We start from the raw sequence: 57,671 nt of genomic DNA, 5'->3' as shown, positions 1-57,671 counted from the left end.
CGAATCCATCCAGCGCATGCATCAGTTGAGCAAACGGGCCGTGGGCAGTCGCGAACTGATCGAAGCCCTGAGTCAGCGCAGCGAAGAAATCCAGCGAGTGACTCTGGTCATTCAGTCCATCGCCAGCCAGACCAATCTGCTGGCCCTCAACGCCGCGATTGAAGCTGCCCGGGCGGGTGAGCATGGGCGCGGCTTTGCCGTGGTGGCAGATGAAGTGCGAGGCCTGGCGGGCCGTACCGCCAGCGCTACCCAGGAAGTAGGCCAGATGGTGGCTGATATCCAGCAACGCACCAGTCAGGTTGTCGAGCAGATACGCCAGTTGTCCGCCGATCTTGACGCTGGCGTGGAGCAGGTGGAAACCACCGGTCAACATCTCGAAAACATCGCCCGGCTTGCCGTCGAGGTTGAAAGCCAGGTGAGTGAAATTGCCCAGGGCGCGCAGACCAATCAGGTCCAACTGGCCAGTCTGTTCGCAGCGGTTGAGCACATGCGCAGCGACCTTGCAGTCAGCGACGAGCAGACCCGCAATCTGGCGCACGCGGCCGTGCAGATGGAAGGTCAGGCCGAAACCATCAGCCAGCGTCTGGCGCAAGTGGGCCTGGATGATTATCACCAGCGCATCTATGACCTTGCCCGAGAAGGCGCCCTGCAGATCGCAGCGAAATTCGAAGCTGACATCGAGCGCGGCCACGTCAGCCTGGATGACCTGTTCGATCGCCAATACAAGCCGATCGCCAACACCTCGCCGACGCGTTTCAATACACGCTTCGACCGCTACACCGATCAAGTATTGCCCGGCTTGCAGGAGCCTTTGCTGGCCCGCCATGAAGGTCTGGTCTTCGCTATCGCCTGCACGCAGCAGGGCTACGTGCCCACGCACAACAACGCTTTCAATCAACCGCTGACTGGCGATGCAGCGGTGGACAACGCGCGAAATCGCAGCAAGCGCAAGTTCGATGACCGCACGGGCATTCGTTGTGGCAGCCATCAACAACCCGTGCTATTGCAGACTTATACCCGGGACACCGGCGAACTGATGCACGACCTTTCGGTCCCGATCATGGTCAAGGGACGCCACTGGGGCGGTCTGCGTCTGGGCTACAAGCCTGAGGGTAATGCGCAGAAACCTTGAGGGCCAAGCGATACTCTTGCCGCAATCAGGTAGCTGCGGTCACGATGCTGCCGGTTGGCCTGGAATGGCTGAGCGCAAATGATCAGGAAACTGCTCATGGGTTACTTGTCAACGTCAGGCAGTTACCTGTTCGCTATAACGGCCACGGTGTCGGACGTTAACTGCGTAGTTAGAATAATTAAACCTTCCGCACTGTAGGACGATTCCTAAAGTTATTTATTGGCTTGACTGTTTGCTCGTACTGAGCAATCTAGTTAAGTCATGGAAATAATTTTTAGTTTTATTTTCGTCAAACAGGCTGCAAATAAATAAGGAATAATTATGGGCACTACAAGGATAGTTAACCCTTTAACTACCGTCTCTGAAACTGCTTCGCTAAAAGTGACGGCGCGCGTAGGAGTTTTCTTTGACGGTACTGGGAATAACCGTGTCAATACCAGGATTGGAGCAGATTGTCAGGCTCTGATGGAATTCAATTGCGGACGTCACATAGCCGAATGTGCCGGGCGTCATCTTGACCCTGGCAGTAGTTACAGTAACGATGTCACCAACATTGCAAGGCTGGCCGGTTTGTACCGCCAGCAATACATTGCCGCCAATGAAGGGCAAGGTCTTAACGTGTACTGGCCAATCTATGTCAGTGGCGCTGGGACCACGTCCGGCGGGCGTGACTCGCGCTGGTACGGGCAGAGCTTCGGCCGGGGCTCGACTGGCGTCGTCGCCAAGGTCGAGCAATCGTTCCATAAGCTGGAGTCGCGATTCAAGGCGTTCCCTAACGATAATCCAGCGTGTGTCATTGATGCGCTCGAGCTGGATGTCTTCGGCTTCAGCCGAGGTGCGGCGTCTGCCAGGCACTTCGTCAACGAGATCCTCAAACAGGCGGCGGGGATGCTCGAACCGATACTCAATAGTCGCAAGGTGCGGCTGAGTGACAGTTTCAGCTGGAGCAATGGCAGTGTGCGCATCAAGGTTATTGGCCTGTTCGATACGGTCGCGGCCATCGGCAGCTTCAAGGATCTCGGCAATGTCCGGGATTCGGCCAACAGGCGAGTCAACCTTTATCTTCCTCCAGGCTGCGCCCAGCAGGTGTTGCACCTGGTGGCTCGTGATGAGTCGCGGCGCAACTTCGCGCTCAACAGCATACAGCCCATATGGCCCAGAGAGATCGTATTACCGGGTGCGCACTCTGACATCGGCGGGGGCTACCCTCCGCAAATGCAGGAGCATGTTCTGTTGACGCGGCCGCAGTTGAGTGCGTTTCACGGAGACATTCCCTGCGAAGCGACATCGGCTTGGCAATACGCCCAGGCTGAACTGAAAAAAATGGACGCGAGCCAATGGGTTGACCCCCTGGACGCGCAAGCTTCACTGAAAGTTGAAGCGTGCGATACCTTCTACAGGGCGCGCAGCATGGGCAGCCGATCGGCGGGTGTGGCGGTTTGTCTGCAGCGCCAGATTTTTGGTAATCTGTCCAGGGTTTATCTGCAGGTCATGCACGTTTTGGCCTGCGCAGAAGGTGTGCCCTTCGAGCCGGTGCCTTGCTCTCCGGACTTCACCTTGACCCCAGAGCTGGAAGGGATAGCCGGCAAGCTCATCGACTATTCTCGCGGCGGGGCATGGGGGCTGACGAATGCTGAAGAGCAGATGTTGAAGTGGCGCTATATCCATCACTCAGCGCACTGGAGCGCCGCGATAGGCAGCCTTGGCACATTGAGTGATGCGGTCTTCGTGCACGCGCCGGAACCTGGCGGGCGGATCCGGCACCCCAACATCGGGCAGTCCGGCTACCCGCAGTGACAGAGCGTGGGCCAGTCGCCCACGCACCGGCATCAAGACACGGGCTTCTCGTGCAGGCGAACGTTCAACTCGTCGACCACGGGAGCCCACTCTGCGTCTTCGTGCAGTTCTTCCTTGAGAAAGCCCGCCTGTTGGGGCGTCCAGAACTCGGCATCGATCAGTTTCACGTCGTCAGGCAGGCTGTGTCTGGCAATGAATGCTTCGATGCTTTGCTCGTCAGCGTCGAGCCCCAATTGTTCGAACAGGTTGGACAGCGTGTGGTTCGGCAATTCCATGTCATCTCCTCGACGAGGGCGTACCCCGTTCAGTCATTGGTCTTCTATCGGAGTCACAACGCCGTGCAAGAGTTCGATGCATTTGGCAGTCTTGAAGCGCCAGCCTTTTTCATTCGGATGTTAAGTGATATGTTCCGGGTGTCGCGCGCCTGCTCGACGGTGGGCTGTGGAACCGGAAGTACCTCTTTCCTGTCGGTCCTGCACCGTGTGCCATTCGCTCGGGTGCAGGCATCGGCGACATTGTTGTGTACAAAAGGTATATATCCCGTTGACGTCCTGGCCGGTAGAATCCGCCGCCAGCCTGTAACGAACTGCGGCAGTCTTGCGCGTCGTACAGAGCGTCATAAGGTATGGGGTCGCACTACGCGGCGACACGGATGAACGACTTTTAACTGCCTGATCGAGAGGCAGCTTCATTTATCACGTTTGGGGGTTTGTACTTTGGCTGTAAGTAATCTGGATACCCACGCTTTGTTTGTGCTCGGTGACTTGCGTGCGCAATTGGTCAAGCAATTCCAATCCCGCTTCGTATATGTCACTGAACAAGCGGCAGACAGTATTTATATCGCCGAGATTGATACCGAAACCGCCCTTGTGGTCGATGACAAACCGCGTCTTGAACTCAAGGTTGGCGATCATTTCCGGGCGTCTGTTTTGCCGAGTCGTGAAGGTGGCAAGTTTGAACTGAAGTTTCGCGAAATCAAACTGACTGTTTATGGTCTGGGCGATTATGCGTTTGTCGACACTGCTGAAGGTCACGGTATCGTATTCAAGGAAGGCCACACAGTGGTCATGGTATTTGCCGCCACGGAACAGCTTATGGCCGGAATGAGCAAAGTACTGAAGTCCGCTGCCGGCAAGGCTGCCAAGTGGCGCAAGGGCGAGCTGACCTTCAAGGCCAGCGAGTAAGCGGGAACAGCCGGTGGCTATCCACCGGCAGATTCACCTTCTTTACGTCCACCGCTGACTTCCGCAGGTACATCATCGCCCGCCATGCGTTTGCGGAACAGCCCGGTGCGTGCCAGCAACAGGGTGGTGACCGGGACGGTAATCGCCAGTAGTACCGGTATCAGCCATGCATGCACAACCGGCGCGGATTTGAGCGCCGAAAAGTAAACGATTGATGCCAGCGCCACGCACCATGCTCCGAGCGTCGATGCCAGGGCAGGCGGGTGCATGCGCTGGAAGAAGTCCTTCAGGCGCAGCAGTCCGATGGCACCGGTCAGGGTGAACAGACTGCTGGCGATCAACAGTACGGCGGTCACCACTTCTGCCCAGAAGGGCACGTTGGTCGGCAGCATGTTCATTCAATCACCTCTCCACGCAACAGAAACTTGGCCAGGGCAAACGATCCGACAAAGCCGAACAGGGCGATCAACAGCGCGGCCTCGAAATAGGTGTCGCTCGCATAACGGATGCCCAGTACCAGCATCATCAGCATCGCCGTGATGTACAGATAGTCCAGAGCCAGTACACGGTCCTGGGCCGATGGGCCCTTGAGCAGGCGAATCAGGGTAATCACCATCGCCAGGGCAAAGATCAGGAGGCTGATCAGGATGGCATTGTCGAGCAGGGCACTCATTGAAAGATCTCCATCAGAGGGCGCTCATAGGTGTCCTTGAAGTGTTCGATGAATTGCGCCTCATCCTCCAGATCAAAGACGTGTATCAGCAGCACGCTGCGATCAAGTGCCAGCTCTGACCAGACTGTACCAGGCACCACCGTCGTCACCATCGCCAGTGCGGCGAGGCCGTGTGCGTCGCGCAGATCCAGTGGCACTCTTACGAATGCCGAGCGAGGTGGGCGGCTTTTGAGTCGCAGCACGCTGAGGCCAACCTGGAAGTTGGACGTCACCACGTCACGCCCTACCATGAGGAAAAACTTGAGAATGGTGCCCGGCTTGCGAATGCGCACAGGCAAGGGACGTAACGGTTTCATCAGCCACGGCGCCAGAAAGCCGAGCACCGCCCCCAGCAATATATGACCTGGGCTCACTGACAGGTTGAGCACCAGCCACAGGATCCAGAGCGCCAGAGACAACAACGGAGCAGGAAACAGGCGTCTCATGGTTGCACCTCCGGCGTGCCCGCCTCGCTGTTCGGGCCTTGAATGGGACGCGTCGCCAGCACCGATTGCACGTATTGCTTTGGCTCATGCAGGGCAGCCGCGGTGTCCTGGGTATAGCGCAGCAATGGTTCCGCCTTGAAGGTCAGCGCGACGCAAAGGCCAAGCAGAATCAGGATCGGCAGGCACTCGTTGCGGCGCAATAAGGGCGAAGGACGCTCGTGTGGGGTCCAGAAGCGCTGCGTGCCGAGTCGGGAGAACGCAATCAGCGATGCCAACCCGGAGAAGATCAGCAGGCTGACCAGCATCCAGGCGGGCGTTGAGAGCGCTTCATCCTGAGCCACATCCAGCCCCAGCGGATTGAGTAGCGCGCTGAGCAGCGTCAGCTTGCCAATGAAACCGGAAAGTGGCGGCATACCAATGATCAGAAGTGCGCACACTACAAAACTCAACCCCAGAAACGCCATGGTGATCGGAATGACCTGTCCCACCACAGCTTTCTGCTCGTCATCCAGGTTGGTGCCAGGTGGCGGATGCAGGGATTCCAGCGTGCGTGGCAACTGGTCGACGTCCTCTTCCAGTGGGATTTCGTTGGCCGAGCGCGAACGCTCGATCAGCTCTCCCAGCAAAAACATCGCGCTGAGCGCCAGGGTCGAGCTGACCAGATAAAACAGCGCGCCTGACGTCAGGCTGGGCTGCGCGAAACCAATGGATGACAGCAGAATGCCCGCTGACACCAGAATGCTCAGGCTCGCCAGCCGCTCCAGCCGCTGGGCTGCAATGATCGCGATGGCTGCTGTAAAAATCGTCGCCATGCCGCCGTATATCAGCCAGTCTCCGCCAAAAAACGCCGAGGCCCCGGCTTGTCCCGAGAACAGCAGCGTCCATAGGCGCAGGAGGGTGTAGACACCGACCTTGGTCATGATCGCGAACATGGCTGCTACCGGCGCGCTGGCCGAGGAGTAGGCGGGAACCAGCCAGAAATTCAAGGGCCACATACCGGCTTTGGCCAGAAATGCTGTGGCCAGAATGGCCGCGCCGGCGTGCAGCAAGCCTTGATCGGCTTCCGATACCTGCGGAATCTTGATCGCCAGGTCGGCAAAGTTGAGGGTGCCGGTCACGCCGTAGATCAGCGCCGCGCCGATCAGAAACAGTGAGGAGGCGAGCAGATTGATCGAAATGTAATGCAGGCCTGCCGACACTCGAGCGCGCCCCGAGCCATGCAGCATCAATCCGTAAGAGGCTGCCAGCAGCACTTCGAAGAACACAAACAGATTGAACAGGTCTGCGGTCAGGAAGGCGCCGTACAAACCCATCAACTGGATCTGGAACAACGCATGAAAGCTGGCCCCGGCCCTGTCCCAGCGGGCAAGCGCGAACGTCAGGGCGCAGACACCAATGATGCCGGTCAGTACCATCATCAATGCCGACAGGTGGTCCACCACCAGCACGATGCCGTAAGGCACACCCCAGTTGCCTGGCAGGTAGACGCCAATCGAGCCACTGCTGCCGCTGTGCTGAACGCCCATCATCAGTACGACGCTGATGCCCAGCCCCAACATGCTAGAGAACAGGTTGATCCGCCCTTTGAGCGGTCGACGTTTTTCGCCCAGCCACAACAAAAGCCCGGCGGTCAGCAATGGCAGGAGAATCGGCGCGATGATCAGTTGATTCAACCAACTCATGCCCTGGGCTCCCTGCCATCAACGTGGTCGGTACCTGTGAGGCCCCGGGACGCCAGCAGCACCACCAGAAACAGTGCGGTCATGGCGAAGCTGATTACAATGGCGGTAAGTACCAGTGCCTGGGGCAATGGGTCGGTGTAATTGAGCAGGTCCTGAGGAACGCCATCCTTGATGATGGGTTCTTTACCGATGAACAGGCTGCCCATGCTGAAAATGAACAGATTCACGCCATAGGACAACAAGCACAGGCCCATCACGACCTGAAAGGTACGGGGTCTGAGCATCAGCCAGACACCGGAGGCGGCCAGTACGCCGATGGCAACTGCGATGACTTCTTCCATCAGAGGGCTCCTTGTGGGTTGGCGACAGGCTTTGGCAGCAGCGTAGGTCGATGGCTGCGCACGGACTGGTGAGCCAGCGCGGTCAGAATCAGCAGCGTTGCGCCAACTACCACCGCATAAACCCCAACGTCAAAAAACAGCGCGCTGGCGATGTGAATGTCGCCGAAAATCGGCAGATTCACGTGGGCGGTGTGGGTGGTCATGAACGGATAACCCAGCGCCATGGCACCCGAACCGGTGAGTACCGCACACAACAACCCTGTGCCCATCCAGCGCAACGGTCGCAGGCTCATTTGCGCCTCGACCCACTGCGTACCCGCGACCATGTATTGCAACAGGAACGCCACCGACATCACCAGACCGGCAACGAAGCCGCCGCCCGGCTGGTTATGGCCACGAACAAACAGATACATCGAGACGATGAACGCGATGGGCAACAGCAGACGCACCAGCACGGCGGGCACCATCATGAAACCCAGCGCTGTGTCGCTCGCGCTGCGTGGGTTGATCAGGTCAGTGACCACGTCCCGAGCCAACAACCGCTGTTGAGCGGGCAGGGCTATGCTTTCTTTGGGCGGCCTGAAACGACGTAACAACGCGAACACTGTGAGGGCCACCGCCGCCAGTACCGTGATTTCACCGAAAGTATCGAATGCCCGGAAGTCCACGAGCATCACGTTGACCACATTCGTGCCGCCGCCTTCAGGCAGGGCGCGGCTCAGGTAGAAGGACGAGATGGCGTTGGGAGTCTGGCGCGTAAGCATGGCGTAGGACAGCACCGCCATCCCGACACCCACTATGACCGACAGCGCGAAGTCCCGAATACGACGAGTCCGCGCCCGCAGGCGAGCGCTGACAGGTGCGACGTTCTCGTTGCGGCGTGGCAGCCAGCGCAGACCCAACAGAATCAGTACGGTGGTTACCACCTCGACGACCAACTGAGTCAATGCAAGGTCCGGTGCCGAGAACCAGACAAATGTTATGCAGGTCATCAAGCCGCACACACTGACCATGACCAACGCGGCCAGTCGGTGGTATTTGCCTTGCCAGGCTGCGCCCAGTGCACAGGCAATAGCGATCAGCCACAAGGTGACGAAGACCCCGGAGCCAGGGATCTTCGGACGATCACCCCAGGTCAGGCCATTGAAGTACATCGGAATGAAGCCACCCAGCACCGCCGCCAACACCAACAGGAACAGTTGGGGCTGCAAGCGACGCGTGCTGACTTTACCCTCGAAGCGGCGCGCCCAGTGCATCATGACTACCAGGCTGCGTTCGAAAATGCGTTTGCCGTTGAGCTGGCCTACCAGCGGCGGCACGGCGAACCGTTCAGTTTTGAGCGAGTTGCGCAGCAGCAGGTAAAGAAGTATGCCGCCGCCCATGGCCACCAGGCTCATGATCATCGGGGCGTTCCAGCCGTGCCAGATTGCCAGGCTGTAGACTGGCAGGTTGCCACCTACCACCGGCTGTGCGGCTGCAGCCAGCAGCGGTGCGACTGACTGAGCGGGGAAGATGCCCACCACCAGGCAGGTCAGCACCAGCAGCTCGACCGGAGCTCGCATCCAGCGCGGTGGCTCATGCGGCATGTGGGGCAGGTCTTTGGCCGCCGGGCCGAAGAACACATCTACCGTGAAGCGCAACGAGTACGCGACGCTGAACACCCCGGCGATTGTCGCTACCACCGGCAAGGCGATCTCTACCCAAGTGGTGGCGGAGATGAATACGGTTTCGGCGAAGAACATCTCTTTGGACAGAAAGCCGTTGAGCAACGGTACGCCCGCCATCGAGGCGCTGGCAACCATGGCCAGCGTTGCGGTATAGGGCAACAGCCTTATCAGTCCGCTCAGGCGCTGAATGTCTCGCGTCCCGCTTTCGTGGTCGATGATGCCTGCCGCCATGAACAGCGAGGCTTTGAAGGTTGCATGGTTAAGGATGTGGAACACTGCAGCAACGGCCGCCAGCGGACTGTTCAGGCCCAGCAGCAGGGTGATCAGGCCCAGATGGCTGATGGTCGAGTAAGCCAGCAAGCCCTTCAGGTCATTCTGGAAGATCGCCGCGTAGGCACCGAGAATAAGGGTGCAGGCCCCCGCGCCGCTGACGATCCAGAACCATTGTTCGGTGCCTGACAGGGCGGGCCATAGCCGAGCCATGAGGAACACACCAGCCTTGACCATGGTGGCCGAATGCAGATAGGCGGACACCGGCGTCGGCGCCGCCATGGCGTGGGGCAGCCAGAAGTGGAAAGGAAACTGGGCGCTTTTGCTCAGCGCCCCGATCAGGATCAGGGTCAGCAGGACAGGGTAGAGCGCATGCGCGCGGATTGCGTCACCGGAAGCCCGCACGCGGTCCAGGTCGTAACTGCCCACCACGTGACCGAGGATCATCATCCCCGCGAGCAAGGCCAGGCCGCCTGCACCGGTCACCATCAACGCCATGTAGGCGCCGCGTCGCGCATCTGCGCGGTGGTGCCAGTAGCCGATCAGCAGGAACGAGAAGACACTGGTCAATTCCCAGAAAAAGACGATTTGAATGAGGTTGCCGGACAGTACCAGCCCGAGCATTGCGCCCATGAACGCCAGGAAGAACGAGAAAAAGCGCGGTACAGGATCGTCCGGCGACATGTAGTAGCGGGCGTACAGCGCAACGAGTGCGCCGATACCCAGCACCAGCATGGAGAACAGCCAGGCGAAACCATCGACACGCAGTACGAAATTCAGTCCCAGGCTCGGCAGCCAGAAATATTCTTCGCGGATCACGCCGCCGTCAGCGATCTGTGGAAACCACAGCGCCATCTGGACCGCGCCGATCAGCGCCACAAGCCCGGCAAGAAGAGATTCTGCGTTACGTGCGTTATGCGGCAAAATTGCCGCCAGACAGCTGCCTATGAAGGGCAGAAGCAGTAGAACTATCAGGGACATAGGCTTCTAATCTGCGGGAAATATCAAGCATCATACGTGCCAGACACTTCAATACCAAAGGGTCAGTTTTTCAAATTTCCTACAAAAAGTGTCTGGTGCGACCGCAGCAATAAACGAGCAAAGCCCAATGTGCCATGACCCGATGGCAAACCTCGACATTCAGTCCAGTTTTCTCACCTCGTCTTCGTCAGCACGGGTCTGTTCCACCGGCTGAGGGCGGCGCTTCATTTCACTGACAATCACACCTGCCACAATCAGGGCTGCGCCCAGCAGGGCCAGACCTGGCAAGCGCTCACCTGCCAGTCGTCCGACAATGCCCGCCCACACGGGTTCACCCGCATAGATAACAGTTGCACGTGTCGGAGAGACGCTTTTCTGTGCCCAGTTCATGGCGACCTGAATCACAGCGCTCATCACACCGAGCCCGATAGCGGTGACCAGCAGCAGCCAGGAGAAGTCCGGCAGTCGCTCATCGGTCGGCACAATCATCAAAAAAGCCAGGACAGAGGCGGTTGCCAACTGCACGACAGTCACACGGCGCACATCCACCTTGCCAGCATAAGCGCTGATCATGATGATTTCGGCAGCAATGGCCACTGCACTGATCAATGTCGCGATTTCGCCGGCATTGAACTGCAGCGATGCGCCTTGTATGCCACACACCAGCATCAGCCCTGTAAACGCCAGGGCGATGCCCAGTGTTGGCATCAACCCCGGCCGCCGTCCCAGCACCAGCCATTGCAGCAGCGGCACGAAAGGCACATAGAGCGCTGTAATAAAGGCCGACTGGCTGCTGGGAATGGTTTGCAGGCCGATGGTCTGCAGCCCATACCCCAACATGATCGCAGCACCGATCAGCACACCGGCTTTTACTTCGAGCAAGGTCAGGCTGCGCAGGACGTTCAGCGAGAACAGCGCTACTATCAGCGCCGCAGCGGCAAAGCGCAGGCCGACAAAAAACATCGGCCCGCTGACCGTCATGGCATGCTGCACCAGTATGAAAGTACCGCACCAGAGCATGGTGATCAGGATCAAAACCAATTCTGCTTTACTGATTCGAGGTGTCCGGCTGATTGACTTCATGGAGGTTCCGGGTACTGGGCCTTGCGGGCGGTAATAGGGTCGACACACAATGGCGTCGTAAAAGTGTGCAGTATAGTGCGCAAGTGATTCAGATGAGCACCCTCATGGTCAAAGAAAATTCTCAACGTGCGCCAGTGCTGCAGCACGTCAGCCAGAACGTGCGCCGGTTGCGCAATGCCGCGAACCTCAGTCAGACAGGACTTTCGGAAAAGTCCGGCGTGAGCAGGCGCATGCTGGTCGCGATCGAAGCCGGGGAAAAGAACGTCAGCCTGGCCACCCTTGATCGGGTCGCGGAGGCGCTGAACGTTGCCTTCAGCGATTTGATACAAGCCCCTGAAATTCGTGACCACAGCCGTATCAATGAACTGGCCTGGGCAGGTACGATCCCTGGCAGCAAAGCGGTGTTGCTGGCCAAGGCTGACGCCCGCCGGGAAGTCGAACTGTGGGAGTTCTGCCTGGAACCGGGCGATGTCTATGCCTCGGATGCCGATCCTGAAGGCTGGAGCGAGCAGGTGTATGTGGTCGAAGGGCATCTGACCATTCGTTTTGCCGATGCCGTTGCGACCCGGCACCTGGGCCCCGGCGAGTTTTTCATGTTCCCCAGCAGCCAGCCTCACCGTTACTGCAACGAAGGCGCTGTCACGTTGCGTTTTGTGCGTAACGTGGTCTTGTAATGCACTGATCCCTGCCTGATGGCAGACCTGGCCCGAGGCAAAGCTTGATGATTGATGACACCCATCCGATTGCCGACGTTCTGATCGTGGGCGGCGGCCTGAGCGGTAGCTTGTTGGCGGCGCAGTTGTTGCGCAGGCCTGGCCGGCGTCGAATCCTGATCATCGAAACCCGTGACGAGCTTGGCAGGGGCGAAGCTTACAGTGCTACCGAGCCCGGCCACACCTTGAACGGCAACGCCGCCCGGATGAGCGTCGATCCGGATGATCCAGATGACCTGACGCGTTGGCTCACGGAGTATCTGGCTGACGGCGGCTGGCCTGAAGCTGCCGAACAGCATGTGCCTGTCGCAGAGCTGTTCCCGCCACGTGGCGTGTTCGGGCTGTATGTGCAGCAGCGATTGCGTGAAGCGCTTGAGGTGGGTAAACAGTATGGTTCCAGCATCGAACATGTGCGCGCCGAGGCTGTTGATGTGCAAACGCAGCCTGACGGCATCAGTGTAACGCTGGACGATGGTCGGGCGCTGAAGGGCCGCTTCGCTGTGCTGGCGACCGGGATGTACGCGGCTTCGCGTACACCGCAGCGTGAGTCGAGCGGCTTGAATGCGACGGCGCTCGATCCCTGGAATGTCAGTGCCATGCGCCGCCTCGACCCTCAGGCCCGGGTGCTGATCATCGGGTCCGGTTTGACCATGGTCGATGCTGTGGTGTCGTTGCAACAATCCGGGCATCGCGGCCCGATCGACGTTTACTCGCGTCACGGTCTGTTGCCCCACGTGCGACGCCAGCCTCCTGCATGGCCGGACTTTCTTGATCAGGACCACGCGATTCGCAGCACCCGTCAACTGGTTCGCAAAGTGCGCGAGCAGTGCGAGCTGGCCATTGAAAGTGGTATCGACTGGCAGGCGCCGCTGGACACGGTTCGGGTCAACGTCGGCCGCCTCTGGCATCAGGCTACCGACACGCAGCGTCGCCAATTCGTACGCCATGTCCGTCCATGGTGGGAAAGCCATCACCATCGCTCACCACCACCGAGCGCCGCTCTGTTGGCGCGCCTGGTCAAGGAAGGGCGTCTTGCCGTGAGCGCGGCATCGCTGCAACGTGTTGAAAGTTCTGCAGCCGGACAGGTTCAGATACGTGTCCGGCACCGTGGCCAAGACGAATCGTCATTGATCGTGGGTGATGCTCTGATCAATTCCACCGGGATTGAATACGACTGGCGCCGGGTGGATCGCCCGTTGCCACGCCAGTTGCTTGCGCGAGGGCTCATCCAGCCAGGTCCGTTGGCGCTGGGCATCGCCGCCGATGTTCAGGGTGCGGTGCTGGACGCGCAGGGACATCGCTCGTCCCGACTGTTTGCAATGGGGCCGCCTTTACGAGGGATGTGGTGGGAAAGCACCGCAGTGACCGACGTGGCGCTGCAGGCCAAGGCTTTGTCCCTGCACCTCACGGACTGGCTCACAGAGCGTGCCGCAGACTAAGCGTTAGCTCAGCCTGTTCCTGCGAATGAAATCCGGGGCGCACGGCCCCGGCTGATCATCCTGTTCAGACCGACAGATGCAACATGCGGTCGCCCTGCACATTTTCGCCCGGTCTGCGCTTGTTGACGGCCAGCTCGCCGATCTTGATCAAGCGGGTTCGTGTCACATTACGCGTCAGGCCCAGCAGACTGGCGGTATGCACCTGGTTGTGGTGACAAAAGCGGTACGCGGTTCTGAGCAAGGCATCTTCGACTTTCTCATGCAGCGCGCCGGCCTGTTCCTCAAACAGCTTTTGAAAGGCCCTGGCGAGCAACTGCTCGGCCGACTCGTCGACAGGTGCGTATTCATCCTGACGTTCGATTTTCAGGTTCGACAGACGCAGATCATCACGCTGAACCACGCCATCACGGCAGACCAGCAACGTGTGATGAATGACGTTTTCCAGTTCGCGAATGTTGCCTGGCCAACTGTAGGTCCTCAGCTTGTGTTCGGCATCGGCGCTGAACCGCACCGGTCCGTGTCTGAGACGCTGGCTATAAACGTCGATGAAATGACGGGCAAGCGGCAGGATGTCACCAGGACGTTCACGCAGCGGGCTCAGCTCCAGATTGACCACATCCAGTCGGTAGTAAAGGTCCTCGCGGAAGTGTCCAGCGTTTATCGCCTTTTCCAATTGCACGTTGGTGGCTGCCAGCACCCGCACATCAATCGGGATGCTTTTACGCGAGCCCAGGCGCACCACCTCGCGCTCCTGAAGAACTCGCAGTAGCTTGACCTGAAGGGACATCGGCAGGTCGCCGATCTCATCAAGAAACAGCGTCCCGCCGTTGGCCTCCTCGAACCACCCGGCCTTGGCGCTGACGGCGCCGGTGAAGGCGCCTTTCTCGTGGCCGAACAGCTCAGCCTCGATCAGGTTTTCGGAAAACGCACCACAATTGACAGCCACAAACGGCTTGTTCCGGCGAGCACTGAGTTCATGCACGTGGCGGGCGACCAACTCCTTGCCAGTCCCGGTTTCGCCGATTATCAGCACGCTGGCGTCGCTTGGTGCAACCTGCTTGACGTGGGCCAGCAAGGCCCGCGATTTAGGGTCTTCGAAGACCTGCGCCGTGGCCCTGATCGAGGTGGCCAGCGCAGGCGAGTGCGGTAAGGTCAGCAGTTGGCCAGACATTACTTGGCCTGCGGGGGCAGATCGTTGGCGATCATTTCGCCGAACGGGCCCGTCAGGTTAGTGATGCCGCGTCCTGCCAGACTGGCGTACGGCTCGGGCAGCAGCGGGAATACCAGCTCGGCGAAGCGGTAAGCCTCTTCGAGATGCGGGTAGCCAGAGAAGATGAAACTCTCGATGCCCAGATCAGCGTATTCCTTGATCCGCTCCGCAACTTCCTGCGGGTTGCCAACCAATGCCGTACCGGCACCGCCACGCACCAGACCCACGCCCGCCCATAAATTGGGTGCGATCTCCAGATTGTCGCGGCGGCCATCGTGCAGCGCCGCCATGCGGCGTTGTCCTTCGGAGTCAAAGCGCGAGAAGGACTTCTGTGCAGCGGCGATGGTTTCGTCGCTGATGTGTTCGATCAGGGTGCTCGCGGCTTTCCATGCTTCTTCACTGGTTTCGCGAACGATCACGTGGAGGCGGATGCCGAATTTGACGGTACGCCCCTTGCGGGCGGCGCGTTCACGCACGTCGGCCAGCTTCTGGGCGACTGCGGCCGGCGGCTCGCCCCAGGTCAGGTACACATCCACCTGATCGGCGGCCAGGTCATGCGCGGCGTCCGATGACCCACCGAAATACAGCGGCGGATAAGGCTTCTGAATCGGCGGGTACAGCGCCTTGGCGTTCTGCACGCGCAAGTGCTTGCCTTCAAAGTCCACGGCTTCGCCCTGCAACACACGACGCCAGATCTGCAGGAATTCGTCGGTGACCTCATAACGCTCGCTGTGATCCAGGAAACTGCCGTCGCCACGGTTTTCGTCCGGGTCACCACCGGTCACCACGTTGATCAACAGACGACCGCCCGACAGGCGATCCAGAGTTGCCGCCATGCGTGCAGAAACAGTCGGGGAGATGATGCCTGGACGGATCGCCACGAGGTACTTCAGGCGTTCAGTCAACGGGACCAGCGCTGACGCGATAACCCATGAATCTTCGCAAGAGCGCCCCGTCGGGATCAGCACGCCGTGGTAACCGAGATCATCGGCTGCCTGTGCTACCTGCTTCAGGTAGTTCAGCGTGACCGGGCGGGCGCCTTTGGTAGTACCCAGATAATGGCCATCGCCGTGAGTCGGTAGAAACCAGAAAACGTTCATGACAAATCCTTGGAGTGATCAACAGGTTGAAGGCCGTCGGGATAACTGTCGTCTGGCAGACAGTCCGCCAACAGCGTTCGAGGTGACGCCATTTATAGAGAGTCTTATTTATGCCGTAAAAGAACGATAAACCATATTTTTAGAACTGAAATGAATATGAGCTGGGTTTGTGGCGCCGCGGCAAGCCATGCCGCCCTGTAACGCTTTGAAACAAAAGGGAAGATGTCGTTTTAATACCACCCCTTTTGACGTGAAGAATGCTGGAAAATCAAAGGCGTCGACAGACCGAATGAGCGTGGTGCGGGCGGGGTCTGACAGCCCGCTTTTTTCGTATTTGCAGGGCGTCTGTCAGCGCGTCGAAACTTTGCCCCCGTTCGTCCTGTCACTTTTCTAGTGCTAACGGGAGTCGAACAATGGCAAGAGCAATCTGGAAAGGCGCGATCAGTTTCGGCTTGGTGCACATACCGGTCGCGCTGGTCTCGGCGACGTCATCGAAGGGTGTCGACTTTGACTGGCTCGACAAGCGCAGCATGGATCCTGTTGGCTACAAACGGATCAACAAGGTGACCGGCAAGGAGATTTCCGGTGACAACATCGTCAAGGGCGTCGAATTCGAAAAAGACCGTTATGTAGTCATCAGCGAAGAGGAAATTCGCTCCGCGCATCCCAAGTCGACCCAGACCATCGACATCTTCGGTTTTGTGGACAGTCAGCAGATCCCGCTGCAAAACATCGATACACCTTATTTTTTGACTCCCGACAAACGCGGCGAAAAGGTCTATGCGCTGTTGCGCGAAACCCTGCGTGACACACAGAAAGTGGCGCTGGCCAATGTCGTGCTGCACACCCGCGAACACTTGGCCGCGGTCATGCCGCTGGATTCTGCGCTGGTCATGGTGATTCTGCGCTGGCCCGCCGACGTGCGTGAGCTGGATGCGCTGGAGCTGGGGTGAAGCGGTTACCGATGCAAAGCTCAGCAAAAGCGAGCGCGACATGGCCAAGCGACTGGTCAAGGACATGAGCGCGGACTGGCAGCCTGAGGAGTACCGCGATACGTTTCAGGAAAAGATCATGCAGTTGGTCGAAACCAAGGCCCGTGAAGGCAAGATCGAAAATCTGGAAGCCGACACGGATCAGGAAGACCGCAAGAGTGCTGACGTCATTGATCTTACTGACCTGTTGCGGCGCAGCCTGGCGGGCAAGGGCGGAGCGAGCAAAGCCAAGGCCACGAAACCCGCGGCGAAAAAGGACAAGAAAACTGCTGACGACGTAAAGCCTGCTGCACCTGCCAAACGCCGCGCCGCGCCTCGCAAAAAAACCAGTAAGGCTTCTTGAATCACAGGGAGGTATCGAGGATGGCCAAGCCTGTCAGCGAATACACACGCAAACGCAATTTCGAGGTGACTTCCGAGCCTGCCGAAAAAACTCCCACTTCGCGCCGCTCGGAATCCAGGGCGTTGAGCTTCGTGATTCAGAAACACGATGCGCGCAACCTGCACTATGATTTTCGGCTTGAACTGGATGGCACTCTCAAAAGTTGGGCTGTTCCCAAAGGCCCCAGCCTGGATCCGACCCAAAAGCGCCTGGCGGTCCATGTGGAGGATCACCCGCTCGACTATGCCGGTTTTGAGGGCAGCATTCCCAAGGGGCAGTATGGCGGTGGCGATGTCATTGTCTGGGATCGGGGCATTTGGCAACCCCACGGCGATCCGCATAAAACTTATCAGGACGGCAAACTCAAGTTCACCCTGGTGGGCGAAAAGCTCACCGGCGACTGGGCGCTGGTACGTACGCGATTGAGGGGCAGTGGCGACAAGGAACAATGGCTGCTGATCAAGGAAAAGGATTCTATCGCGCGACCTGCTGCGGAATACGACATCGTCGAGGCGCAACCGCAAAGCGTGATCAGCGGCGCGCATGTCGGGGCAGGGCGTGCATCATCTGCCACGTCAAAAGCCGGCGCCCAGCCAGGCAAGCCCAAGCCAGACAAGGCTGGCGCAGCTGAATCCAGACCCAAACCCGCCAGGGCCCGTTCAGCGGTCCGTACTTCACAAGCAGCCTCTGAGGCTGAGTTGCCCGAGTTGCTTACCCCGCAGTTGGCGACGCTCGTGGACGCCCCACCTGCGGGCGACTGGCTGTATGAGATCAAGTTTGACGGGTACCGGATAATGACCCGCATCCAGGGCGATGAAGTGCGTCTGTTCACCCGTAACGGTCACGATTGGACCGACAGGCTGCCTCAGCAGGTCAAGGCGCTCAAAGCCTTGAAACTGCAGGATACCTGGTTCGATGGTGAAGTGGTGATGCTTGATAAAGACGGCCTGCCGGATTTTCAGGCGTTGCAGAATGCGTTCGAAATCGGGCGTAGCAAAGACATTATCTACTACGTTTTCGATATGCCTTTTCTCGGCGGGCAGGACCTGCGTGAAGTGCCGCTGGAGCAGCGCCGGGATGCGCTCAGGCAAGTACTGGATTCGCAGCGTAGCCGATTGTTGCGCTACTCCGACGCGTTCCGCTCCGGTCATCAGGACATTATCGAAAGTGCCAGCGCCATGGGGCTGGAAGGCGTGATCGGCAAGCGTGCCGGAAGTCCCTATGTCAGCAAGCGCAACGCTGACTGGATCAAACTCAAGTGTCGACTGCGCCAGGAGTTCGTGATTGTGGGCTATACCGCGCCGCAGGGTAGCCGCTCCGCATTTGGTGCGTTATTGCTGGCGGTCAACGACAGCCATGACGGGCTGGTCTATGCCGGGCGTGTCGGAACCGGTTTCAGCGATGTCACCCTCAAACAACTGCAGCAGCAACTGGCACCGCTGGAGCGTGATGCCTCAGCGCTGGACAAAAAAATCACTGCTGCCCAGGCTCGTGGCGTGCAATGGGTCGAGCCACAACTTGTCTGTGAGGTCGAGTTTGCTCAGTGGACGCGGGAAGGGATCTTGCGCCAGGCCGCGTTCACCGGGTTGCGCAGTGACAAGCCAGCCAGCGAGGTGATACGTGAATACCCTCAACCGGCCAACACTGCCAGCCAGTCCAGGACCAAAAAAGCGCACCGGTCTGGCAACGCCAGTAATTCAGACCCACAAGTGGCTTCTGAAAAACGCGCTTCTGAAAAGAACGTCGTCAGGAAGACCGTCAGAGGCAAGGTCAATGTGTGCGGGGTCGGCATCAGTCACCCGGAGCGGGTCATTGACAGCAAGACCGGTACGCAGAAGGTCGAGCTGGCGCAGTTTTACGAGTCGATTGCCCAATGGATACTGCCCTTTCTGAATGACCGACCCGTAGCACTGTTGCGCTGTCCTGAAGGTATTGATGGCGAGCAGTTTTTCCAGAAACACTCGGAGCGGCTTGCCATCCCGCACATCAAGCAGTTGGACCGTGCTCTTGACCCCGGTCACGCGGCGCTGATGGAAATCGACACCATGCGGTCCCTGGTGGGCGCGGTCCAGATGGGCACCATTGAGCTGCATACCTGGGGCGCGACTCATCAAAGTATCGAGACGCCTGACCATCTGGTTCTGGATCTCGACCCTGATCCGGCCTTGCCGTGGCGCAGCATGATCGAAGCGACGCAGATGGTGCTCGCTGTGCTGGAGGAACTGGGGCTCAAGGCGTTTCTCAAGACCAGCGGCGGCAAGGGCATGCACATCATCGTGCCGTTGGCGCGACAAGCCGACTGGGAAACAGTGAAAGGCTTTGCCAAGGCGATTGCGGAGTTTGTCAGCCGTCAGTTGCCGGAACGCTTCAGTGCGACCATGGGCCCCAAGAACCGCGTCGGAAAAATCTTTGTCGATTACCTGCGCAACGGCCGGGGCGGCAGCACGGTGACGGCCTATTCGGTACGCGCCCGTCCCGGCCTGCCGGTGTCGGTGCCCATCGCATTGGATGAGCTCACAAGCCTCCAATCTTCAGCGCAGTGGGACATCACCAATCTCGAACAGCGTTTGCGCGAGCTCAAGCGTGACCCATGGGCCGGTTACAGCAACCGTCAGAAGATTACCCAGAAAATGTGGAAACAACTGGGAGCCAAGCGACCTTGATCAGTCGTTGGGTCAAGGTCGAGCCGTCCGAGCGCGCGGCGCTGCTGCTGGGCTTCGCGTTCCATTTCTGCGTACTGGCCAGTTATTACCTGGTGCGCCCGCTGCGCGATGCGCTGGGCCTTGAGGGCGGTGCGGATCAACTCCAGTGGCTGTTCACCGCCACGTTTGTGGTGATGCTGATCATGGTGCCGCTGTTTGGCGCGCTGGTATCGCGCCTGCCTGCCACGCGATTCGTGCCGTTGATCTATCGACTGATTGCACTGTCAATGCTGGTTTTCGGAGCCCTGATCGCCGATCAGGTCGCCCCGGTCGCGGTGGGGCGGGTGTTTTTTGTCTGGATCAGTATCTACAACCTGTTCATCGTTTCGATATTCTGGAGCGTACTGGTTGATCGGTTTTCCAGTGAGCAGGGTCGCCGCCTGTTCGGTTTCATCGCTGCGGGCGGTACCTTGGGAACGTTCATTGGTCCTCTGCTGGCGGCCACCATGGCCACCCGATTGGGGCCGCTGGCCTTGGGCATTGGTGCTGCTCTGCTGCTGGAAGGTGCGGTGTTGTGTTACCGGGCGCTTCTGAACAGAACCCGGCTGCAGGATAAAAGCGTCAGGCAGGAAGAGCGTCGACTGGGGGGCTCGGTGATTGCCGGAGTGACGCTGATCATGCGTTCGCCCTATCTGCTCGGGCTGGTCCTGTTCATGCTGTTGCACACCAGTGCGGCTACGCTGTTGTATTTCGAGCAGGGCCGAATTGTTGCTGACAGCTATGGCGATGTGGGCAGCCGAACACAATTCTTTGCGTTGGTTGACCTCACGGTGTCCAGTCTGACCCTGGTTTGTCAGTTATTGCTGACTGCGCCCTTGATTCGATGGGTCGGCGTGGGTGGCGCGCTGGTCGCATTGCCGTTGGCCACCGTCGCGGCGTTTGTCGCCATGGCGATGTCACCAGTACCCACCACAGTGGCCTTGGCTCAGGGCGTGCGGCGCGCAGTCGAGTACGCCGTGGTGCGGCCTGCTCGGGAAGTGCTCTGGACCGTGGTCAGCCGCGAGGAAAAGTACAAGGCCAAGAATGTCATTGAAACGCTGGTGTACCGAGGTGGCGATGCCGCCAGTGGCTGGTTGTCCTACGGCCTGACTGCAATGGGTGCCGGATTCGGTCTGCTGGCCGTTCTTGTGGTTCCTTTTGCGGGGTTATGGGCCTGGGTATCACTGTGGCTCGCGGGCAGGCAAGCGAGGCTGACCCGATGTGCACCTGAAGCCGCAACGGCGCCAGCACCTGCCCCGTCAGACGCACGGCCGGACAGATAAAGGAGAATTTCGTGACTCCACCGAACGGTTTCACCCGCAGAAGGTTACTCACCCTGGCGGCAGGCGTATCTGCAGCTCTGGTGTTCGACTCCGCTGTGGGCCGCGATTCCTCAACGATACCTGGAGGCAAGACCATGTTGACCCGAGCCATACCTTCCAGTAATGAGCCGTTGCCTGTCGTAGGGCTGGGTACCTATCGCGGGTTTGACGTAGCGACATCCAGCGCCGCCTACAAGCAATTGGGCCCGGTGATCGATGCGCTGTTCGCCGCCGGAGGCAGCGTGATTGACAGCTCGCCCATGTACGGCCGCGCCGAGCGCACCACGGGCGAACTGTTGTCGATCCATGAGCCACGTTCACCCGCGTTTCTGGCGACCAAGGTCTGGACGCGCGGCCGCAATGAAGGTATCGAACAGATGGAAGAGTCGTTCCGTCTGTTGCAGACTGACCGCATCGATCTGATGCAGATACATAACCTGCTGGATTGGAAAACGCATTTGCCAACATTGCGCGAGTGGAAAGCGCAGGGACGAATTCGCTACATCGGCATCAGCCATTACACGTCGTCGGCCTATGCGGAAGTTGAAGCAGTGCTGGAAAGTGAGCCACTGGACTTTCTGCAGATCAACTACGCGCTGGATGACCGTGAAGCGGAAAAACGCCTGTTGCCACTGTGTCGGGAGAAAGGCGTGGCGGTCATCTGCAACAGGCCATTTGGCGGCGGCGGTCTGTTGTCGCGCCTCAAGGACAAACCCTTGCCCGGTTGGGCCGCGCAGGTGGAAGTCAACAGTTGGCCTCAGTTGCTGCTGAAGTTTCTGCTGGCCCATTCGGCGGTTACCTGCGTCATTCCGGGCACCGGTAATCCACGTTACATGGCAGATAACGTAGGTGCCGGATTCGGTCCCATGTTGACCGACGCCCAGCGCCACCAATTGATCGCGCTGGTGGATTGAAGGGCTGAGTTACAGGCGTGTTCACGGGTGCGCCCGTGAACATGCCAGTCACCTCCAAGGGCCTTACAGAATCCGGTAGAGCAGGCGCTCGACCCTGACCCGGCTGACACGCCGCAGGAACTTGCGCACGCCCTCTGGGTAATGGGCCAGCGTGTCGAGTTCGTCGTACTGGCTCACGCGTTGCGTATTGCGCATCAGTTGCGCAATCTCTGCTTCTCGTGGCGCACCCCATTGCCCTTGTGGGTCGTCGATCAACAGCCCGTTTTCAAGGTCCAGGTTAAAGGCTCGCGGGTTGAGATTGTTGCCGGTCAACAGGGTGTAACGGTGATCGACCCAGATGCCTTTCAGGTGGAATGTGTTATCGCCGTGTTTCCACAGGTGCACGTTAAGACGGTTCTGCGCGATGGCCTTGCTGTGTTTCTGGGTAAAGCGGCGCAAGCTGATTTCATACAGGTAGGGCAGGGCGGAGATGACTTTGAATGGCTCTTCCGGGGGAATGAAGAAGTCGTTGGCGGTCTTGTCGCCAATGATGATATCAACGTTCACACCGCGCTTGAGCGCCCGGTTGATCTCTCGGGTTACAGCGACCGGCAGATTGAAGTATGGGGTACAAATGGTCAGTTGAATCTTGCTCGATGCGATCAAGTCGCAGATGGCACGGTTCAGGCTGTTGCGCGGGCCGACACCGAGCAGCGGTATGACGCGCAGCTCGCCATTTTCTCTGTCGCCTGCCGAAGTGTCGTAAGCCGCACGCTTGAGTTGGTTACGAAAGGCCCGAATCTCGCTGCGCAGACTGCGTGAACTGGGTGGCGATTGCAGGTCCAGTCGGTGAACGGCTGGTGACGGCAGGATCTCACGTTGCACCAGGTCCTGAAACGAATCGGCGAGGGCCGGGCTTTCGATCAGGTGGTAGCGGTCCAGTCGGTACTTGTCCAACTTGTGCAGATAGACATTATTGATGCTGGCGCCGCTGTAGATCACGCAGTCATCGATCACGCTGCCTTTCAGGTGCAGTACGCCGAACAGTTCACGAGTCTGGACCGGCACGCCGTAGACCGGCACTTCCTGGTCGTACTCCAGATTTTGCGCCTGGTACCAGGTTGAGTTTCCCGGCTGGCGTCCGGCACCAATCAGGCCGCGCTGGGCGCGAAACCAGTCCACCAGCACCACGACGTCCAGCTCCGGACGTGCGGTTTTGGCCGCGTACAGCGCATCCAGGATTTCCTGGCCTGCTTCGTCCTGCTGCAGATAAAGCGCGATGATGTAGATACGGCGAGTGGCGGAGGCGATCTTTTCCAGCAGGCAACGCCGGTAGTCAGCGGCGTACGGGACGATGGAAATCGCATCGCTCGGCAAGGCAAAACCGCGCAGTGCGGCCAGGGTCGAGCGTCTGAAGGTGGACTGCATAGGCCTCTCGATTGGAAAACCAACAGCGCATGAGCTTACACGAGAGTCGTCGTCAGGTGGCTGCCGGTAACCTGTATCAAAACCCTGGCATCCATTTCAAGGCATTTCCATGCCCGCATCGGCCGCATGCGAGAGTGCACCTTTCGTCGTGAAAACCGATCGTAACGCATTGCATACAATTAACTGATAACCGTTCCCACTAACGCCTGATAATATTTCCCGTTCATGCAGGCGACGCTTCCCGAAATGGATGTCCGTCTCGCTCCATTTTCATAGCAGGACATCTTGATGAGTACCCCGTCGCTTCCGTTTCGCTTTACGTTGCTTGCGCTTTGCTGCTCTGTGAGTTTCCCCGTCTGGGCCGCTACTGATGCTGCCGCGGCGCAGGATGGTGCGCTGGTTCTGGGCGAAACCGCCATTAGCGCTGACAAGATCGACCCGCATGCCTTGCCATCCGTTTACGCCGGTGGCCAAGTCGCACGAGGCGGCCAACTGGGTGTATTGGGCAACGCCGATATCATGGATGTGCCGTTCAACATGGCCAGCTACACCGACCAGTTGATCGAAGATCAGCAGGCTGAAGATGTAGGCGACGTTTTGCTAAATGACTCTTCGGTGCGCGAGTCATCCGGCTATGCCAACGCCTCGAAGGTGTTCGTGATTCGTGGTTTTGAATTGGCCACTGATGATATTTCCTATAACGGTCTTTATGGTGTTTTGCCGCGCCAGCTCATTTCAACTGACGCGCTTGAACGTGTCGAAGTGTTCAAAGGCCCCAGCGCGTTCATCAATGGTGTGTCGCCGACCGGTTCCGGGATCGGCGGAGGGGTCAACCTGCAGCCCAAGCGCGCACAGGAAACGCCGACACGTCGCTTCACTACTGACATCAGCAGCGATGGCCGGATTGGTGAGCACCTTGACCTCGGTCAGCGATTTGGCGAGGACAACCGTTTCGGCGCACGCCTGAACCTGTCACAGCGCGAGGGTGAAACCGGCATTGAAGACGAGGAGCATCGCAGCAAGCTGTTCGCAATCGGTCTGGACTACCGAGGCGACAATTTTCGCCTCTCCGGCGATTTTGCCTACCAGAAACAACGCATCAACCAGAGCCGCAACACAGTGTTCGTCGGCAGCGGCCTGACCCGCGTGCCGCATGCGCCGGATGCTGATACCAATTACGCTCCTAACTGGACCTGGACCGAGACTGAAGACACCTTCGGCATGAGCCGCGCCGAATACGACCTCAATGAAAACTGGACGCTGTATGCCGCCGCCGGTGCGAAACACACCCGTGAAGCCGGCGTCTACGGTTCGCCGACCATCAATGATGATGTGGGCACGATCACTGCCAGGCCTTCGTTCATCCCGCACGACGAAGACAACAAAACGGCCATGGCCGGGATCAACGGCAAGCTGCAGACCGGTCCGGTCAGCCACAAGGTCAACTTCGGGCTGTCCGGAATCTGGACCGAGCAGCGCAATGCCTACCTGTTCGGTAAAAGCCCGGTCACCAGCAACCTTTACGATCCTGTTGCAACAACACGCCCGGCGTTCGATGGCGCAACAGCAGGCGATCTGAATGATCCGGGTATCACCGGCAAGAGCCGGATGCGCAGCGTGGCGTTTTCAGACACGCTCGGCTTTTTCGATGATCGCCTGCTGCTGACCGCTGGCCTGCGCCGACAGGAACTGCGGGTTCAGGGCTACGCCTACGGCAGCGGTCCACGCACCACGCTGTATGACGAGGCCATTACTACACCTGTTTACGGTGTGGTGTTCAAACCGTGGCAATACGTATCGTTCTACGCCAACCGCATCGAAGGACTGGCTCAGGGGCCGACCGCGCCGAGTACGGTCACCGTCAACCCCGGCCAGATTTTCCCACCGTCGCGCTCCAAACAGGTCGAAGCGGGCGTCAAACTGGACATGGGCACCTTCGGTGCGAGCCTCGGGGTGTACCGCATCGAGCAACCGGCTGACGGCTATCAGGTGCAGCAGGGCGCGGTGACAAGTTATGTTCGCGATGGTGAGCAGCGCAATCGCGGCGTGGAAATGAATGTGTTCGGCGAGCCTGTAAGTGGTCTGCGCCTGTTGGCGGGCCTGACACTGATGGACACTGAAGTGAGGGGAACGTTGGGTGCGGCCAATGACGGCAATCGAGCCATCGGCGTGCCGACTTTCCAGTTCAACGCCGGGGCCGATTGGGACATTCCGGGGCTGGAAGGCGCTGCTGTCAATGCGCGCATGTTGCGCACTGGCGGGCAGTACGTGAACGCCGCCAACACGCTGAGCATTCCGACTTGGAACCGCTTCGATGTGGGCGCGCTACAGCTTCAATGTCGCGCAGAAAGACGTGACACTGCGCGCCAACCTCGAAAACCTGATGAACGAAGATTACTGGGCATCGGCCAACGGCGGTTACCTGACCCAGGGCGAGCCACGCACCCTGAAGCTTTCGGGTACTGTGGATTTCTGATTGTTCGACGGTTCGACGGTTCGACGGTTCGACGGTTCAGCGATTCGAAGCTTCAATCGCTGACCGCGTCTTGTGACGCGGTCAGCGGGTTTGTCAGTAGCCGTTACGCTTGAGGATCGCGTCGATGCTTTCCTTGGACGGGCGACCATAGAACTTCAAAAGCTCGGCGGTACGGTTGGTGAAGAAGCCGTCCACACCGTCGTTGCTGATACGCTTGAAGTCCGCTGCGTCATCCACCGTGTAAGGGTGAATAACCATCCCTTTCTCATGAGTCAGGTTGTTCATCCACGGTTTGACCAGGTCCATATAGCTCTGGTCGCCACCTTTGGCCAATTGAGACGACGGGCCGGTACCGATGGCACCATGAGCCTTTGCCCAGTTGATCCACTTCTCGAACTCTTCCGGCGATTTGACTTCCTGCGCCGCGTAGTAACTGGACTTGTCCTTGAAACCCGAATCAGCAAACGCCACGCTGGACTTGGGTTCGATGGACCCTGCGCCGATCCACAGCAGCATCACCTTGGGCACTTTTGGCATTTCCTTTTGCAACAGCTCCAGACTTTGCTTTTCAAAGGTCTGCAACACCACGCGCCCCGGCATGTGCGCTACGTTGACATGGCCTGCTGCAGCAGCGGGGCGCTGACTCAGCCAGCCGCGCTTGGCGAGAACCTTTTTCAGGTCCGCTTCGACACCCGGAAACTGGTTAGGCACCTTGGTCTCGATGTAAAGACCGGGCTTGTTCGCGCCGCCTTCAGCGATATCTATCACTTCATCCAGGGTCAGAATCTGCAATCCCGCGTAGCTGTCGCGGGCCCTGTCCGGATAGGCCTTGTTGAACCATGAGCCTGCGTCCAGCTCCTTGAGCTCAGCCAGCGTAAAGGTGCTCACCGGGTCTTTCGCACGGGCAGGAAACACTTGGGCGATGTTGGTGGTGCGTTCGAGCACGTCGTCATGCAATGCAATCAGCACGCCGTCCTTCGTGCGTTGAATGTCCATCTCCAGATAATCCGCACCCAGATCCCGTGCCAGGGTGTACGCCGGGATTGTTTCCTCAGGCGCATCGAACGAAGCGCCGCGATGCGCGACAACGGCGGGCCATGGCAAGCCGTATTTATCACTCAGGACCTTGCCGGGCGCTTCAGCCGCCGACGCCATGCCGGAAGACATCAACATCCCCGCCATGGCTGTTGCAGCGAGCAATCGGGCCAGCGGAGTCTTTTTGAACAGTGGGTTGGAAAATCCGTGCATGGGTGCTTGATTCCTTGTCTGGAAATGGCCTTTGACCCTGTCAGGCGGTCGATGACGTTGACGCGTATGAAGTATTAACAACATCGTTCTGCTGACTGGCAAGCCGGCTGTCGCTGATGGTTGGGTGATGTCGTATCGAGTGCCGGATCGGGCATGGCGCAACGTTCGTAACGTTAGCCCAACAACGGCGCCACGTTACGAGCCTATGCATTGCCTGGGTCGTCAGGGATCAGTCTGTCCGGCAAATGAGTCCTGCGTATGACCGCTGACGTTACAGGGAGTGCTTTTTACGCAGTAAAAAACGCTGATGCTCCACAAGTGTGTCGAGTCGCGTTACTGTCGGCTTTTTCATCATCGAACAGGAGCGGGCATGACGACGGTACTGGTGCTTGTCGAAAACCTTGATACGTATTTGCCGATTCTGGAGAGCAGCGGCTTCCAGCTGATTCGCGCACCCACTGCAGCAAAGCGAGCCGAGGCCATCGCCACTCATGGGCAGGCTATCAGCGCCGTGATCACGCGTGGTCCGCTGGGTTTTTTCGCCGAAGAAATGGACGCCCTGCCGCACCTGCGCATCATCTGCGTAAGTGGTGCAGGTTATGAGAAGGTCGATCTGCCCGCAGCGCAGGCGCGTGGTATCACGGTTACCAACGGCGCCGGAGTAAATGCTGCCACGGTGGCCGATCATGCCCTGGCGTTGCTGTTGTCGCTGGTGCGCGATATCCCTCAGGCCGACGCATCGGTGCGGCGCGGTGAGTGGCGCAAGGTTGTCAGGCCATCGCTGGCGGGCAAGCGTCTGGGGGTTCTGGGGTTGGGTGCGGTCGGTCTGGCCATCGCCAGGCGCGCCCAGGCATTCGACATCAGCATCGGCTATCACAACCGCACACCACGCAACGATATCGATTACACCTGGCATGCCTCGGTACAGGCATTGGCGGCTGAATCGGATTTTCTGGTCATCGCCACGCCCGGTGGCAACGGTACGCAACACCTGGTTGATGCGGGGGTGCTGAAAGCGCTGGGGGCCGAGGGTTTTCTGGTCAACATTGCCCGTGCCAGCGTGGTCGATACCGATGCACTGGTGCAGGCGCTGCAAGCGCAGGGCATTGCGGGTGCTGCGCTGGACGTCTTTGATGACGAGCCCAACGTGCCGGATGTATTCAAGACGCTGAACAACGTGGTGTTGACGCCGCACGTTGCCGGTCTGTCACCCGAAGCTTCGAAAGACAGCGTGCAACTGGTGAACGACAACCTGCTGGCGTTCTTTTCCGGGCAGCCAGTGTTGACACCTGTCAGCGAATAGAAGTCGTGCGTCTGCGCACAGATGAGTTGCTTGCGTGCCCATTCTGATTGCGTGCCTGCCTGTTTATAGTTCCGGTCATAGGGCCCTGCGCATTGTGGGGCATTATCAGGGAGCGGGGCATGGACGTAGTGAAGGGCAACGGCAGGGCAGTTTCCATCGGGCTGGTGGGCGACTTCGATGGGCAGACAACCGCGCACCAGGCCATCCCGTTGGCGCTGCACAAGGTAGCTGAGGCGGCACAGCTGGCACTGCATTTTGAATGGTTGCCCACGCGGCAGATCGGTAGCGGTGAGCAGCTGTCGAGGTTCGATGGCCTGTGGGCCGTGCCTGCCACGCCTTACCAGGACATGGCGGGGGCGTTGGCGGCCATTCGCCATGCGCGTGAGCAGCAGGTCCCGTTTCTCGGTACGTGCGGTGGCTTTCAGCACGCGCTGCTGGAGTATGCGCGGCATTGTCTGGGCTGGACGGACGCCGAGCACGGAGAGAGTGCGCCGGACGCAGCCAACGTCATCATCGCGCCGTTGAGCTGCTCGATGGTGGATGTCGAGGCATCGATTCAACTGCTGCCGGACACACTGATCGCTGAAGCCTACGGCACGCTGTCTGTCTATGAGGGCTACCACTGCCGCTACGGACTGCGTCAGGGGCTTGAGCCGCTGTTGTTCGGCGGTGCGCTGAAGGTCAGCGGCCGGGACGCCGATGGCGATGTGCGGAGCATGGAGCTGCAAGGTCATCCATTTTTTGTCGCTACGCTGTTCCAGCCTGAGCGCGCTGCCTTGCGTGCAAAAGTGCCTGCGCTGGTTGCCGCGTTCGTTCAGGCGTGCCTCGTCCGCCGAGGTGACGCATCATGATCGCTGCGCGCTTCCCGACGCCTTACTACGCCGTGGTGTTCACTTCGCTGCGCACCGACGATGGCTTAACAGAGTACGGGCAGGCCGCGCATCGTATGGTCGAGCTGGCCCGTGAGCAGCCCGGTTTTCTGGGGGTCGAGTCGGCGCGCGGCGAGGACGGCCTCGGGATTACCGTGTCTTACTGGGCCGACGAAGCAGCGATTCTCGCCTGGAAGCGACACGTCGAACATACCGAGATCCGCAAACAGGGCCGTGCCAGTTGGTATCAGGCTTTCGCCACACGTGTCTGCAAGGTGGAGCGGGATTATTCGTTTGAAGCCCTCTCGGCAGGATGAACACCGGCTGCGAACGGTATTGAAACAATCAATGCGACCCGAGGCGCTGTTTCAATGTGCGGGGATATGCCAGCATTGCGCTCTTTAAGTCACGTGTTCACGTAGACACGGGAGCCTTGATGACCGATCCCCTGAACTCCGATAATTGCTCGGGCCCAGCCGTCGAGGGCATGCTGCGCATTCCTGAGGGGCTGAATATTCCAGCGCAGGTGCTTTGCCATGCGACCAGCCTGCGTCGGGCGAGTCGGCGCATTTGCCAGCTGTACGACGCAGTTATGGCGCCCTGCGGTTTGCGGTCCACGCAACGCTCCATTCTGATGCAGGTTGCCCGTCATCAGGCGCCGACCATGACCGAACTGGCCGCCATACTGGTCATCGATCGCTCTGCACTGGCGCAGAACCTCAAGCCGCTGGAGCGTGAGGGGCTGGTGTCGGTGGAGGTCGATCCGCAGGACAAGCGCAGTCGGCTGGTGTGCCTCACCCAGCCCGGCGTCGACAAGTTGCTTGAGTCCCAGGCGCTCTGGGAACAGGCCCAATTGTCCTATGAAACAGCTCTTGGGCCTGATCAGGCGCACGAACTGCGCCAGTTGCTGGCGCAGGTTGCAGCAACGGACTATCTGGATCAGGGCAGCATTGGCGGCACGTAAGTAAGCGTAGTGCCCAATGCCCACAGCAGGAACAGTACCAGCGGCGTGTGCACCAGTAGTTGTACGAACGAGAAGCCGATCAGATCGCGCGCCTTCAGGCCCAGAACGCCGAGCAGTGGCAGCATGTAGAACGGGTTGATCAGGTTCGGCAAGGCTTCCGCCGCGTTATAGATCTGCACGGCCCAGCCCAGGTGGTATTGGAGTTCGTTGGCGACCTGCATGACGTATGGGGCTTCGATGATCCACTTGCCGCCGCCTGACGGGATGAAAAACCCGAGGACGGCGGAGTAAACGCCCATCAGCAGCGCATAGGTGTCGTGAGTGGCGATGCTGGTGAAGAACGTCGAAATGTAATGCGCCAGGGTCTGCGCATCACTGCCTTTTACGGTAGTCAGCAAGGCCGCAATCGAGCCATACAACGGGAACTGAATCAGCACGCCAGTGGTGGTTGGCACGGCGCGTGTCACCGCGTCGAGAAAGCTGCGGGGCCGCCAGTGCAGCAGCGCACCCAGCATGATGAACAGGAAGTTATAGGTGTTCAGCCCGGAAATCGCGGTGATGGCGGGCTTGGTCGAAAACTCGTTGAACAGCCAGCCAACGCCCAGCAGTACCATCAGAATGATCAGCAGCGGGCTGTATTCGAGCCATTCGCCAGGACGCGTACGTGCCGGCAGCGCAGGCATGCTGAACGACGGGTCCACGCCGCAGGCCTTGGCATCGCGGGCGCTGTTTGGGCCAGGAGCGGTGACGTAGGCCACGATCAGTGAAATGACCACCAGCGCCGCGAGCATGACGCCGGATTGCCACAGGAAAATGGTTTCAGTGAACGGGATGACCCCAGTGATTGCCAGAATCGAAGGCGGCAGGCTGGCTGGGTTGGCCTGCAACTGAGCGGCTGATGAAGACAGCCCCAGCGCCCACACCGCACCCAGTCCCAGATAAGCCGCTGCACCGGCTGCGCGGTAGTCCATGCGCAGGTCAGTACGGCGGGCGAGGGCGCGCACCAGCAAGCCGCCGAACACGAGCGACAAACCCCAGTTGAGCAGCGATGCAACCATCGATATCAGGGCCACCCACGCCACAGCCGAGCGGCCATTGCGGGGCACACGTGCCAGCCGGTCGATCAGTCGAACGGCAGGCGGAGAGCTGGCGACCACGTAACCGCCAATGACCACGAAGGCCATCTGCATGGTGAACGGGATCAGGCTCCAGAACCCGTCACCAAAGGCTTTGGCCGCTTCCGCAGGGCGCGCGCCGATGGCCAGGGTCGCGACCGTAACGATCACGACGGCGAGTGCGGCAAACACCCAGGAGTCGGGAAACCAGCGTTCAGCCCAGGCGGCGCAACGCAGGGCGAAACGGGCGGAACGGCTTTCTTCAATGTGGCTGGCCATTGGCGAATCTCTTGTCGTTATTGTCGGGATTCAAGTACGGGCGTGCGGTTGGGTACGCCCATTGCGGACGTGCGCCCGCCCGCGAGTGCTTCAGTCCACCCCATGCAGGGTGGGCTGAAAGCGTTTCGCGGGTGGCGCAGGTCCAGGTGTATCGAGAACTCGGGACTATGCGCTGTCAGAAACTCATTTCGATCACGTCATCCGGCACGATCAGTTTGCCGGCGGTCTTGGCGACGATTTCTTCAATGCTGACGCCCGGGGCGCGCTCGCGCAGGATGAAAGCACCGTCTTCGATCTCCAGGTATGCAAGGTCGGTCAGTACTTTGCGAATACAGCCTGCTCCGGTCAGCGGCAGGCTGCAGCGAGGCAGCAGCTTGGACTCGCCGTCCTTGGAAGCATGGGTCATGGTGACGATGATGTTGTCGGCGCCTGCCACCAGGTCCATTGCACCGCCCATGCCCTTGATCAGTTTGCCGGGGATCATCCACGAGGCGATGTTGCCATCCACATCGACTTCGAAAGCCCCGAGCACGGTCAGGTCAACATGGCCGCCACGGATCATGGCGAACGACTCGGCAGAGGAAAAGATCGAAGCGCCGATGCGCGCGGTAACGGTCTGCTTGCCGGCATTGATCATGTCTGCATCGATGGTTTCTTCGGTTGGAAAGGCGCCCATGCCCAGCAGGCCGTTTTCCGATTGCAGCATCACGTCAATGTCGTCTGGGACGTAATTGGCGACCAGGGTGGGAATACCGATGCCGAGGTTTACGTAATAGCCGTCCTTGAGTTCACGGGCAACGCGTTGAGCCATTTGTTCGCGGGAAAGTGCCATGGTCTGAAATCTCTTTGTTGTTGTATGCCGCTTTCTGCTTCAGGAAACGCGTCGGAATCAGTCTTTTCTGATCGTGCGCTGCTCGATGCGTTTTTCGAAAGTGCCCTGAATCACTCGGTCGACATAGATGCCTGGCGTGTGGATCTGAGTGGGCAGCAATACGCCGGGCTCGACGATTTCTTCGACTTCGACCACCGTGATACGGCCTGCCGTTGCCACCACCGGGTTGAAGTTCTGCGCGGTATGACGATAGATCACATTGCCAAAGTGGTCGGCTTTCCAGCCTTTGATCAGTGCGAAATCACCGGTAATGGCTTCTTCCAGAATGACGTTGCGGCCATTGAACTGGCGGGTTTCCTTGCCCTCGGCCACCGGCGTGCCATAACCGGTTGCTGTGTAGAACGCAGGAATGCCGGCACCCCCTGCGCGGAGCTTTTCAGCGAGGGTGCCTTGGGGGGTGAGTTCGACTTCCAGTTCGCCACTCAGCAACTGGCGTTCGAAAAGGGCGTTTTCGCCCACGTAGGACGAGATCATTTTGCGGATCTGGCGGTCTTCCAGCAGGATGCCCAGCCCGAAGCCATCGACGCCGCAGTTGTTGGACACGACCGTCAGGCCCTTGATGCCCATGCGCTTGATCTGCGCAATGAGGTTTTCCGGGATGCCGCACAAGCCGAAGCCTCCGCACAGCACGGTCATGTTATCGGTCAGTCCGGCGAGCGCCTCTTCGTAGGTCGCAACGCGTTTGTCGAGTCCAGCCATGATGATCCGCCTTTTATAGTTGTTGACCGACAGCCTGGCTGTCGAAGGATCTGTTGCGTGCATCTTCTCTCGGCTTGAATGATTTGTTAATTTTGTTTTTCTGATCGATTGATAAGAAAATCAAATATATGAACGTGAAGCAGCTTCGCGCTTTTCTGGCCGTTGCGCAGTACTTGAGCTTTGCCCAGGCAGGCGAGAGTCTGCACCTGTCGCAACCGGCGCTGAGCCTGGCGATCAAGAGCCTGGAAGAGGATCTGGGCGGTCAGTTGCTGACTCGCACCACGCGTAACGTGAGCCTGACGCCTGAGGGTGAGACCTTGTTGCCGTTGGCTCGTCAACTGCTTGCCGACTGGGACAATACCGAAGAGTTGCTGCGTCAGCGGTTCACGTTGCAGATGGGCCGCGTATCAGTCGCGGCGATGCCATCGTTTGCCGGCAACCTTCTACCCAAAGCGCTGAAGGTGTTTCGTGGTCGTTATCCGCGAGTCAATGTCGCGGTGCACGATGTCATCAACGAACAAGTGCTGGAAATGGTCCGGCATCGGCGTGTCGAACTGGGTATCGGGTTCGAGCCCGAGTCGAGCAATGCCTTGCTGTTTACGCCGTTCTACCTGGACCGGTTTGTCGCTGTGGTGGCCAGTGACTCGCTGTTGGCAGAGCTCGAAGAGGTTTCCTGGGCGCAACTGCTGGGCGAGGATTTTATTGCGCTGCAACGGCCGTCTGCCGTGCGGTTGCTGCTGGAGCAGGCTGTGCAGTCGCAACATGGCAAGCTTTCAGTCGCCTTTGAAAGCCATCAGCTCTCCACGATCGGGCGCATGGTTGCCAACGGTCTGGGAGTGAGTGCGGTGCCGTCGTTATGCATCGAACAGATGCAAGAGCTGGGCGCTCGCTGCGTTGCATTGGTCGAGCCCCGTATCGAGCGGCGCATCGGGCTGATGATGCTGGCCGATCACAAGCTTTCCGCTGCGGCTCAGGCCCTGCGTGATGTTCTGATCGAGAGCGCTCGAGAAAGTCGATAGCCACTATCACGCCGGTTGATTTTTGCCGCGATCAGGGCGGGCGTAACCTTGCTTCATTCCCGAAATGAAGCCAACTGGAGGCCCCCGATGAACCGTTTGCTCGCCCTTGCCCTTGTCCTGACGTTCAGTGTTGCACTGCTTTCCGGTTGCTCCACTCATTATGCTGTCGAGTTGCGTCCCTACACTGCGCAGGAAAGCCATCAACTGGCGCTCGAAGATCTCAACCGTCGCGGTCTGTCGTTTGAAGAGTATCAGGCCCGCAAGGCGCAACTGCTGGCTGATCCGCAGATTCAGCAAGCACGGGAATTCGATCAGGGCGGTGAAATCAGCGTGGATCTGGGCGGCGCACAGCAGAATCCGCAAGGCTAACAGTCTTCTGAAAATCTGGATTTAGAAAAACTGTACGGTAAAAACTTTCTCTTAACTGTCCGTGTGTTTCCTGTCGAGCGTTCGATAGGGTGGGGTGCCTGACTTCACCATCCATGGACTGATGTATGCCGCTCTCGCTCGATCTATTGCTGGCTTTTGCTTTGTTCGCGCTGGTTACTTCGGTAACGCCTGGCCCCAATAACATGATGTTGCTGGCTTCCGGCGTCAACTTCGGTTTCAGTCGAACCCTGCCGCACATGTTTGGCATCAGCATCGGCTTCTTCGTTCTGGTTCTGTCGGTGGGTTTTGGCCTGGGCAGCGTTTTCAACGCCTGGCCGATCCTGTACACCATTCTGCGCTACGCAGGCGCCGCGTATTTGTTGTATCTGGCCTGGAAAATCGCCACGTCGGGACCTGCCTCCGATGCCGACAGCACGCGAAGCAAACCGCTGAGTTTCATGTCTGCCGCACTCTTTCAGTGGGTCAACCCCAAGGCCTGGATCATGGCGATCGGTGCGATCAGTACCTACACACCGATGCAGGGCTACTTCACCAATGTGGTGGTGATTTCTGCAGTGTTCGCGCTGATCAACCTGCCCAGCGTGGGCATTTGGGCAGGGTTTGGCAGCCTGTTGCGTAATGTGCTTCGCGACCCGGTCGGGCTGAGGATCTTCAACGGCGTCATGGCTGTTCTGCTGGTGGCGTCGCTGTACCCGCTGTTTATCGAGCACTGAGTTCGCCGCACACGCACGATTTTACAATGCCAGTTGCAGGTGACCACCGGCTTGCTTGTGACGGGCTTGCAACCGGCGTTGCAGGCCCAGGTAAAAGTGTTCCAGCCCTTCGTGCAGGCGCTCGGTGAGAATGTCGTCCAGCGTTCCGCCTTCCTCGTTGTCGCCATAGCTGATCTGGGTATCTATCGCAAAGATGCCGTGCAGCACTTCCTGCGACTTGAGCGCCGAAAGCACCGGTTTCAGGGCGTAATCCACCGCCAGCATATGCGCGATGCTGCCACCGGTAGCCAGTGGCAAGACTACCTTGCCGTGCAATGCGCGCTCGGGCAACAGGTCGAGCAGCGTTTTCAGCGCGCCGGAAAACGAGGCTTTATAGACAGGCGTCCCGATCAGCAAGCCATCGGCTTGTCTGACCGCTTCGACGAAGTCGAGCACTTGCGGGCTGTCGAATTTGGCGAACAGCAAATCCTCCGCGTTGAAATCACGGATGCGCAGCGTGGTGACTTCCACACCATGGTTTTGCAGCCAGCGACCGGCGTGCGCGAGGACAACGCCGGAGCGGGATTTAGGGGATGGACTGCCTGAAAGTGAAACAACGAGCATGCGGAAATTCCTTACGTTAAGCGTATGTCTGCAAAGCAGCTTGTGTGCCAAGCCGGTCGTAGCCCTCTGAAACACCGCCGTTCAGACGGCTGCGGTGCGTATCGCGTCCGTCGTTGCAGCGCAGGTGCTGATGCAAAAGCAGATATCTGTTGAATGACTGTTGCTCCGGCAACAGTTTTTTTGCAGTCAGCAGGCAAAAAAAAACCGCAATCGGAATCGCGGGCAAAGGCGGAGCGGAGAGTGTGATCAGTTGCGGAAAGCTGCGCCCGTCTGGACGACGCTGGCCGAGCCCAGCAATTGGCTGATAAAGCGGCTCCAGCGGGTGATGTCGGCAGGTCCGACGAACACCACGTCCTGAGCCTTGAGTTCGAACTGCCCGGCCAGCAGGTAGGCGGTAGGTTTCTTGGCCGCCAGGTGGTAAACGGTCGAGGTGGCATTGGCGATGTTCTCCGCACCGCGGATCACATACACCGCGTCACCGTCGGCACTTTCCGGGCTCAGTCCGCCCGACGTGCCCAGCGCTTCGAGCAGCGTCACGCTGGTGGTGCCGAACGATATGACCTGCGGATTACGGACTTCACCCAGCACATAGATCTTGTTCCTGGAGTTGCTGTTGAGGTGCAGGTAGTCGCCGTCCTTGAGGAAAATCCTGCTCAGTTGCGAGCCTTTGCGGTTCAGCGCGTCGATGTCGATCAGGTAGTCCCGACCATTGCGTCGCAGGGTCAGGCCGGCGAGGTTGGCATCGGTCAGGTCGACGCCAGCGATACTGACGGCCTGTACCAGGCTGAGCGGAATATTGGTGATCGGTTGTGGGCCGGGCGTCTTGAACGAGCCCGACAGCAATACACGCTGGCTGTTGTAGCGCAGGACTTTGACGTCGACCTTGACCTCGGTGTATTGGGGAGAAAGCCCCATGCGCAGTTGTTCGCGGATCTGGCTGACGGTCTTGCCGCCCGCCATGATGCGGCCCACATAAGGGAAGAACAGCGTGCCGTCGCCCAGCACTTCGCGCGTATTGGCGTCGAGTTGGTCCTGGGAGCCAGGTGCGGTCAGCTCGGGGTGCTCGAACACGGTGACCAGCAGGGTATCGCCAGGCCCGACCACGTATTCGGGCGTCTTGTAGTCGAGCAGTTCCTGGGGTAGCGCCCTGGCATCCGACGCAGCATGTTGCTGCTGTTGTTGGAGGTTACCCGGGGTAATCGCCACCAACTGGGCCTTGGGCTCGTTCGGGTCGTTGGCGGTGACATCGTCCGGCGTCATGTGCTGGCCGGGGGCAAATGCACATCCTTGCAGGATCAGACTGGAGAGCAGTACGACAACTAGGGTTCGATTCATAAGAGTGTTCCTTCCTGAAGGTGCCTCTGGCACCTGAATGATTTCATTGCATCCCTTTCCAACACCGGTCTACCGAGTGAAGTTTTTCAGCGCGCGCACATACCTCCCTCCGGTCAATGGCTGCCGGAGCCGTCGTCAAGTCAAATGGGGTAATTCAGAAGGCGTTTTTGTTCAAAAAGCCTTTGAACAGCGTCAACAGAATGATTTTCAGGTCCAGCCAGATCGTCCAGCGCTCGATGTATTCCAGGTCGAACTCGACGCGCATGCGCATTTTGTCCAACGTGTCGGTTTCGCCGCGCCAGCCATTGATCTGTGCCCAGCCGGTGATGCCGGGTTTGACCTTGTGGCGCAACATGTAGCCGCTGACCTGCCTGCGGTACTGCTCGTTGTGCGCAACGGCGTGCGGGCGCGGCCCGACGATGGACATGTCACCGCGCAGTACATTGAAAAACTGTGGCAGTTCGTCCAGCGAAGTGCGGCGCAGAAATGCCCCCAACGGTGTGATGCGTGCGTCGTTGCGGGTTGCCTGGCGTACCACCTCACCGTTTTCCTGAACGCTCATGCTGCGAAACTTCCAGACCATGATTGGACGGCCATCCAGCCCGTAACGGCGTTGACGAAACAGCACCGGACCGGATGAGGTGAGTTTGATGGCAGCCGCGATGAGCAGCAGCGGCAACGCGATCAACAGCAGGATCAGACTGGACAACAGAATGTCTTCGGCGCGCTTGACCAGGCTCCAGGCGCCGTCCATGGGCGAGTCGAAAATGCTGATGCTGGCCAGCCCGTTGATGCTCTCGCTGCGCGCATGCAGCAGTTCGAACATGAACACGTCAGGCACCAGATACACCGATGCGGTGGTGTCGCTCAGCCCGGCGATGAGTTCTCGCAGGTGCGGTTCGGCGCTGAACGCCAGGGTGATGTACACCTTGTCGATCCGCCCTTCGCGGGCGTCCTCGATCAACTGGTCGAGATCCCCCAGCACCGGTGGCTGGCGGCCTTGTGCGTTCAGGTCCATCTGTTGTGGATGTGCATCGTAGAAGCCCAGCAGATTGAGCCCCATCCATGGCGCGCTGGATATGGTCTGGGCCAGCCGTGCGCCGACCTGGCCGGTGCCGACAATCGCCACTCGACGGGTATTGAAACCGTGCCGTCGCAAGCTGTGCAGAACGTGCCTGATCAGCAGGCGATAGCCGCACAACACCGTAAGCACCAGCGCGAACCAGGCCATCTGACCGTTATCAGGCAGACTGATCTGCTTGAGCAACAGGTAGTCGACCGACATTAAAATGATGAACGTCAACGCCCAGTAATTGAATACGCGTGTCAGCTCCCGCAGGATGCGTTCGCCGCGCCAGGACCCATACAGCTGGTGGTATTCACTGACCCAATGGAACACCAGCACCGCAAGGATGATCGGGAGCCAGGTTTCACTGCTGCTGATCTGCGTCTGCCTGGTTTGCCAGTAGCCGATCAGCACAATAACGGTCAGGTCCAGCAGACGATGGGCAAGCGACAGCGCTGACTGGTGGGCGTGAAGGATGCCGCGAACGGAGGTGCGCATGAGGTGGCTCGCTCAAACGGATTTGATAGGAACGACTCGGGACGGCAGTTCGCTGGCAAGCTCCGGCGAGGCGGGCGGTATCCAGTACTGGGAAGGCAAGCGGGCCATGAGCTCGGCAGTCAGGCGGTTTTCGACGAATGCTTTGATCTCCTGCTCGAAGCGCACATTCGAGAAGCGTTCGGCGTTCTTTCTGCAGGCCTGCTCGGTGATGCGTGACTGCGCAGCTTCGAATTCGCCAATCGCATCGATCAGTGACGCCACGCTCTGCCGCGGATAAAACACCCCGGTGGGGTATGGGTTATCGAGCCCGCGCACGGTTTCCAGCACGCCTCCCTTGCCGTACGCGATCACTGGTGTACCGCAGGCCTGTGCTTCGACCGGGCTGATGCCAAAGTCCTCTTCCGCTGCGAAGACAAAGGCCTTGGCCTTGCGCATATGCTCGAGCAGCACGGCGGATGGTTGAAAGCCCATCAGCGTTATGTTGGGCGCACCCTGGGCGATGGCTTGCGCCCTAACTAGGTCGGGACCGTCGCCGATCATGATCAGGCGTTTGTCCGGCATGGCCACAAACGCCTCGACAATCATCGGCATTCGCTTGTAAGGCACCATGCGAGAGGCACTGAAATAGAAGTCTTCCCGAGTGCCTTGTGCCGTGAACCTTGCGGTGTCTACCGGTGGATAGATAACCGTAGAATCGCGCCGGTAGGCTTTGCAGATACGCGCTCCGATAAAGGCTGAATTGGCGATGAATGCATCGACGCCGGTCGATGTGCGCTGGTCCCACATGCGGATGTAATGCAGGATCATGCGCGCCAGGCGGCTTTTGATACCGGTGCTCAGGCCCGCTTCTTTCAGGTACTGATGCTGCAGGTCCCAGGCGTAACGGATCGGCGAGTGCACATAGCTGATGTGCAGTTGGTCCGGCCCGGTGAGTACGCCTTTCGCCACCGCATGACTGCTGCTGATGATCAGGTCGTAGCCCGACAGGTCCAGCTGTTCGATGGCAAGCGGCATCAGTGGCAGATAGCGCTGATAGCGTTTGCGTGCTCCCGGCAGATTCTGAATGAAGGTGGTCTTTGCCACCTTGCCGCCCAGATGCGCTCGATCTTCGTTGCTCAGGAAATCAATGACTGCAAACAGGTCGGCGTCGGGCCAGATGTTGATCAGTGAAGCCAGCACGCGCTCTGCACCGGCGTAGGTCACCAGCCAGTCGTGGACGATAGCGATTTTCATGGAGTTTCCTTGCTGTATTCGCTCGCTCTACTTCAGGCGCGGCAGGGCGCGACTTGGCGTTGCTGTCAGGGTCAGGGTTTGCTTGAAGACGATTCCGGGGAAACCGGTTCGGGACGCTGCACGGCCTGAGGTTGTTGCTCCTGCAGGGCATCAATGCGCTGGCAAAGCCGCTGAGCCGAAAGATCCCAGCAGAAGCGCTTCACGTTATGCAGGCCATGCAGGCGCAAGGCCTGGCGTAACGGCGCATCGGTCAGTACACGTTGCATCGCGGCCGCCATGTGGCTGACATCCAGCGGGTCGAAATACAGGGCGCTCGCCTGCAGGACCTCCGGGATCGACGCGGCGTTGGCCGCCAGCACCGGACAACCGCACGCCTGTGCCTCCAGTGGCGGAATGCCGAAACCTTCATATAAAGAAGGGAACACGAAGGCGGTCGCGCCCTGATACTGCTTGATCAGCTCAGCATCACTGAGGCGGCCCAGAAAACGGATGCGTGGATCGCGACAGGCCAGACGTTGCAGGTTCGGGTCGGCGAATACTCCTGCGGCTGCGCCAACGATGTGCAACTGCACGTCGGTATGGTCACGCAGGCTCAGGAACGCCTGGATCATCCGGCTGAAATTCTTGTGCGCGGCGGGAGACGATACGGCCAGCAGATATTTTTGCGCGTCGCCTGAAGAGCCTGACGGCTGGAAGAGGTCGCTTACCGCCGCTGGTACGACCAGCACCTTGCTCTCGGGGAAGTTGTAGAACTGCGAAATTTCACCCTTCGAGAAATTGCTGCTGGTGACCAGTGTCCTGATCCGCGAAAGCAGCACTGGCGTGATAGTCCGATAGGCCATCCGGAACAGGCGCGTGTAGCTTTGCGGATACCTGACGTAGTTGATGTCGTGATGCGTGGCAATCTGGTTGCGGTAGAACATTGGCCCGGTACTGCAGATCGAAACCAGCAACGGGCTGCCCTTGCGCCGCAGGTACAGCGGCAGGTCCAGTTGCTCCCATAGATGCCCGGTGTTGTAGCCGATGCACTGTACGTCCAGTGCTCTGGCACTTTCGTGGAGCCTGATGCCGCGAGGCGCGACAAACACCAGGTCGTTGCGGATCTTTTTCAAGGCCATGCACATCTGTTCGGCATAGCGCTGCACACCGCTGACGTCCTGAGTGAGAAACCGTGAATTGATAACGATCATTTCAAGCATCCTGCAAAGTCATTGGAGATGTAGTGAATGTGCGGGTGCTTGAGGCTTCCTGCCCGGCGACCCCGACCTGTCGGGCAAGCAGCGCGGGTCTGCTGCCCAGGCTGATGACTTTTGGAAACGCGACGAGACGTACCTGTTGCTCAGTGAACGCGTGACAAGCTCCGCGTAATTGCCAAACGCCTGTCGTACGCCGGGGTGGCGCGGTTTGGCCTGGTTCTCGTAGAGCGAGCTGCCATGGCCCCGCATCGGTAAAGGTCTGATTGGAAGCTGGCGAGTCAGAATCAGGCATGTAGGCGACGTGGAGTCGATGTGCCTGGCGCTTCGTCAAACCGGGTTCGGTAACGGATGCCCGCCGGCCGACAGAATGCTGTCCAACAGGGTCTGGTCGAAGATGCTTTCGTACTGGTCCAGCATCAGCTCCAGGCTCAAAAGCGATGCGACGCTGTTGCGGGCCTGTGCACTGAGACGCTTGAGCAGTTTCGGCTGTTGATGCAGCTTGAGCATTGCCAAGCCCAGCGAATCCGGGTCGTCGGGGCTGCACAGCAAGCCGTTCAGATGATCCTGAATGATCTCGGTCAACCCGCCCATTCGGCTGGCGATGACCGGGCGTGAATAAGCACAGGCTTCCACTGCGACCATGCCAAACGGCTCGCTCCAGATGGAAGGCACTATCGCCACGTCGATGGTGTTGTAGAAATCTTCGGGACGCTGATAGCCGACAAAACTGATAGAGGGCGAGGTGGCCATCGCCCGAAAGCGTTTTTCATCCTGCAGTTGTCCGCGTCCGGCAATTTTCAGCGTGGCGTTGAACGGCAAATGCTGGAACTGTTCGATCAGCCAGCCCACGCCCTTGTTGTCAGACAGGGTGCCGAGGTAGCCAAAGCGCAGCGGTACACTGGCAGGAGTCGGCTGCGCCGCCCCACCAATTGCCTTTAACGGCTCCATGATCGGGATCGGGCTGGCGTTGTGCACGACATAGCCGCGAGCGCCCGTGAAATAACCCTGGGCCTGGAGTGTGTCGAGCATGAAACGGCTGACGCCTACCACCGTTGCCACTTGAGACGAGCGCTGATCGTGGTCTTTGCGAAACCGCTTGCACATGACGCACTGGCGCTGGCAACTGCTGCCTTTCTTGAACATGGTGCTGCTGGGGCACAGTAAGTAAAAGTCGTGCAGCACCTGAATGATCGGGCGGCCCGACGCTGTGATCTCGTCCCAGGCAGAGACCGACCAGCCCGTCAGGTTATGGCACACCACGAGGTCGGGCTTCTCGAACTCCAGTACCCGGCTCACGTATTCGCGCATGCTTGCGTTGTAACGGTCACGCAGGTGCCAGCCCAGCCTGAGCAAGCGGCCAGGGCGCCGAGCGCTGAAATGCCAGTACAGATTGTGCAGTCCTGCGCGATAGACCTTGACCTCATTGACAGTGCTGACGTGCAGCCCTGGTTTTTCGGTGGTCGATAATACAGCGACTTTGTAGCCGCGCTGGTGCAGGCCTTCAGTGGTGCGCTGCAGAATGATCTCTGCGCCGCCCCCGACGTCCGGCGTATAGAGACTGCTGATGAAGAGAATTTTCATAGGGGATATGACCTGTTCAGTCCCAACACGCCAGCCTCTCCATCCTTGATGGCTTGCTCGATCAGGCTCAGCCGTTTTGTTGCGTCACAACGGTTGGCGATCAAACGCAGCAGGCAGAAAAACACCCAGCGGTTGAGTCGGTAGACCAGTGGCGAAGAGGCCCAGATGTTTTTGTCGAACCAGGCCTGGTTGCGTGCGCCGTAGTAGGCGCGCAGGTCAGAGCCTGCCAGCAGATAGTTTTCGTAGACGTTGCGGGTTCGTGCCTTGATATTCCAGGAGTCTTCCGGGTCATCAAGCAACGCGTCAGGCACCAGAAAAATCCGCCCGCCACCGGCGGTGATCCGCCACGTGTATTCGCTGTCATCAGCGTACAGTTTCAAGGCATCCAGCGGCAGGCCGATCTTTCTGTAAAGGCTGTGATGCGCCAGCAGTCCTCCGTAGGTCGCGAAGGGCAACTGAACCATATTCTGCGTGCCGCGTATCGCTTGGGGCCGACCCCAGGGCAGGCGCCGCCAGAGCTTGTAAGGCAGATGAGCAATGTGAAAGCCGAAGAAGCTCGACCGGCGCTGAATGGCAAAACGACGTGGCACTCCCGACGCAATGTCGGCCTGATGGGTTGGACGGAAGCCGATCACGGCTGCCTTGTCCCTGCCGTCGATTTTCTCGCGTTCCTGCAATTGGCGGTGCAACACCTCAATGGCGTTGATGGTCGGTGCATTGTCATCGTCCATCAGCCAGATGTACTCGGCACCGGCGTCCAGCGCAGCCTGAATACCGACCGAGTAACCCTGTGCCGATCCTGTGTTGTCCTTCAGCCAGATCACCTGAACCTGATCCGGCCACTGCTCACAGAGGTCTTGCAGCGGAGCAACCGATGCATTGCTGACGATGATGACCCGCTCGATCAGCGGGCTTTCCAGCGAACGGCTGACCAGCGTGTGCAGATAGTTGAAACGGTCGCCATAGGTGAGCGTCACCAGGGTCGTCGGGTGGTTCATGATCGGGTTCCGATAGCAAGGTGAAAGGAATGCTGCCGACATCCCTCAGGCCCGGATTTCCCGGCGCGCCAGACTGCTGAGTGGCAGCACGACCTTTTGCTGGCGTTGCAGCATGGTGAGCAGGATGACCGCACGTTCGGCTCCGTCGGCTGCGACGAAAATCGCCTCGACATCGCTGAACCCTCCGGTCTTGATCAGCACAGGTTCGCCATGGGTGAACATCAGCCGCGGCGCTGGCTTCGCCAGACGTTGGCGGATCTGTTCGATGAGCTCATCCTGCACTGGCACCGGATGCCCGCCGAAGGTCACGATGCGTGCGACGCCCCGTGTGGAGCGAATCGGGTACCAGTTGTCATGCACCTGGTCCATGCGGATGAACAGATAGCCTGGAAACAACGCCTCGTCGGCGGGCGATCTGGTGGTGCGTTTTTTCTCTTCGGACCTGAGTGGGCGGTAGCACTCGAAATGCTGGCGCTGCAAATGCTCTTCGGCTCGGGTTTCCTGACGCGGCTTGGTCTGGATCAGGTACCAGCGTGCGGGGTTATCGGATAGAGACATGGGTCACTCCGCTGCAAGGTGTGAAGAGCGGGAAGGTTGCGCATCAAGTGGCAGCAACAGGCAGGCATCGTTCGCGGCCTTGATTTCGCCTCTGTCGTGAGACACGAGCAGCGCTTGGATCTGTTCGACGCTGTTGAACATCAGTACATCGATAATCGACAGGTCGCTGACAAAGGGCAGGTTCAACTGCGGGTATTTGAATGGGCGCGGATTGAAAAAGCGCAGCAGCAGACCGTTACGCGCGAAGTGGTCGCGGTCATAGAGTTGCATGCCGCCCAATGGGTTGAGGACAGAGGTGGCCGACAACTCGCGCGCGATCCTGATCACTCGATCCTGTTTATCGATGCGGCCTGTGACGCCAAGATCAGAGCCGCGCAGGATCGGCGTGTCGATCTGCAGAAAGGTGCACAACTCGCGCAGAGAATGTTCGATGTACAGCGCCAGGTTCTGTTGCGGGTGGCGAATCAGGCGTTCCAGGAACGGCATCACGTTGGCGAAAAACGGTGCCTTTCGGTAGTTCAGGGTGATGGCGTTGAGAATCCTGTCAGCCTCTTGCGGGAAGTTGTCGATCAGGCTGCGCTGCATGATGGGCAACTCGAAATGGGCCTTCTTCAGCGGGAAAGTGATCAGCCTGGCCTGGTCGTTACTGAGGATCCGGTTCCGGTTGACCCAGCCTGCGCGGATGTATTGCAGGTCATCGCCGAGGACGAAGACATCGGCAGCGGCGATGAGCTGGAAATACCCCAGATAAGGGAACAGGTAGGGCTGCATCATTGCAACGGTTCTGGCCATGATTAATTCCTTTTAAGTCTTGAGGTCTGAACGGGGCTGAACGGTTCGGGGCGGTTTACTTGCTGACCGGGTGGTAGTTGTATCCGTACGCAGCACAGTCGTAGTCAGAGGTGGTTGCCTTGCGCTCGACTGCATTGAAAATGGCGCCCTTGACCAGGATGCCGTTCTGGCCGAGCCGACGTTTGCACGCTTCTATTTCCTTGATGGTGGTCAGGCCGAAGCGCGCAACCAGCAGGCAGGTACCGGCCTGGCGTCCTACCAGCGTGGCGTCGGTGACCGCGAGAATCGGAGGTGTGTCGACCAGAATCAGGTCGTAGAGCGGCGAGAGCTCGGTCAGCATCCTGTTGAAGTTGTCATGCATCAGCAGCTCCGAAGGGTTGGGCGCTGTGAAACCGCAGGAGATGAAATCCAGGTGCCGTATTTGTGTGTGGTTGATGACCTCGGTGCATTTGAGACGCGCAGCCAGCGTGTCGGAAAGGCCATGTTTGGGCTGCAGGCCGAAGATACGGTGCAGGTAGCCCTTGCGCATGTCAGCGTCGATCAGCAGCACCCGTTTGCCGGTCTGGGCAATGATTGCGGCCAGGTTGCTGGACACGAATGACTTGCCGACGCCCGGCGATGGGCTGGAAATCATCAACACGTTATTGCGTGCTTCGAGCATTGCAAAGTGCAGGCTGGTGCGCAGGCTGCGCAACGATTCGATTGCCAGCTCGTTGGGTGCCGCGACGCTGAGCAGCTTTGAGTCCTTGGGCGCGTTGTTGCTTTTGACGTTCTTTTCCAGCCGCTCCTGCTGACGCGAGTAAGGCAGTGAGGCGTAGACCGGCATGCCGCTGTTTTCGATAGCCTCGGCGCTTTCTACGCCGCGATAAAAGGCCTGACGTATGAAGACGATAGTGACCGCCACGAGCATCCCGAGCAGCGTAGCGAACAGCACCACCAGCGTTTTCATGGGTTTGACTGGTTTTTCCACGTTGGTGTCGGCGTTGTCGATCACCCTGACGTTACCGATGCTGCCCGCGCGCAGAATGTCCTGCTCCTGGCTTTTGTTGAGCATTAATGTGTAGGTCTGGCTGGTGACCTGCATGTCGCGAGTCAGGCGCAGCAGTTCCTGCTGAGTCAGCGGCAGGGCTTCGATTTTTTTCAGCAGACCCTGTTTCTGTTGCTCCAGCTGGCTCATCTGGCTGACCAGACTGCGATAGGTCGGGTGCTCCTGGGTGTACAGCCGCTCCAGTTCGACACGCTTGAGCTTGAGTTCCGAAAGCATCGAGTCAAGCTTGACGACCTGATCGAGCACGCCTTTGGTTTCGATGCTCAGGTCCACCGATTTGGCGCTGGTCTGAAACTTGTTTAACGCAACCTCCGACTCTTCCAGCTGCTTGCGTACCATCGGCAGTTGCGAACGCAGAAATTGCAGGCGCTGCGCCGCTTCAGCTGAACTGCGTTCGACGTTCTGGCGCACATACAGCTGGCTGACTTCATCCAGAATGCCATTGGCCCGGGCGGCATCCTGGTCTTCGATGGACAGATAGATGATGCCCGAGTCCTTGCCCGCTTCAGTGATCTTGAGACGGTTCTGATAGAGCAACGCAGCGCTCAGGGTCCGCAGTCTGGACACTGTGAATTCAGTGCCGGGACGTGCGTGCAGTGTCGCGACCTGAATCTTCACGCCGTTGCCTTCGACCGTACGGTTGATGGCGCCACTGAGCAGCAGATTGTGGTCGGGGTCATACAGCGAAAAAACGCCAGGTCTGTCCGCGACCAACGTCAGTTTTTCACCCAGTAGCGCTTCGGGCACTTCCAACTGAAAGACATCTATTTTTTCCCCGCCCCAGGCGTATTGCGTCAGGCCAGCCACAGGCTCGGCGAGTGCGCCCTTGTAGTCAGGCTTGAACGTGCGGTGCAGGTAAGGGCCAATAACAGGAAAGAAGTCCGGGGTCTGCACCAGATTGAGTTTCAGGTCATCGACCACCTTGCCCAGCAAGGCGCGGGATTTGATCAGCTCAATCTCGGTAGTGGCCTGTGACACCGATGACGGCTTGTTATTGACCTCGGGCGTTCCTTCAATGCCGACCTTCTTGGGCTCGATCTGGATCATGGCGCTTGCTCGAAAGACTGGGGTTGCGAGCACGGCGTAGGCAAGACCCACCATGAAAAACAGGCTGACGATCCAGATGATCAGCTTTTTGTGATCGAACAACATGCGCAAGATAGTTGCCAGATCGATCCGGGTGTCCTGGTAGTAATCCAGGGAAGGACGGTTCATGACGGTCATTTATCTTGTTCTCCTGACTGAAGATGAGGAAGCCAGTCGTCAACGCATCGCGAAAGATGCTGGTAGGTCTGTTCGAAAGCTGACTTGGGCCGCTGGTAGGGGTCGGCGACTTCGGGCGGTTGCTGCCACTTGCCGATCAAAAATGTCTTGCCGCGAACTTCCGGCGCCAACGCGAGGATCTTGAGCATGTGGGCATGCTCCATGAGCAGGATCAGATCAGCCTCACGCAGCAGTAGCCGGGTGACCTGCCGAGCTTCGTGACGACTGACAGGCACGCGATGCGATTGCAGGACCGCCTTGGCCAGCGTGTCCATGGTCGAACCGGTCAGTGCCGCGATGCCCGCCGACCGAACTCGAACCTCGGCTGCCGCGAGGCGCTGCTCCAGCATTGCCACGGCCATCGGGCTGCGGCAGATATTGCCCACGCACACCACCAGCACGTTACTGAACATGGGCTTTGCCGTGAGGATGCAAGAGCCGTTTGCTCAAGTTGACCGTGAAGTTGCGCACCACTTTCAAGAGTGTCTGCAGCTTGTGGCGAGGCGCCAGTGCCGACAACGACAGGCAGACCGTCTGCATCAGAAAGTATTCGTACAACTGCTGGTTGCCCATTCGGTTGTAGTAATTGGCCAGGCTCGAACAGGTCTGCAGACTCATGTGCAGCTTGCGCTTGTGACTGCGCATCGAAAACACGCCGCCCGGATGAATTCGATAGGCCGCTGGTTTGATTTCGGCCATGAACTTGCCTTTGCCATGCGCCCCCAGCAGCGACCACCAGCACATATCGTTGAGCGGGGCGATGCGGATGTGCAATTCGGGCGGCATGCTGCAGAAGAGGTTTCGAAAACAGGTGGTCAGGGTCGAGATCGGCCGCGCCTGTTGCAGTTGCAGTCCTGTGGCGTCAGTGCGCAGCTCGCCTTGCAGCTGCACGCCGTACTCACCGTTCTGGTCGAACGCCACGGCATCGTGATAGGTGATGACGTAGTCCGGATGGCTCTCGAGAAAGTCGACTTGCAGTTGCAGCTTGCGTGGGTCGGTCCAGTAGTCGTCGGCCTCGCAGTAGGCGATGTAGCGACCACGTGCCCTGGCGAACAGGTCCGGGACGCAGGGGATCCCCTGGCTGTACTGATTGACCTGCTGGTAGAAGGGTCGAATGATCGTCGGATGCCGTTCGGTGTATTGCGCGATGATGCGTGCAGTGTCGTCCGTCGAAGCGTCGTCGTGAATCAGAATCTCGTAGCTGAACGAGGTCTGCTGCGACAGAAACCCGTTCAGTGTCTGGGCGATGAAAGCCGCCTGGTTGTAGGCCGGGCAGACAATGCTCAGCAGCGGCGGCCCCAGGTCGGTCTTGCCGGGTGTTTTTGCAGTGACGTCCATGGCTCATGTACTCGGTTTGCTGAACAGGATGTAAATCTTCAACACCAGTGGCCTGTAGCTCGCAGCGACCAGTGCGAGCGTGATAAAGCCGCTTGCGGCCAGCGCCAGCAACAGGCTGATGCGGCTCTGGTCGGCGATCAGCCGAAACACCGGCTCGCTGATGGCAAGGCCTGCCGCAGTCATGACGCTGATACGCAGAATGTCGCGCAGCCATTGCCCATGAATGCGAGGCGCCAGCCGCTGATGAACAATCATTGGCCAGACCGCGAATGACACTGCTCGCAGGGAAAACCAGGCCAGCGCCGCGCCATGGACGCCTTGATGATGAATCGCCAGAAACATCACCGGGACGGTGACCAGCGCCGAAATGACGCTGTACCAGAGGTGCAGGCGCATCTGACCGTAGGCGTACTGCAGGTAGAACTGAAACGCGCTGGCAGCGAGGATCGCGCTGCCCAATGCATACCAGCTCAGGATCGAACCGCTCCAGCGGGCGGCATCTGCGTCACCTGTCCAGGCCAGAACAAGCGGCTCGGCATGCAGGGCGATGACCGCTGCCAGCGGGAAGAGAAAGGTGCAGACAAACCGGTTGGCCGCCAGGAACAACGAGTGCATTTCATCGTGACGACCCTCCGACAGCAGTACGGTCAGACGCGGCAACAAGGTTTGTACCAAGGGGTTGGTCAGCATCATGATGCCGGTCGTGATCAGGGCGACCAGCGAGAAATAGCCGTACTGATCCAGCGGCAGCATTTTCGACAGCAGTACCTTGTCGATTTGCGTCAACACGATCCACAGCACTGCGCTCAGAGACAGGCTGGCGGCGAACGGCAACATCGGTCTGACCTGTTGCCAGTCAAAGCCAGTCCGCCAGGTCGCGACCGGCATTTGTTGCCAGGCCCTGCTGGCAAACATTAACGCTTCTATCAGGCCGACGAGCACCTGAAAGGCAAAGAAGTCCTGGGGGGCCTGGGACACCTGGCTGACCAGCAACAGACCACCGAAGTAGCGCAGAGTGGCTATGAATGCGTTGGCTGCATTCAGCCAGCCATGCTGCTCAAGCCCCTGAATGCCACTTTTGTAGAGGGTCGAAAAAAGGCGCAAGGCAATGACGACGCCCATCAGCGCAATACAGTGGGTAACCGTTTGCGGTTGCAGGTTGTTGGCGTTAAGCCATTGGCTGGCGATCCATGGACTCGCCGCCAGAATCGCCAGACAACTGATCACCGTCATCGGCAGGAAGATCAGCTCGAATGAGCGCAGCAATCTTCCAAGGGCGTATTGGCTGGCCGATGTCCCTTGCTGATGGGCAACCGCGCGTACCAGACAAGGGGACAGTCCCGCATCGAGCAACTGCAGCCAGGCCTGTAGCACCGTGAAGAAACCGATCAGCCCATAAGCCTCTGCCCCAAGGTGGCCCAGATAGAAAGGCAGGATCACTATCCCGATGACAAGCACATAGGCCTGACCGACATAATTCAGGACAGTGCTGCGAATGACCGAAGGTCTGACTGAGCTTGCCATCAGATGGCCTGAGCGATTGCGGGGCTCTGGCAGCTTGCGTATTCCGGCGCGCAGGACTCGAGAAGCGTCTGGATGACGCGCTCCTGATCACTGTGTTGCAAGCCAGGATAGATGGGCAGGCACAGCACCCGCTCACTCAGTGCCCTTGAAACCGGCTGACCTGGCTGGGGTTGCAGGTATTCAAGGGTGTCCAGGGATGGGTAGAAATACCGGCGCGGGTTGATCTTGCTGATATTGAGCGCTGTGCGTACGCGCAGTAACTCCTGTTCGTCGCGTAAGCCGATCGGGTAGTAGCTGTGGTTCAGGTCGCTGTCAGCCTGGGGTTTTTGCAGGTCCATGTAGCTTTCCAGCCGCACCGTGTAACGGTGCGCAATTTCGGCGCGTTCATCGAGAATGCTGCCGATGTTGTCCAGAATGCACAGCCCCATGGCGGCAGAGAATTCGTTGAGCTTGGCGTTGATACCAATACCGTCAATCTTGTCGAGGTCGGCGATACCGAAGTTGCATAGCAGGTAAGCGCGCCTTGCCAGTGCGTCATCGTTGGTGATGATCGCGCCGCCTTCGATGGTGTGGAACAGTTTGGTGGCGTGAAAACTGAGGGTGCTGATATCGCCCCAGTTAAGCACTGATTCACCGGCATGGCGCACAGCAAAGGCATGCGCGCCGTCATAGACCACCCTGAGCTTGTGCGCATGGGCTATTTGCTGGATAGCTTGCACGTCACAGGGATTGCCGAAAACGTGGGTGCCGACGATGGCCGTTGTGTCCTCGGCGATGCTGCTTTCAATCTGTGCGGGAGAAATGTTCCAGGTATCGGGATCGATGTCGGCAAAGATGGGTTTGATACCTTCCCATTGCAGTGAACTGCTGGTGGCGACGAAGCTGAAAGGAGTGGTCACGGCGCTGCCGCTCAGGCCCAGCGCACGATAGGCGACCTGCAAGGCCAGGGTGCCATTGTTTGTCAGGATGATGTGTCGAACGCCCAGGTAATCCTTGAGACGGTCCTCCAGTTCGCCCGCGAGTGGACCATGATTGGTCAGCCAGCCGCGCGCATAGATGCCCTCTACGTACCGTTTGAACGTGTCGATATCGCCCAGGTAGGTCTTGGTCACGTTAATCATCGAAGCCTCCATGTTTCTGTGGATCAATGTGTGGCTTAAGGGGAAGTTCATAGCCGGAACCACGAGTTGCGCGCGGCTGGCCCTGGAGGCGGCATTTGTTTTGCGCTGATCCGTGCAGCGCGGCGGGTCAGGTGGGGCCTGTCATCAGGCACGCTACCGCCCGAATCATGCGATCCATGCTGTGCATCATTTCCAGGGGAATGCCCACGCCGATGAATACCCGTCTGCGTTCCAGGCGAAGAATTGCTTCAGGCAATGCTACCGCCACACCGAACGCGTTCAGTTATTCGTGGGTTTATGTGAGTCAACAGACGTCCGCCGGCACCAACAGGGTGCCTTGGAAACAACTAACTTCGTGGGCAAATACGACAACAGTCACGGCTGACAACATCCGGCGCACTGCGCGGTGGCAGTGGCGTACAAACCCGGTTGCGTCTGACTGCCCTATATATTGGTAGCGTCAGCGATTCTGTCAAATTATTTCGTCAGCTTTCTGTTAAATTTTTGATAAATGGCCTCAGTTAACGGGTAACCATCTGATTTAAAAGGGCGTCAAAAAGTCAGCGAAATGACAGGGCGCTAAATTGACGTGCTTTGAGTGTTTTTACAAAACGTCTTGTGTCAGTAAATTGAACAGCAAGTGATTCAAAATTCCTCGGAGTGGACATCAGGGGGGCTAAGGCGCCGGAGCTCGCACTCGTTTCAAACGATGCGATCAGCGAATGGTCAACCCTTTCTGGAGCGTTTTTTGCTCATGCTTTCTACAACGTTGAATCATGCGCCCTTGAAGACGGCCGATAATGTCTGAGGGGCGGTCGAGCCACTTGGTAGGCTTAAAGGGCGACGCCTGTGAGGGCTGGATTGACAATCGGAATGCTTTTATATTCTATAAAGATATATTTAAATGCTAATTGATAATTTTTAGTTCTATGGGTATTCATGCATTATGGCGCTCATGGTCTGTAACGTACCCGTTTTGTGCTGGGTCAGCGTCATGTGCCGATGACGCACGTGTCGAGTCAGCAGGCAGCCTGTCAGGCAGGTTGTGTTATCAAGAGGAATGTTCATGAAAGAGTCAGTGCTGTATTTCGATTACGCGGCTACCACACCTGTGGACGACCGCGTGATCAAGGTGATGGTCGAGTGTCTGGGCACTTCCGGAAACTTCGGTAATCCCGCTTCCAGCTCGCATTCTTTCGGGCAGAACGCCCGCCATGCAGTCGAGAGTGCTCGCCAGCAAGTGGCCGGGCTTGTCGGTGCCCAGGCAGAACAGATCATCTGGACATCCGGAGCGACTGAATCCAACAACCTGGCGCTCAAGGGTGTCGCCCAGGAGCGTATTCAGCGCCTTGCACAGACCGGTGGCCACATCATAACCAGTCAGATCGAGCACAAGGCCATTCTGGATACTGCTCAGCAGTTGCAGGCTGGCGGCTTCGAAGTCACCTGTCTCGCGCCAGACGCCGACGGCCTGATCAGTGCTGACGCGGTCAGCGCTGCTCTGCGCGAGGACACCTTTCTGGTGTCGCTGATGCTGGTGAACAACGAACTGGGCACAGTCAACGATATTGCCGAGATTGGCCGGCGAGTGCGTGGCCACGGCGCGCTTTTTCATGTGGATGCCGCACAGGGTGCCGGAAAGGTAAGAATTGACCTGAGCAAGCTTGCGGTAGACCTGATGTCGTTTTCCGCACACAAGATCTACGGCCCCAAGGGTATCGGTGCCCTGTATGTCGGAACGCGTGCTCAACAACGTGTTCTTGCGCAGATTCACGGCGGCGGGCATGAATGCGGTATGCGTTCCGGCACACTGGCCACCCACCAGATCGCAGGCATGGGTGCAGCGTTCCAGCTGGCGGGCGAGGCGTTTGATAGGGAAATTGCCGAACTTGAGCGGCTGAACGGTCTTTTGCGTAAGCAACTGACAAGCATTCCGGGTATCTGTATCAATGGCAGTCCATCCCGACGGGTTGCCCATACGCTGAGTCTGACTTTCGGAAAATATGATCTGAATGTGTCTGCGCTTGGACAGCGTCTTGCCTTCTCGTCTACCTCGGCCTGTAACTCGGCGAAGAACACGCCATCCCATGTCTTGCTTGCGCTTGGCCACAGCCCGCAGGCAGCCAGCCAGACGATCCGTCTCAGCATCGGGCGTTTCACCCGCGAGCAGGATATCGACAAGGCCGTTGAGTCGATACGCGCCTGCGTAGCTCAACCGGCGTTCTGGGCGGTTGCTCAGGCGTGATGAGTGCTCCATTATCTGACCGATAGCAGTCGTCATTTTCGGTCAGCAGGAGAACCCATGAGTAAGCAAGCCAAAGCCAGTACAGCGGTGGCAGAACGACTGGCGCGAACGCGCGCCTTGATGAGCGCAGAGCTGATCGATGCCTACCTGGTGCCGTCTGCGGACCCTCATCTTTCTGAATATCTGCCTGGCTACTGGCAAGGGCGCCAGTGGCTTTCCGGGTTTCATGGCTCGGTCGGTACGCTGATCATCACCCAGGAGTTCGCGGGTGTCTGGGCTGACAGTCGCTACTGGGAGCAGGCCACCAAGGAACTGGCCGGCAGCGGCATCGAATTGGTGAAGTTGTTGCCAGGTCAGCAGGGACCGCTTGAGTGGCTTGCCGATCAGGCTCGGACTGATACGGTAGTGGCGGTTGATGGCGCAGTGTTGGCCGTCGCTTCCTCAAGGTCGCTGGCGAGCAAGCTTTATGCGCGCGGCGCACGTCTGCGTACGGACATCGATCTACTGACCGAGCTGTGGCAGGATCGTCCTTCGTTGCCGGTGAATCCTGTCTACGAACACTTGGCACCTTATGCATCACTGTCGCGGCAGGACAAGCTGAGTCGTGTCCGTGAGACCATGAAAGAGCGGGATGCAGACTGGCATTTTATCCCGACACTGGACGACATCGCCTGGCTGTTCAACCTGCGCGGATCTGATGTTTCCTATAACCCGGTATTCATTTCCTTCGCCTTGATCGGTCCTCAGAGCGTGACGCTGTTTGTCGACTCGACCAAGGTGAGCGACGACTTGCGCGATCGTCTTGGGCGTGATGGCGTCAATCTGATGGAATACACGCAGATCGGCGCTGCCTTGCGCGAGTTGCCCAAGGACGCGCGACTGTTGATTGATCCGGCACGTGTCACCTGCGGGCTGCTTGATTACCTGGACAGCGAAGTCACCCTGGTCGAGGGACTTAACCCGAGCACGTTGCTCAAATCGCAGAAGACAGATACCGATGCTCGGCACATTCGCCAAGCCATGGAGCAGGATGGCGCTGCCCTGTGCGAATTTTTCGCCTGGCTGGACAGCGCAATCGGCCAGCAACCGATCAGCGAATTGACCATCGACGAAGTGCTTACCCAGGCTCGGGAGCGGCGTCCGGGTTACGTCTCGCCGAGCTTCGCCACGATTGCCGGTTTCAATGCCAATGGAGCCATGCCACATTACCGGGCCACTGAAGGCGAGCATTCGCAAATCGAGGGTGACGGCCTGTTGCTGATCGATTCGGGCGGACAATATCCTGGCGGTACCACCGACATCACCCGCATGGTCGCTATAGGTACGCCGACGGCTGAGCAAAAGCAGGATTGCGCGCGGGTACTAAAGGGTGTGATCGCGCTGTCACGTACGCATTTTCCCAAAGGCATTCTGTCGCCTCTGCTGGACGCCATAGCGCGCGCTCCGCTCTGGACCGAGGGCGTCAATTACGGTCATGGAACCGGGCATGGCGTAGGCTACTTCCTCAATGTGCACGAAGGTCCGCAGGTCATAGCGTATCAGGCTCCCGCGACACCGCAGACTGCCATGTTGCCGGGGATGATTACATCGATTGAGCCGGGAACGTACCGGCCGGGTAGATGGGGCGTGCGCATCGAAAACCTCGTGATCAATCAGGAGGCTGGGAAAACCGAGTTCGGCGAATTCCTGAAGTTCGAGACACTGACGTTGTGCCCCATCGACACGCGGTGCATTGATCTTTCGATGTTGAACAGAGAGGAGCGTGACTGGTTGAATGGCTACCATGCACACGTCAATGAGCGCTTGAGTCCGCTTGTGACGGGCGCTGCGCTGCAGTGGCTGCGTGATCGAACCACCGAAGTCTGAGATCAAGATCTCAGTTGCCGCGCTTCAGGACTGCGGCAACTGATCGGTCAACGGCGTGCTTTTCTTGCAGACGATGATCATGCTTCGACTGGTGTAACCGGCCGGATTCAGACCGAATGGATAGTCCTCCGGATCTTCGGCCGCGTCGCCGGACTTGGCGATAATCTTGAATGTCCTGGAGGTGCAGGCGTTGGTCGCCAATTCGTAGCACTTGGCCCAGGATGAGGACAGCCCTGAGCAATTGATGTGGATGCCGCGCTTGCCTTGCTTGACCGGTTTGGACGTCGCTGCGCAACCTGCCATCGCCAGCATGGCTAATACGATAAAAATGTATTTCATTCCTTTCCTTGAGCAAGCCATTACTTGAACGCGCTACCTGCGTGCGTCGATGTGACCTGTGCAGGTGTAATCGGGAATCTCGAATTCGGGATCAGCCATGGTTAAACATGGCTCAAGCGCGTGACAAATGCTAGTGCCTTATTATTTCTCCTGTGCTGGTCGTCAGTCTGCAGGGACCAGTTGTGGCTTGGATTGCGCTGAGTTAAGGGTCGCACCAATGGACGCAACAATGATTGCGCCAATGGCCAGCCATTGGGTCAGCGTCAGGTTTTCATGCAAAAAGACAAGGCCTGACAGTGCAGCGACAACCGGCTCAAGGCTGGCCAGCGTACCGAATGTCCTTGCTGACATGCGAGTCAGGGCAACCATCTCCAGGCTGTAGGGCAGGGCGGTCGAAAGTACGGCGACTCCGAGCGCGGCAGGCAGTAGCGAAATGTCCAGCAGCGCTGCCCCCGCGTGCACTACGCCAATAGGAGCAATGAAAATAGCGGCGATCATCACACCCAGAGCTGCAGTCTGAATGCCGTTGTCCGCACCGGCCCGCTGTCCGAACAGAATGTAGGCTGCCCAGCAGACGCCAGCGCCCAGTGCATAAGCGACGCCTGTCAGGTCGATTCTGGTGTTCGACTCGCCTATCGGAAGAAGTAGCAGGATACCAATGACCGCCAGTGTGACCCACACGAAGTCGATGGGTTTACGTGACGAAATCAGGGCGACTGCCAGTGGCCCTGTGAACTCGAGCGCCACAGCTACACCCAGCGGGACGGTGCGCAACGACATATAGAAGAGGAAATTCATGCCGCCGAGCGCGATGCCATAAATCACCACCGTGCGCAGCGAGCGCGCGGTCAGGCGTGCGCGCCAAGGACGCAGCACTACCAGCATGATGAGACTGGCGAAGATGAGCCGTAGGGCTGTTGTTCCCTGAGCGCCCACAACCGGGAACAAGGTCTTTGCCAGGGACGCGCCACTCTGGATCGAGATCATCGCAATGATCAGCAGTCCCAGCGGGAACAGGAGAGCGCTGAGTTTGTTTGGGTGTGCAGACATTTAGGGGGATGTATCCTGAAGACGGTCGTTGGGGCGTGTGCTATATGATGCTGAATAATTCAAGGTTGCGCAATATATTGCCCATGTGGTTGTCGCCCCTCATAAAACTGGCTTCCTCTATATATAGAGCAGCATTTTGGGCCTGATGGGTTCGATTTGAATGTTTTTGAAATTAACGGTTGACGTGGTTTCTCAGGCGTCTATAATTCGCCCCACTTCCGGCGCAGACGGAAACGAAAAAGCGTTGTAGATCAACAGGTTGCAAGGTTTTCTCGAAGAGAGTCAGCGAGGAAGGAGGTCGATTGAAAGTTGATCGACAGCGGTGAGAAAAAAGAGTTTGACATGCGGTTGTAACGCTGTAGAATTCGCCTCGCGCTGACGAGCAACGCGAAGTTGATCGAAGCGCAAGTGGTTGAAGTTGCAAAGGAAACTTTGAAAACTTCTTGAAATAACCGCTTGACAGATACAGAGGACGCTGTAGAATGCGCGCCTCGGTTGAGACGAAAGATCTTAACCAACCGCTCTTTAACAACTGAATCAAGCAATTCGTGTGGGTGCTTGTGGTGTCAGACTGAAGTCAACAGATTATCAGCAA

The 57,671-nt window shown here is 58.6% G+C and carries 48 protein-coding genes and 2 pseudogenes (1 of these 50 running past the window's edge); 19 read left to right on the top strand and 31 right to left on the bottom strand.

The genetic code is table 11. From position 1 onward, the window contains the following. Both KDX37_RS03920 and KDX37_RS03915 read left to right on the top strand, forming a co-directional pair. Window positions 1–1,132, top strand: the 3' portion of a protein-coding gene (locus tag KDX37_RS03920; RefSeq protein ID WP_231651369.1) for a methyl-accepting chemotaxis protein. Its footprint begins 461 nt before the window's first position; 1,132 of the gene's 1,593 nt are visible here — the last part of the coding sequence; its start codon lies off the left edge, out of view; the stop codon is at window positions 1,130–1,132. Between the two features lie 321 nt (window positions 1,133–1,453). Next, on the top strand, window positions 1,454–2,929 hold the full coding sequence (locus KDX37_RS03915; protein ID WP_231651368.1) for a T6SS phospholipase effector Tle1-like catalytic domain-containing protein: 1,476 nt from the start codon (window positions 1,454–1,456) through the stop codon (window positions 2,927–2,929). Window positions 2,930–2,961: 32 nt separating this feature from the next. Here the strand turns inward: KDX37_RS03915 and KDX37_RS03910 are convergent, their stop codons facing one another. Continuing rightward, window positions 2,962–3,204, bottom strand: a complete 243-nt coding sequence (locus tag KDX37_RS03910; RefSeq protein ID WP_231651367.1) for a DUF2789 domain-containing protein — start codon at window positions 3,202–3,204, stop codon at window positions 2,962–2,964. A gap of 441 nt (window positions 3,205–3,645) precedes the next feature. Here KDX37_RS03910 and KDX37_RS03905 point away from each other — a divergent pair, with 441 nt between their 5' ends. Further along, window positions 3,646–4,113 (top strand): hypothetical protein, encoded by a 468-nt coding sequence (locus KDX37_RS03905; protein WP_231651366.1) that lies wholly within the window; start codon window positions 3,646–3,648, stop codon window positions 4,111–4,113. A gap of 17 nt (window positions 4,114–4,130) precedes the next feature. Here KDX37_RS03905 and KDX37_RS03900 read toward each other — a convergent pair whose 3' ends face one another. The 7 genes from KDX37_RS03900 to KDX37_RS03870 all read right to left on the bottom strand — a co-directional run bounded on the left by KDX37_RS03900 (window position 4,131) and on the right by KDX37_RS03870 (window position 11,295). After that, window positions 4,131–4,511, bottom strand: a complete 381-nt coding sequence (locus tag KDX37_RS03900) for a Na+/H+ antiporter subunit G (protein WP_231651365.1) — start codon at window positions 4,509–4,511, stop codon at window positions 4,131–4,133. Next, entirely contained in the window at window positions 4,508–4,786 is a 279-nt protein-coding gene (locus KDX37_RS03895) for a K+/H+ antiporter subunit F (RefSeq protein ID WP_231651364.1), read from the bottom strand. Before KDX37_RS03895 ends, KDX37_RS03900 begins: the two co-directional genes overlap by 4 nt. Then, complete coding sequence (locus tag KDX37_RS03890) at window positions 4,783–5,271, bottom strand: Na+/H+ antiporter subunit E (protein WP_231651363.1); 489 nt, start codon at window positions 5,269–5,271, stop codon at window positions 4,783–4,785. The genes KDX37_RS03895 and KDX37_RS03890 overlap by 4 nt, the downstream gene beginning before the upstream one ends. After that, window positions 5,268–6,953 (bottom strand): monovalent cation/H+ antiporter subunit D, encoded by a 1,686-nt coding sequence (locus KDX37_RS03885; RefSeq protein ID WP_231651362.1) that lies wholly within the window; start codon window positions 6,951–6,953, stop codon window positions 5,268–5,270. The genes KDX37_RS03890 and KDX37_RS03885 overlap by 4 nt, the downstream gene beginning before the upstream one ends. Next, window positions 6,950–7,294: a Na+/H+ antiporter subunit C gene (locus KDX37_RS03880; RefSeq protein ID WP_231651361.1), complete on the bottom strand. Its 345-nt coding sequence runs from the start codon at window positions 7,292–7,294 to the stop codon at window positions 6,950–6,952. Before KDX37_RS03880 ends, KDX37_RS03885 begins: the two co-directional genes overlap by 4 nt. Further along, window positions 7,294–10,212 carry a monovalent cation/H+ antiporter subunit A gene (locus KDX37_RS03875; protein WP_231651360.1) on the bottom strand — a complete coding sequence of 973 codons (2,919 nt, stop codon included), beginning with the start codon at window positions 10,210–10,212 and terminating at the stop codon, window positions 7,294–7,296. Before KDX37_RS03875 ends, KDX37_RS03880 begins: the two co-directional genes overlap by 1 nt. Before the next feature lie 159 nt (window positions 10,213–10,371). After that, window positions 10,372–11,295: a DMT family transporter gene (locus KDX37_RS03870; protein WP_231651359.1), complete on the bottom strand. Its 924-nt coding sequence runs from the start codon at window positions 11,293–11,295 to the stop codon at window positions 10,372–10,374. 104 nt (window positions 11,296–11,399) lie between these two features. Here KDX37_RS03870 and KDX37_RS03865 point away from each other — a divergent pair, with 104 nt between their 5' ends. After that, a complete protein-coding gene (locus KDX37_RS03865) occupies window positions 11,400–11,969 on the top strand; it encodes a helix-turn-helix domain-containing protein (protein ID WP_231651358.1) in 570 nt (189 codons plus the stop codon). A 47-nt stretch (window positions 11,970–12,016) separates the two neighbouring features. After that, entirely contained in the window at window positions 12,017–13,447 is a 1,431-nt protein-coding gene (locus KDX37_RS03860; RefSeq protein WP_231651357.1) for an FAD/NAD(P)-binding protein, read from the top strand. Window positions 13,448–13,511: 64 nt separating this feature from the next. On the opposite strand, the gene KDX37_RS03855 is transcribed toward KDX37_RS03860, so the two are convergent. Both KDX37_RS03855 and ssuD read right to left on the bottom strand, forming a co-directional pair. Continuing rightward, window positions 13,512–14,618 (bottom strand): sigma-54 interaction domain-containing protein, encoded by a 1,107-nt coding sequence (locus KDX37_RS03855; RefSeq protein ID WP_231651356.1) that lies wholly within the window; start codon window positions 14,616–14,618, stop codon window positions 13,512–13,514. Further along, window positions 14,618–15,757, bottom strand: coding sequence for an FMNH2-dependent alkanesulfonate monooxygenase (ssuD, locus tag KDX37_RS03850; RefSeq protein WP_054086583.1), 1,140 nt, complete (start codon window positions 15,755–15,757; stop codon window positions 14,618–14,620). Before ssuD ends, KDX37_RS03855 begins: the two co-directional genes overlap by 1 nt. A 413-nt stretch (window positions 15,758–16,170) precedes the next feature. Between ssuD and ku the strand changes: the two are divergent. The 4 genes and pseudogenes from ku to KDX37_RS03830 all read left to right on the top strand — a co-directional run bounded on the left by ku (window position 16,171) and on the right by KDX37_RS03830 (window position 22,048). Then, a pseudogene (ku, locus tag KDX37_RS03845) lies at window positions 16,171–17,092 on the top strand (non-homologous end joining protein Ku). Between the two features lie 20 nt (window positions 17,093–17,112). Continuing rightward, the gene (gene ligD / locus KDX37_RS03840; protein ID WP_231651355.1) at window positions 17,113–19,794 is read left to right on the top strand and encodes a DNA ligase D; all 2,682 of its coding nucleotides are present in this window, start codon (window positions 17,113–17,115) and stop codon (window positions 19,792–19,794) included. After that, window positions 19,791–21,095 (top strand): NTP/NDP exchange transporter, encoded by a 1,305-nt coding sequence (locus tag KDX37_RS03835; RefSeq protein ID WP_231651354.1) that lies wholly within the window; start codon window positions 19,791–19,793, stop codon window positions 21,093–21,095. Before ligD ends, KDX37_RS03835 begins: the two co-directional genes overlap by 4 nt. Window positions 21,096–21,106: 11 nt before the next feature. After that, on the top strand, window positions 21,107–22,048 hold the full coding sequence (locus tag KDX37_RS03830; RefSeq protein WP_231651353.1) for an aldo/keto reductase: 942 nt from the start codon (window positions 21,107–21,109) through the stop codon (window positions 22,046–22,048). 63 nt (window positions 22,049–22,111) lie between these two features. Here the strand turns inward: KDX37_RS03830 and pssA are convergent, their stop codons facing one another. Continuing rightward, the gene (pssA, locus tag KDX37_RS03825) at window positions 22,112–23,455 is read right to left on the bottom strand and encodes a CDP-diacylglycerol--serine O-phosphatidyltransferase (protein ID WP_231651352.1); all 1,344 of its coding nucleotides are present in this window, start codon (window positions 23,453–23,455) and stop codon (window positions 22,112–22,114) included. Window positions 23,456–23,743: 288 nt separating this feature from the next. Between pssA and KDX37_RS03820 the strand changes: the two are divergent. Next, a pseudogene (locus KDX37_RS03820) lies at window positions 23,744–25,931 on the top strand (TonB-dependent receptor). Window positions 25,932–26,024: 93 nt separating this feature from the next. On the opposite strand, the gene KDX37_RS03815 reads toward KDX37_RS03820, so the two are convergent. Further along, entirely contained in the window at window positions 26,025–27,179 is a 1,155-nt protein-coding gene (locus KDX37_RS03815) for a glycerophosphodiester phosphodiesterase (RefSeq protein WP_231651351.1), read from the bottom strand. Window positions 27,180–27,549: 370 nt separating this feature from the next. Between KDX37_RS03815 and KDX37_RS03810 the strand changes: the two genes are divergently transcribed. The 4 genes from KDX37_RS03810 (at window position 27,550) to KDX37_RS03795 (ending at window position 30,315) form a co-directional block, all read left to right on the top strand. Next, complete coding sequence (locus tag KDX37_RS03810; protein ID WP_231651350.1) at window positions 27,550–28,482, top strand: 2-hydroxyacid dehydrogenase; 933 nt, start codon at window positions 27,550–27,552, stop codon at window positions 28,480–28,482. A gap of 119 nt (window positions 28,483–28,601) precedes the next feature. Next, window positions 28,602–29,333, top strand: coding sequence for a CTP synthase C-terminal region-related (seleno)protein (locus KDX37_RS03805; protein WP_231651349.1), 732 nt, complete (start codon window positions 28,602–28,604; stop codon window positions 29,331–29,333). Next, entirely contained in the window at window positions 29,330–29,668 is a 339-nt protein-coding gene (locus KDX37_RS03800) for an antibiotic biosynthesis monooxygenase family protein (RefSeq protein ID WP_231651348.1), read from the top strand. The genes KDX37_RS03805 and KDX37_RS03800 overlap by 4 nt, the downstream gene beginning before the upstream one ends. 119 nt (window positions 29,669–29,787) lie before the next feature. Next, the gene (locus KDX37_RS03795; protein WP_231651347.1) at window positions 29,788–30,315 is read left to right on the top strand and encodes a MarR family winged helix-turn-helix transcriptional regulator; all 528 of its coding nucleotides are present in this window, start codon (window positions 29,788–29,790) and stop codon (window positions 30,313–30,315) included. Here KDX37_RS03795 and KDX37_RS03790 read toward each other — a convergent pair. From KDX37_RS03790 to KDX37_RS03780, 3 genes are all read right to left on the bottom strand, one after another. Beyond that, a complete protein-coding gene (locus tag KDX37_RS03790) occupies window positions 30,291–31,709 on the bottom strand; it encodes a short-chain fatty acid transporter (protein ID WP_231651346.1) in 1,419 nt (472 codons plus the stop codon). The two genes, KDX37_RS03795 and KDX37_RS03790, sit on opposite strands and share 25 nt — an antisense overlap. A 175-nt stretch (window positions 31,710–31,884) precedes the next feature. Beyond that, window positions 31,885–32,541: a CoA transferase subunit B gene (locus tag KDX37_RS03785; RefSeq protein WP_231651345.1), complete on the bottom strand. Its 657-nt coding sequence runs from the start codon at window positions 32,539–32,541 to the stop codon at window positions 31,885–31,887. Window positions 32,542–32,598: 57 nt separating this feature from the next. After that, the gene (locus tag KDX37_RS03780) at window positions 32,599–33,300 is read right to left on the bottom strand and encodes a CoA transferase subunit A (RefSeq protein ID WP_231651344.1); all 702 of its coding nucleotides are present in this window, start codon (window positions 33,298–33,300) and stop codon (window positions 32,599–32,601) included. A gap of 128 nt (window positions 33,301–33,428) precedes the next feature. On the opposite strand from KDX37_RS03780, the gene KDX37_RS03775 reads away from it, so the two are divergent. From KDX37_RS03775 to KDX37_RS03765, 3 genes are all read left to right on the top strand, one after another. Then, window positions 33,429–34,319: a LysR family transcriptional regulator gene (locus KDX37_RS03775; protein WP_231651343.1), complete on the top strand. Its 891-nt coding sequence runs from the start codon at window positions 33,429–33,431 to the stop codon at window positions 34,317–34,319. A gap of 87 nt (window positions 34,320–34,406) precedes the next feature. After that, on the top strand, window positions 34,407–34,688 hold the full coding sequence (locus tag KDX37_RS03770; RefSeq protein ID WP_231651342.1) for a YgdI/YgdR family lipoprotein: 282 nt from the start codon (window positions 34,407–34,409) through the stop codon (window positions 34,686–34,688). A gap of 125 nt (window positions 34,689–34,813) precedes the next feature. After that, on the top strand, window positions 34,814–35,422 hold the full coding sequence (locus KDX37_RS03765) for a LysE family translocator (protein ID WP_231651341.1): 609 nt from the start codon (window positions 34,814–34,816) through the stop codon (window positions 35,420–35,422). Between the two features lie 21 nt (window positions 35,423–35,443). On the opposite strand, the gene ssuE is transcribed toward KDX37_RS03765, so the two are convergent. The 14 genes from ssuE to KDX37_RS03695 all read right to left on the bottom strand — a co-directional run bounded on the left by ssuE (window position 35,444) and on the right by KDX37_RS03695 (window position 51,576). Further along, entirely contained in the window at window positions 35,444–36,025 is a 582-nt protein-coding gene (ssuE, locus tag KDX37_RS03760) for an NADPH-dependent FMN reductase (protein ID WP_231651340.1), read from the bottom strand. Between the two features lie 246 nt (window positions 36,026–36,271). Continuing rightward, window positions 36,272–37,360, bottom strand: coding sequence for a polysaccharide biosynthesis/export family protein (locus KDX37_RS03755; RefSeq protein ID WP_231651339.1), 1,089 nt, complete (start codon window positions 37,358–37,360; stop codon window positions 36,272–36,274). A gap of 154 nt (window positions 37,361–37,514) precedes the next feature. Further along, complete coding sequence (locus KDX37_RS03750; protein WP_231651338.1) at window positions 37,515–38,924, bottom strand: undecaprenyl-phosphate glucose phosphotransferase; 1,410 nt, start codon at window positions 38,922–38,924, stop codon at window positions 37,515–37,517. Between the two features lie 12 nt (window positions 38,925–38,936). Further along, window positions 38,937–40,157: a glycosyltransferase family 4 protein gene (locus KDX37_RS03745; RefSeq protein WP_231651337.1), complete on the bottom strand. Its 1,221-nt coding sequence runs from the start codon at window positions 40,155–40,157 to the stop codon at window positions 38,937–38,939. A gap of 71 nt (window positions 40,158–40,228) precedes the next feature. Further along, window positions 40,229–41,347 carry a glycosyltransferase family 4 protein gene (locus tag KDX37_RS03740; RefSeq protein ID WP_231651336.1) on the bottom strand — a complete coding sequence of 373 codons (1,119 nt, stop codon included), beginning with the start codon at window positions 41,345–41,347 and terminating at the stop codon, window positions 40,229–40,231. Window positions 41,348–41,680: 333 nt separating this feature from the next. After that, window positions 41,681–42,934, bottom strand: a complete 1,254-nt coding sequence (locus KDX37_RS03735) for a glycosyltransferase family 4 protein (protein ID WP_231651335.1) — start codon at window positions 42,932–42,934, stop codon at window positions 41,681–41,683. After that, window positions 42,931–43,932: a glycosyltransferase gene (locus KDX37_RS03730; protein ID WP_231651334.1), complete on the bottom strand. Its 1,002-nt coding sequence runs from the start codon at window positions 43,930–43,932 to the stop codon at window positions 42,931–42,933. The genes KDX37_RS03735 and KDX37_RS03730 overlap by 4 nt, the downstream gene beginning before the upstream one ends. 45 nt (window positions 43,933–43,977) lie before the next feature. Then, complete coding sequence (gene rfaH / locus KDX37_RS03725; protein WP_231651333.1) at window positions 43,978–44,490, bottom strand: transcription/translation regulatory transformer protein RfaH; 513 nt, start codon at window positions 44,488–44,490, stop codon at window positions 43,978–43,980. Between the two features lie 3 nt (window positions 44,491–44,493). Continuing rightward, entirely contained in the window at window positions 44,494–45,282 is a 789-nt protein-coding gene (locus KDX37_RS03720) for a WbqC family protein (RefSeq protein WP_231651332.1), read from the bottom strand. A gap of 55 nt (window positions 45,283–45,337) precedes the next feature. Next, complete coding sequence (locus tag KDX37_RS03715; protein WP_231651331.1) at window positions 45,338–47,554, bottom strand: polysaccharide biosynthesis tyrosine autokinase; 2,217 nt, start codon at window positions 47,552–47,554, stop codon at window positions 45,338–45,340. Next, entirely contained in the window at window positions 47,551–48,006 is a 456-nt protein-coding gene (locus KDX37_RS03710; RefSeq protein ID WP_231651330.1) for a low molecular weight protein-tyrosine-phosphatase, read from the bottom strand. The genes KDX37_RS03715 and KDX37_RS03710 overlap by 4 nt, the downstream gene beginning before the upstream one ends. Beyond that, on the bottom strand, window positions 47,996–48,931 hold the full coding sequence (locus KDX37_RS03705; RefSeq protein ID WP_231651329.1) for a glycosyltransferase family 2 protein: 936 nt from the start codon (window positions 48,929–48,931) through the stop codon (window positions 47,996–47,998). Before KDX37_RS03705 ends, KDX37_RS03710 begins: the two co-directional genes overlap by 11 nt. Window positions 48,932–48,934: 3 nt before the next feature. Continuing rightward, on the bottom strand, window positions 48,935–50,455 hold the full coding sequence (locus KDX37_RS03700) for a lipopolysaccharide biosynthesis protein (protein WP_231651328.1): 1,521 nt from the start codon (window positions 50,453–50,455) through the stop codon (window positions 48,935–48,937). Continuing rightward, window positions 50,455–51,576: a DegT/DnrJ/EryC1/StrS family aminotransferase gene (locus tag KDX37_RS03695; protein WP_231651327.1), complete on the bottom strand. Its 1,122-nt coding sequence runs from the start codon at window positions 51,574–51,576 to the stop codon at window positions 50,455–50,457. Before KDX37_RS03695 ends, KDX37_RS03700 begins: the two co-directional genes overlap by 1 nt. 1,066 nt (window positions 51,577–52,642) lie before the next feature. Between KDX37_RS03695 and KDX37_RS03690 the strand changes: the two genes are divergently transcribed. Next, the gene (locus tag KDX37_RS03690) at window positions 52,643–53,821 is read left to right on the top strand and encodes a cysteine desulfurase family protein (RefSeq protein ID WP_231651326.1); all 1,179 of its coding nucleotides are present in this window, start codon (window positions 52,643–52,645) and stop codon (window positions 53,819–53,821) included. 57 nt (window positions 53,822–53,878) lie between these two features. After that, window positions 53,879–55,687 (top strand): aminopeptidase P family protein, encoded by a 1,809-nt coding sequence (locus KDX37_RS03685; protein ID WP_231651325.1) that lies wholly within the window; start codon window positions 53,879–53,881, stop codon window positions 55,685–55,687. A 24-nt stretch (window positions 55,688–55,711) separates the two neighbouring features. Here KDX37_RS03685 and KDX37_RS03680 read toward each other — a convergent pair whose 3' ends face one another. Both KDX37_RS03680 and rhtA read right to left on the bottom strand, forming a co-directional pair. Further along, the gene (locus KDX37_RS03680; protein WP_231651324.1) at window positions 55,712–56,026 is read right to left on the bottom strand and encodes a hypothetical protein; all 315 of its coding nucleotides are present in this window, start codon (window positions 56,024–56,026) and stop codon (window positions 55,712–55,714) included. A 162-nt stretch (window positions 56,027–56,188) separates the two neighbouring features. Beyond that, window positions 56,189–57,076: a threonine/homoserine exporter RhtA gene (rhtA, locus tag KDX37_RS03675; RefSeq protein WP_231651323.1), complete on the bottom strand. Its 888-nt coding sequence runs from the start codon at window positions 57,074–57,076 to the stop codon at window positions 56,189–56,191. Window positions 57,077–57,671 lie beyond the last annotated feature (595 nt).

The organism is Pseudomonas californiensis, assembly GCF_021147775.1.
Taxonomy (GTDB): Bacteria; Pseudomonadota; Gammaproteobacteria; order Pseudomonadales; family Pseudomonadaceae; genus Aquipseudomonas; species Aquipseudomonas californiensis.
The sequence above is the reverse complement of the archived record's forward strand: the minus strand, read 5'-3'. Positions and strand labels throughout refer to the sequence as shown.

Coding starts and splice junctions, on each gene's coding strand:
- KDX37_RS03915 (WP_231651368.1), top strand. CDS start 1,454: ATGGGCACTACAAGGATAGTTAACCCTTTAACTACCGTCTCTGAAACT.
- KDX37_RS03910 (WP_231651367.1), bottom strand. CDS start 3,204: ATGGAATTGCCGAACCACACGCTGTCCAACCTGTTCGAACAATTGGGG.
- KDX37_RS03900 (WP_231651365.1), bottom strand. CDS start 4,511: ATGAACATGCTGCCGACCAACGTGCCCTTCTGGGCAGAAGTGGTGACC.
- KDX37_RS03895 (WP_231651364.1), bottom strand. CDS start 4,786: ATGAGTGCCCTGCTCGACAATGCCATCCTGATCAGCCTCCTGATCTTT.
- KDX37_RS03890 (WP_231651363.1), bottom strand. CDS start 5,271: ATGAGACGCCTGTTTCCTGCTCCGTTGTTGTCTCTGGCGCTCTGGATC.
- KDX37_RS03885 (WP_231651362.1), bottom strand. CDS start 6,953: ATGAGTTGGTTGAATCAACTGATCATCGCGCCGATTCTCCTGCCATTG.
- KDX37_RS03880 (WP_231651361.1), bottom strand. CDS start 7,294: ATGGAAGAAGTCATCGCAGTTGCCATCGGCGTACTGGCCGCCTCCGGT.
- KDX37_RS03875 (WP_231651360.1), bottom strand. CDS start 10,212: ATGTCCCTGATAGTTCTACTGCTTCTGCCCTTCATAGGCAGCTGTCTG.
- KDX37_RS03870 (WP_231651359.1), bottom strand. CDS start 11,295: ATGAAGTCAATCAGCCGGACACCTCGAATCAGTAAAGCAGAATTGGTT.
- KDX37_RS03865 (WP_231651358.1), top strand. CDS start 11,400: ATGGTCAAAGAAAATTCTCAACGTGCGCCAGTGCTGCAGCACGTCAGC.
- KDX37_RS03860 (WP_231651357.1), top strand. CDS start 12,017: ATGATTGATGACACCCATCCGATTGCCGACGTTCTGATCGTGGGCGGC.
- KDX37_RS03855 (WP_231651356.1), bottom strand. CDS start 14,618: ATGTCTGGCCAACTGCTGACCTTACCGCACTCGCCTGCGCTGGCCACC.
- ssuD (WP_054086583.1), bottom strand. CDS start 15,757: ATGAACGTTTTCTGGTTTCTACCGACTCACGGCGATGGCCATTATCTG.
- ligD (WP_231651355.1), top strand. CDS start 17,113: ATGGCCAAGCCTGTCAGCGAATACACACGCAAACGCAATTTCGAGGTG.
- pssA (WP_231651352.1), bottom strand. CDS start 23,455: ATGCAGTCCACCTTCAGACGCTCGACCCTGGCCGCACTGCGCGGTTTT.
- KDX37_RS03815 (WP_231651351.1), bottom strand. CDS start 27,179: ATGCACGGATTTTCCAACCCACTGTTCAAAAAGACTCCGCTGGCCCGA.
- KDX37_RS03810 (WP_231651350.1), top strand. CDS start 27,550: ATGACGACGGTACTGGTGCTTGTCGAAAACCTTGATACGTATTTGCCG.
- KDX37_RS03805 (WP_231651349.1), top strand. CDS start 28,602: ATGGACGTAGTGAAGGGCAACGGCAGGGCAGTTTCCATCGGGCTGGTG.
- KDX37_RS03800 (WP_231651348.1), top strand. CDS start 29,330: ATGATCGCTGCGCGCTTCCCGACGCCTTACTACGCCGTGGTGTTCACT.
- KDX37_RS03795 (WP_231651347.1), top strand. CDS start 29,788: ATGACCGATCCCCTGAACTCCGATAATTGCTCGGGCCCAGCCGTCGAG.
- KDX37_RS03790 (WP_231651346.1), bottom strand. CDS start 31,709: ATGGCCAGCCACATTGAAGAAAGCCGTTCCGCCCGTTTCGCCCTGCGT.
- KDX37_RS03785 (WP_231651345.1), bottom strand. CDS start 32,541: ATGGCACTTTCCCGCGAACAAATGGCTCAACGCGTTGCCCGTGAACTC.
- KDX37_RS03780 (WP_231651344.1), bottom strand. CDS start 33,300: ATGGCTGGACTCGACAAACGCGTTGCGACCTACGAAGAGGCGCTCGCC.
- KDX37_RS03775 (WP_231651343.1), top strand. CDS start 33,429: ATGAACGTGAAGCAGCTTCGCGCTTTTCTGGCCGTTGCGCAGTACTTG.
- KDX37_RS03770 (WP_231651342.1), top strand. CDS start 34,407: ATGAACCGTTTGCTCGCCCTTGCCCTTGTCCTGACGTTCAGTGTTGCA.
- KDX37_RS03765 (WP_231651341.1), top strand. CDS start 34,814: ATGCCGCTCTCGCTCGATCTATTGCTGGCTTTTGCTTTGTTCGCGCTG.
- ssuE (WP_231651340.1), bottom strand. CDS start 36,025: ATGCTCGTTGTTTCACTTTCAGGCAGTCCATCCCCTAAATCCCGCTCC.
- KDX37_RS03755 (WP_231651339.1), bottom strand. CDS start 37,360: ATGAATCGAACCCTAGTTGTCGTACTGCTCTCCAGTCTGATCCTGCAA.
- KDX37_RS03750 (WP_231651338.1), bottom strand. CDS start 38,924: ATGCGCACCTCCGTTCGCGGCATCCTTCACGCCCACCAGTCAGCGCTG.
- KDX37_RS03745 (WP_231651337.1), bottom strand. CDS start 40,157: ATGAAAATCGCTATCGTCCACGACTGGCTGGTGACCTACGCCGGTGCA.
- KDX37_RS03740 (WP_231651336.1), bottom strand. CDS start 41,347: ATGATCGTTATCAATTCACGGTTTCTCACTCAGGACGTCAGCGGTGTG.
- KDX37_RS03735 (WP_231651335.1), bottom strand. CDS start 42,934: ATGAAAATTCTCTTCATCAGCAGTCTCTATACGCCGGACGTCGGGGGC.
- KDX37_RS03730 (WP_231651334.1), bottom strand. CDS start 43,932: ATGAACCACCCGACGACCCTGGTGACGCTCACCTATGGCGACCGTTTC.
- rfaH (WP_231651333.1), bottom strand. CDS start 44,490: ATGTCTCTATCCGATAACCCCGCACGCTGGTACCTGATCCAGACCAAG.
- KDX37_RS03720 (WP_231651332.1), bottom strand. CDS start 45,282: ATGGCCAGAACCGTTGCAATGATGCAGCCCTACCTGTTCCCTTATCTG.
- KDX37_RS03715 (WP_231651331.1), bottom strand. CDS start 47,554: ATGACCGTCATGAACCGTCCTTCCCTGGATTACTACCAGGACACCCGG.
- KDX37_RS03710 (WP_231651330.1), bottom strand. CDS start 48,006: ATGTTCAGTAACGTGCTGGTGGTGTGCGTGGGCAATATCTGCCGCAGC.
- KDX37_RS03705 (WP_231651329.1), bottom strand. CDS start 48,931: ATGGACGTCACTGCAAAAACACCCGGCAAGACCGACCTGGGGCCGCCG.
- KDX37_RS03700 (WP_231651328.1), bottom strand. CDS start 50,455: ATGGCAAGCTCAGTCAGACCTTCGGTCATTCGCAGCACTGTCCTGAAT.
- KDX37_RS03695 (WP_231651327.1), bottom strand. CDS start 51,576: ATGATTAACGTGACCAAGACCTACCTGGGCGATATCGACACGTTCAAA.
- KDX37_RS03690 (WP_231651326.1), top strand. CDS start 52,643: ATGAAAGAGTCAGTGCTGTATTTCGATTACGCGGCTACCACACCTGTG.
- KDX37_RS03685 (WP_231651325.1), top strand. CDS start 53,879: ATGAGTAAGCAAGCCAAAGCCAGTACAGCGGTGGCAGAACGACTGGCG.
- KDX37_RS03680 (WP_231651324.1), bottom strand. CDS start 56,026: ATGAAATACATTTTTATCGTATTAGCCATGCTGGCGATGGCAGGTTGC.
- rhtA (WP_231651323.1), bottom strand. CDS start 57,076: ATGTCTGCACACCCAAACAAACTCAGCGCTCTCCTGTTCCCGCTGGGA.